The organism is Olsenella uli, from assembly GCF_016899935.1.
In the GTDB taxonomy this organism is placed as follows: Bacteria; Actinomycetota; Coriobacteriia; order Coriobacteriales; family Atopobiaceae; genus Thermophilibacter; species Thermophilibacter uli_B.
In genome coordinates, this window is the sequence record NZ_JACJJK010000006.1 from 1 (window position 1) to 56,886 (window position 56,886).

Here is a 56,886-nt window from a genome sequence, read left to right on the forward strand (position 1 = left end):
AGATGTGTATAAGAGACAGGGCGTCCCCGTCCGACCCCACGTCCCCCGAGCCGACGACGAGCGCCGCGAGCGAGAGGGCCGCCGCGCAGACGAGCGCCAGCGCGACGGCCGTCTCCCGTCGCCTCACAGCGAGTTGATGCCGTTCGAGATGGCCTCCCAGAGCTCGGAGACCCGGTCCCTGAACGCCAGGATCGCCATGATCGCTATGACCACGAGCACCCCGACGAGAATCGCGTACTCCGTGGTCCCCTGGCCCGACCTCCCGCCGAGCAGCTCCGCCACCCACGCCCGCGCCGTCGCGCAACGAACTCGCTCCATTCCCGCTCCCTTCTTCGTCTTCCTAACCGGCCGCCACCGAGCCCAAAAGGGGCCCGAGAATCGCAAGAAACATGGCGGGGACGATCAGCGTCCCCAGCGGTACCAGCATCTTCACCGGCACCCGCTCGATCTCCTCCTCCACCTGCGCGCGCTGCTCGTCCCGGATGACCTGGGCCTGTCGCTCCAGCGCCTCCGCGAGCGGCGAGCCGAAGGTCAGCGCCTCGCCGACCACCGCCGCGAACCTCCTGAGCGCCGTGAGCCCCAGCTCGTCCGCCAGCGCCCAGAGCGCCTCCTCGCGCCCCCGCACGCCGATCCGCCAGCCGAGCATCGCCTCCGAGAACGCGCGGGAGAGCGCGCCGTCGCTGCGCAAGCAGTAGAGGTCGAGCGAAGCGTCGAAGGAGAGCCCCGCCGCGAGTCCCAGCGTCACGACGTCGAGCATCACGGGCAGCTCCGTCAGGCACGCCGAACGTCGTCGCGCGGCCTCCTCCGCCCTTCTCGCCCGCCCGACGAGCGGGGCGTCGCGAACGGCGTGGCGAGCCCGTCCCGCCCGCTCGAGAAGGCGCCTCACGCCCGGCGGCACCCTCCCGCCGGCGCCCGCCGCCAGGACGGAGCAGGCGGCGCACGCGGCGGAGCCTCCCAGAAGCAGCGCACCGGTCAGGTCCATGTGGTCACCCCCGCCATGAGCCGCCTGATGATGAGCAGCGCCAGCGCGTCGAGGAGCGCAGCGACCGAGACGCACCCGATCCCCGCAGGGGTGAGCAGGCCGGCCTGGAAGTCCGGCGACACGAGCGCCAGGATCGCGAGCATCGCCGCAGGCAGCAGGCACACGATTCTCACGGAGAGCCTCACCTGCGCCGTCTTGACCCCAAGCATCCTCTCGAACTCGCCCTGGCGCTCAGCCAGCGAGGCGGAGCGCATGAGGAGGTCGCGCAGCGGGCTCCCCGTGCGATGCGAGATCACGAGGGCCGTCGCGAGGAGCTCCGCCCCCGGCGCATCGAGCTCGCGGGCCAGAAGCGCGACGGCCTCCTCCGTTGACGTCCCGCAGCGCAGACGCAGCGACATGCGCGCGAAGGCCTCGGAGACCGGGCCGCGCTCGTGCGAGCCGACGTAGGACACCGCCTGCGCGAGCGTCTGGCCCGAGGCGAGGGCCACGGAGAGCGTCCGATAGACCCCCGGCATCGAGGCGGCCACCTCGCGCCGCGCGCGCTGCCGGCGCGACAGGTCGCGCACGGCGGTCGCCCCCGCCACGAGCGCCGCGGCGGCGGCGCCGGCGACCGGCGACCCCATGAGGGCGCCCGCCACGAGCGCCAGGCCAACGAGACCACAGGCCAGGCCGACCGCCGCCGTGCGCTCGTCCAGCGCGAGCCCGCGCGCGGCGAGCAGCGCGACGAGCCTGCGCGAGCGAACGCGCCACAGCTCGATACCGAGAAGCACGTCGGCCAGCGGCGTGCGCGCGAGGCGCCGCAGCAGCCGCATCGCTCCCAGGGCCCAGCCCAGCAGGTGTCGCGAGACCGCGCTCTGCGACAGGTCATGCGCGCCTCCGAGCGTCAGGTCCGCGCAGAGCCCCGCGCTCAGGGCCGCTCCTGCAACAAGCAGGACCTCCATCGCTCCACCTCCCCCTCGTCCAGAAGGCCGTCCTCGACCGCCCGCGCCACGAAGGCCGGCTCCCTCCCGAGCGCCCAGGAGCGCTCGGCCAGGCTGAAGCCCACGCACTCGTCGAGCTGCGCGGAGCCGTCCGGCGCCCGAGAGACCTCCGTGAGCGACGTCACGAGCCGCTTGCCGTCGGCGAGGCGCCTCGTCACCACGATCAGGTCGATCGCGGTGGCGATCTGCTCCTCGATGAGGTCGGTCGGCAGGTCCATGCCAAAGCGGGCCATGAGGACGAGGCGCATGACCGCCTCCTCGGCGCTTCCGGCATGAAGCGTCGTCAGAGACCCGGCGTGACCCGTGTTCAGCGCGTTGAGCATGTCGATGCACTCGCCCCCGCGCACCTCGCCGACCACGATTCGGTCGGGACGCATCCTGAGCGCGTTTTTCACCAGCTCCCTGATCGTCACCTCGCCGGTCCCCTCAATCGAGCTGTCCCGCGCCTCGAGGCGCACCAGGTTGGGATGCGAGTCAAAGCGCAGCTCCGCCGAGTCCTCGATCGTCACGATCCGCTCGCTCTGGGGGATCTCGCAGGACAGCGCGTTGAGCAGCGTCGTCTTGCCCGACCCGGTGCCCCCGGCGACCGCGATCGAGCGGGAGCAGCGCACCGCCCAGGAGAGCAGCTGCGCGTACCAGGGCGGGACCGACCCCAGCTCGACGAGGCGGTCGAGGCTCCGGATGCGGTCCGAGAACTTGCGAATCGTCACGGCGGGGCCGTCTATGGCGATGGGGGCGGCGACCGCGTTCACGCGGTCCCCGTTGGGGAGACGGGCGCTCACGATGGGGCTCGCCCGGTCGAGGCGACGGCCGAGCGGGGCCAGGATGCGGTCGAGCACGATCATGATCTGCTCGGGCGAGTCAAAGACGACGTCCGCCGGATGGAGCTCGCCGAGCCGCTCGTAGAAGAGGGCGCCGGCCCCGTTGATCATGACCTCGGATATCCCGTCGTCCTCGAGGAGGGGCTGGATGGGGCCGAGGCCGCAGATCTCGTCGGCGACCTGCCGGAGCAGCGTCTCCCGGTCCACGGTGACAACGAGGTCGTCACCGGTGTTGAGGATGGCCTCGAGCACCACGCGGAGCTCGGAACGCGCCCGGCCCGCGTCCTCGCCCGCCAGCATGGCGGCGATGGTGGCGAGTCCCAGGCGCTCGACCAGGTCCTTCTTGAGCCGCTCCCGCGCCCTTCTCAGGTCGTCGGAGGACCCCGCCGCAGGCTCGGCAGACCGGGACGCCTCGACCTCGCGCACGCGCTCCAGAACGCTCACCTAGCTCGCCTCCCTTCTCGATCTGAACGGGTTCCACCCACTGCGCTTGCGCGGCGCCTCGTAGGCGCGGCGCGCCTCGTCCGTCTCCGGGAGGCACCCGAGCTCCGCCAGCAGCTGCGCGAGCGCGGCGGCCACGGAGTCGGCGAAGGGGTAGCCGGGCTCGCAGAGCTCCTTCACGCGCCCTGCGGCGACGAGCTCGTCCACTTCGCCCCCGCCGTCGACCAGCCGGTAGGCCCGGGCCGCCTCGAGGCCGACCTCCGGGCGCGCGGCGGGGCGCGGCCGCGCCCGGGGGTCGCCGCGATTCTCGATCCTGGCGATTCTCGTCCTGGCCACCCCGAGGCGCACGGCGAGGCCGCTCATGCGGGCGAGCGCCGAGGCCGACCCAGGACGGTCGTCGGAGACGAGCACCAGCCGATCGGCGCGCTGGACCGCCTGCGCGACGGCGTCCGTGAACGTCGTCGAGGTGTCCACGACCACAAGGTCGAACTCGCGTCCCGTCCAGGAGAGGAGCGCGTCGAGGCAGGGGGCGACGAGCTCCGCCGTCTCGGGCCGCGCGCACGGCCCCACGAGGCTCACGCCGGGGGCCGCCGACACGAGCATGCGGGCGAGAAGATCGGGGGTCGGCCGCGCCTCGCCCAGGGACGCGAGGTCGCTCCCTCCCGACAACCCGAACCCGGCATAGGCGTTACCGCAGGAGAGGTCGAGGTCAATCAGACAGGTCCGCATCCCCCAGCGGGCCGCGAGCGTCGCCATGCACGCCGCGATCGTCGTCTTGCCCACCCCGCCGCGTCCCGAGCAGAGGACGAGGGCGGGGGCAGCGTCTTCGTCGGGGCGCTCCCGCTCGGGAGGGGCCTGCTCGCGCACGGGCTCGCGCGACGGCGGTGCGGCCGGCGGGGCGGCAGGCGTTTCGACGGGCGGGGCGGCGGCACGGCGCCGCTCGTCCTCCTCGTGCACGAGGTCGGCGAGGTCGATGACATGGTCGATGCCTGCGCGCGAGGCCCGCGAGCGCAGCGACCCCGTCGCGGACTCGCACGCAAGCACGACGCTGCGCACGTTGCCGCCGTTGGCGATCGCGGCGGCGAGGTTGACGTCCGAGACGCCCTCGCGCACGGGCCCCACCACGATCCCCAGCTCCCCGGGGTCGGACACCTCCGACATGCGTCGCAGCGCGTCGGCGCTGCGGGCCACCGTCAGCCGCCCGTCCGCGTCCAGCGTTCCCACGACGCGTCGCACGAGCTCACGGCCCTCGTCGGCACAGTAGGTCGCCCACTCGCTCATGAAGCGTCAGCCTCCTCTCCGTCACCCTCCGTTGCCTCGTCGTCCTTCTCGGCGTCCTTCTCGTCCTCCTCCGCCGGGACGCTCTGCGGCGCGGACTGCTCGCCCTCGGCGAGCTCGAGCGCGTCCTCGCCGGGGAGAGCCAGCCTGAGGGTCCCCGCGTCGCTCGCCGCGAGCAGCCGTGCCACGTCGTCAGGCGCCACCGCGACGGTGATCGTGCCCGCGTCCATGAGCCCGGTCCCCGACTGCGGCATCGCGAGCACGCGCACGTCCTCGGAGACGAGCTGGACGCCGCCCTCGTCCGTCTCGTACGCCGCGAGCGACTCGCCCACGGCGGTCCCCGGGGGCACGCCGAGGTCGTCGTCCATGGGGACGCTCAGCGCCACCCGGTCCGACGGGACCTCAACGGCCTCCGCGTTGTCCCTGAAGTTGAGGCCCGTGAGCGGCACGCCTGCGGCAACGGGCACGCTCACCTCGGAGCCCAGCACGTCGTCGAGCGAGACGACGGCGTCGGCGGGCGCGAGGTCGACAAGCCACTCGCGCTCCGTGGCGTTCACCCGGGAGACGCTCTCCCCCGCCTCGATGCCCTCCGTCGCCACGACGAGCGTCACCACCTCGCCCCCGTAGCGCTCGAGCGCCTCCTCGCGCACGCGCTCCGCCTGCTCGCGCGCGTTCTCCCCGTACGCGAGGCAGAGCGCTGCGGAGAGCAGCGCGCACGCCCCGGACGCGACCAGCCTCAGACGACGCCTCACGACCCCTCCCCTCGACCCGTCCGTTGGGTAGGGGAATTCTCCCGCCCCCAGACGCGAAATCGGGGTCGTCCGAAGAAAGTCGTTCGCGAGTCTGACGCACGCTTGCACGAATCTGCCGGAGGCGGCGTCATCGCAGACAGACGCGTCGCAGGTATCAGCAGTTTTTATTTATTATCAAATTGCATGCACACAGGTCCTCCACATCGCGGAGGGCGGTGATTCAAATGTGCATCTAGAGAACGACGTCCGGGTCCAGCGTGCGGGCGCTCTTTCTCATCTCGTCAGCGAGCGCTAGGTAGCAGCTGAGCCGCTCGCGCGAAAAGGCCCCTTGTTCGAAGTTGTCTCGGACGGCGCAGCCTGGCTCGTGCGTGTGGGTGCAGTCGTTGAAGCGGCACTCGAGCGCCGCCTCCGCGATCTCCGGGAACGCCTTTGCGAGCCCGCGCTCGTGCCCCACGAGCGGCAGGCTCCTGAGGCCGGGCACGTCCACGATCACGCCCGCGTGCGGCAGGCGCACCATGACACGCGAGACCGTGGTGTGACGGCCCGCGTCGTCCTTCTCGCGCACCTCGCCCGTGGCGAGCGCCTCATGGCCGAGAAGGGCGTTGAGCAGCGTGGACTTGCCGGCGCCCGACTCCCCGAGAATCATCGCGCAGCTCAGGCGGGGCACGCAGTCGCGCACGGCCTCGATGCCGGCGCCCGTCGCCGAGGAGGTCACAACCACGCGCACCTCGTCGCCCACGAGCCGGCGCACGCTTCCCAGGTCGCGCTCGAGGTCGCAACCGTCGGCACGGTCGGCCTTGGTGAGCACCACGACGGGCTCGAGCCCGCAGTCCCGCGCCAGCACGAGCGAGCGCGCCACGCGCCCGAGCAGCAGCTCGCCGGCGCCGAGCGGCTGGACCACGAGGATCGTGTCCACGTTGGCAGCCAGCACCTGACGCTCCCCGCGGCTGCGGCCGCGCCAGCGCTCGAAGGAGGTGCGCCTCGGCAGCACCCGCTCGATCACGCCCATGTCATGACCGGGCGCGCGCCGCACCGCGACGCAGTCGCCCACGGCGGGCAGCAGGCACTCGTCCTTGTCGGCGTCCTGCTTGGCAAACGTGACGGCGTGCTCGGCGCGGAAGGCGTCCGACTCCGTGACCACCAGCGGAAAGCCGCGGTCGAGGCGCACCACAAAGCCGAGCGCCATCTCGTCGGCGTTTTCCGCCTGGGCGAGAAACACCTCGAAGGCGGTGCGCTGCGCGTCATCGAGCCGCAGGTCGCGGAAGGTGGGGAGGTCCTGCAGGGCGTCAATCGCGGGGAGGGTGATCTGCTGCTGGCGGCTCGCCCGCCGCCTGTTGACCCGTTTTGCCACCCGCACCTCCCGGCTTGCACGTATCTATCGGCAATCTTACCGCAAGCTGCTCAGGTCCCTGCGTTGTTGGTGGGAGGGCGAGAAGAACGGCGCGATGCAAAAAACGGGCCCCGGCCGGAGCCGGGACCCGCCCTTGATGCGAAGAGCTCAGGTGACGCTACGCGTCGCGCCTCATGCGGACGAAGCCCGCAGCAACGAGCGCGGCGCCGGCGGCAGCCGCCACGGCGGCGCCGGCGAACGACGTGACGTCACCGGTCTGCGGAATGGACTCGTCGGAGTCTACCGGCTCGTCCGGAGTACTCGGGGTGTCCGGGCCAGACTCGCTGGTGCCCCAGACGAGCACGAAGGGAGAGAAGCCGTTCTCCGCAGTGAACCTGATTCCGTGCTCGGTGTTCTCGACCTCCACGTATTCCTTCGTGGCGTCCTGAATCTCGGACTCGATGGCGCCGTTCTCCATCTCGCGGTCCAGGCCCTGGAAGTGCACGAGGCGGAACTCGGTGTTCTCATCGGTGCCCTCGGGATACGGCCAGTAGACGTCAACGGGCTTGTCGGTGGTCAGCCACGCGTTGCCGTTGTTGGCGTCGACGAGGTCGATGTAGCGCGCCTCGTGACCGTCAACCGCAAAGGATCCGTCCTCGGCGGCGATGGTGTCGAGCGCATGATCGAGAAGCAGCCCGTCAAAGGCGGACGCCTCCTCGCCCGTCTCATCGCTCACGATGTGGTCGAAGAGCAGCGACGGGTTGACGTTCTGGTTGTCGACCGTCACGTCAATGCCGCTCCCGTTCACGTAGTACGTGGTCCCCGGCTGGATGACGGCGATGCCGAGGCCGGGATTGTCCGCGCGCAGGTCGGCGAGCGCACCGTTGAGGTCCTCGTCCGTCATGCCGTCTTCCATCTCGATGGCGTCGGTCACGACGTCCTGCGGATTGTCAGCGGTGACGTAGCGGACGGTAAGGTCGCCACCCGCACCCTCCTCGGGAGTGGCCAGCACGCAGAGCATGGGCTCGGCGACGCCTGGCACGTCGATCTGGATGATGATGTTCTCGCGGTCGAGCTCGCCGGTGTAAATGAGCATCTTGTACTGCTTGAAGAGGGCGTCCTCAGCTGCGGGGTCAAACTCGTCGGAGAGGTAGGTTTCGCCCGTCTCGGTATCGGTGAACTGCAGGCGGAGCGGCTTGGTGCCCTCGAACTGAGGATCGGGATCGATGCGATAGAGGAACTTGTGGGAGCCGCCGTCCTCGATGGCGGAATTCTCCTCGCCATACCTGGTGATCTTCCAGGTGGACTGACCATCCACCGTGTAAATCGTCAGATAGTCGCTCAGATCGGCACCAGAATCCGCGTTTGCGATTCCGGCGTCCTCGAGGGCGTCGTTCACCTCATCGGGGAGTGTGAAGTAGAAGCCCGGGTCGGGCAGGGAGTTCTCAGAGACGTAACTTCCGTCCGCGCCGTTGATGACACCCTCGTAGCCCTGATCGCCACCCATGTAGATGGTGATGTCCGCAGGCTGGATGCTGGCGACGCCTGCCTCGATCCAGCCGGCGTAGACGACGGTCCAGTTGTCGGTCAGAGACTGGCTGAAGTCAAAGCGCTCGGTGCACTCCTTGTCGGCAAACCAACCGGCAAAGACCCACTTCGTGTCAGGGTCAGTCGATCCGCGCTTCGGGTCGGCGGTGGGCTGCTCGGCGGTGCCTTCGTACTCGATCGCGGTCTGGTCGTCGGGCATGCCGGTGACCTGGTCCGCCTCGTCCTCAGGAACGTTCTTGTCGAACGTGACGCCCACGAGCGGCGCATAGACGTACGTGCGATCGCAATCGAAGCTGTTGGCGTGCTCGGCCGTGTGGCCGGCATAATCCGAGCAGACGTCCGTGCACTCGTATCGCTTCACGCCGTAGGTGTCGGACGTCGCCTGGTCGGTCACCTCGCCGTTCTCCCAGTCGTACTTGTGGTGGGAGAGCTGAGCGGTGGTAAGGCTGCCAATCTTGGCGGTCTCGCCACCGATGACGTAGTCACGGTCCGGCGTGAACGTCTCACCGGTCTCCTCGTCGGTCATCTCCTGACCGATGTGCTGATCGTCAAACAGGTCGCCGTCGTTGTCGCTCTTGTTCCCCTCAGCGTTGCCGCGCGCATAGCCCGACGTCATGAACGGGTTGAGGAGCAGCGTGTGGCTATCCTGCTCCTCGTCGTTCAGCGCGAGCGCAGCACCGGTGAGCACGGGTGCCGTTTCGCTCTTAAGGTTGTCGACGGCGTTCGAGTTCAGGTCGTAGGCAACGACCGTCGTGTCCCCGGTCGTCTCGACCGCACCCTTCCTGCCGACGCCGCCGAGCCACGGAGAGCCGGGCTGCGCCTCGGAGGTGCCGCCGGAGACGGTGAGCTTGTGGCCCACAAGCCACAGATCGCCTGCAGTGTAGGAGAGCAGCTTCTCACCGTTGCAGCGAAGGTCGACCGTGCAGTCCGTCAGCGAGGAGTCCTTTGACTGGATGTAGATGCCGGCATAGCCGTTGTGCAGCACCTCGAGCTTGGTGTCGGTCATCTCAAAGCCGATGCACGAAAGCGCGTGGCCACCCTTGTTGCCGTTCATCTGAATCGTCGAGTTGTCAACGATCCAGTAGCCCGAGTTGCACGCATTTCCCTTGTTGTTGTTTACCAGGATCTCGGAGTTATTGACGTAGATGTTGACGTTGTTGATGGCAAAGCCGCCGGCAGCGTTGTCCTGGAAGTCGACCTTGGAGTCCTCGATGAAGATGGCGTCGTATCCGGTCTTGTTGTCACCGGAGTAGAAGCAGTTGATGTTGCCGCCGTCCGTCGTCATACCCGTCGCGCTCATCGTGGAGCCGTTCACAAGCTTCAGCACGGAGCCCGCATACATGGCGTAGCTCCAGCCATTCTTGTTGTTCGTGGTCGAAATGTCGCACCCATCGAACGTCACGGCGCCGTCAGAACCGTACAGGCCGAGGAACTGGCCGTTGTAGCCGGTAGCACTGAGCGTGCAGTTCGTAAGGTTGATGTCACCGCCAAAGAAGTAGATCGCGGCGTCGTAACCAGCGCTCGTGGTCTTTGTGGCACCCTCAGCGGTGACGAACGTGCAGTTCTTAAACTGGACGTTGCCGCCGATCCATAGCTTGGTGACCACCTCTCCGTTGTTGTAAGAGACAGACTTGCCTTCCGCATCCTGCTGAGTGCCGGAGATCTTGACCGTCCCACCCGCGAGGTTGAACGTGCAGTTCTCGAAGACGATGGGAGCACCCGCCGGCGCTTGCTGGCCGGAGATCATCACTGCCTCGCCATCGCCGATCTCGAAGGTCTGATCGGTCGCCCCCTGGCTGATAACATCCACTGCATTCTCCGCCTGAGGAGCGGCGGTCCCCTCGTCCCCCGCTCCGACCACCTGGGCGGAGGCGGAGTCAGCTACCGAGGCCGACCCTCCCCCCGGCTCGTCTGCGGCGTACGCCGCAGGCGCGAGCGACAGGGCGAGCGCGCCCGTCACCACCAGGCAGCCGAGCATGCGCTTCGCAAACTTGTGCATCCTCGTGCCTCCCGTTGCCGTGTCCGTTCAGACAGCTTACAGATTCGCAAAGTATAGCCGACGGCGGCGGCCCGCCCGGTTGCCAATCGGCGACCGCGTTCTTTTCGCCGCCTGCAGCGGCGCGACCGCGCCAACATCAAAAGTATGTGTGAATCGGGGACTGTCCCCAATTAACAGGACAGGCCCCCGCCGTGCGCGGCGGGGGCCTGTCCCAAAAACCCTGAGAGGAATAACCCGTCCCTATTTACGCGTCCTTCTCGACGGCGCGCATGATGGCCTTGTAGACCTCCATGATCGGGATGATCAGGAACGCCAGGCCGAGCGCCACGAGCAGCGCCTCGACCTTGAGGGTCTGGTGGTCGCCCACCATGAAGCCAAAGGCCTGGGCCAGCGGGTCGATCTCAACGACCACGACGGTCAGCACGAGGGCCAGCAGCGCGGCGCCCCACAGCCACTTGTTCTGCTTCTTCATGGTGAGCAGCGACGCACGGCGGCTGCGCATGTTGAACGAGTGGAAGATCTCCACCATGGAGAGCGTGATGAACGCCATGGTGACGCCCTCGGGGTCGGGCACGCCGTCGACAAGCTGCTCAATGTTGATGGCGCCGTTGTGGAACCACATGCCCGCGAAGAACGAGGCGAGCACCAGCGCGGTGATCACGATGCCCTGGAAGATGATGTCGACGCCCATGCCGCCGGCAAAGACGCCGTCGGTGGCCTTGCGCGGCTTGCGCTTCATGACGTCGCCCTCGGCCTCCTCCATGCCGAGCGCCAGCGCCGGGAAGCAGTCCGTGATCAGGTTGATCCAGAGCAGCTGGACCGGCTGGAAGATCGTGAATCCCACCATCGTGGCCACAAAGACCGAGAGCACCTCGGCGATGTTGGCGGAGAGCAGGAACTGGATGACCTTGCGGATGTTGTCGTAGATCCTGCGGCCCTCCTCCACCGCGTTGATGATGGTGGCAAAGTTGTCGTCCGCGAGGACCATGTCGGCCACGTTCTTGGTGACGTCGGTGCCGGTGATGCCCATGCCCACGCCGATGTCGGCGCGCTTGATGGACGGCGCGTCGTTCACGCCGTCGCCGGTCATGGCCACGATGTTGCCGCGCTTCTTCCAGGCGTCGACGATGCGGGCCTTGTGCTCGGGCTGGACGCGCGCGTAGACGGAGATCTCGGTGACCTTCTCGTAGAACTCCTCGTCGGAGATCTTGTCCAGCTGGGCGCCCGTGATGGCCTGGGAGGCGTCGTTCACGATGCCGAGCTCCTTGGCGATGGCCACGGCCGTGTCGATGTGGTCGCCCGTGATCATGACCGGGCGGATGCCGGCCTCCTTGGCCTCCACGATGGCCTGCGTGACCTCCGGACGGACCGGGTCGATCATGCCGGAGAGGCCGCAGAACACGAGGTCGTGCTCCAGCGCCTCCGGGCTGCAGTCGTCGGGCACCTTGTCGTAGGTGCGGCTGGCCAGGGCGAGCACGCGCAGGGCGTCGTCGGCCATGGCCTTGTTGGCGGCGAGGAGCTCGGCCTTGCGCGCGGCCGTCAGCTCCACGACCTTCTCGCCGTCATAGATCTTGGTGCAGAGGTCGAGAACCACGTCGGGCGCGCCCTTGGTGTACTGCTCGAAGGTGCCGTCGGCCTCCTCGACCACCACGGACATCATCTTGCGGCCCGAGTCGAACGGGGCCTCGCCCACGCGCGGGTGCTCCACATCCAGGCCGGTCATGCCCGCCTTGGCGGCGTCGTTCACGAGCGCGCACTCGGTGGGCTCGCCCACGGCCTCGCCCTTCTCGGCGTCCCACTTGGCGTCGGAGCACAGCGCCATGCCGGCGAGGAACTTCTCCTCGGGGGCGGCGAGCTCGTGGCGGACGACCGTCATCTTGTTCTGGGTGAGGGTGCCGGTCTTGTCCGAGCAGATGATCTGCGTGCAGCCCAGGGTCTCCACGGCCGTGAGCTTGCGGATGATGGCCTGGCGCTTGGACATCTTGGTGACGCCCATGGAGAGCACGATCGTGACCACGGCCACGAGGCCCTCGGGGATGGCCGCCACGGCCAGGGACACGGCCACCATGAAGGTGTCGAGGATGAGGCTCGGGTTGGCCGTCATCTCGCCGCCGTGACGGATGAAGTCGACCGCAAAGATGACCACGCAGATCACGATGACCATGATGGTCAGGATCTTGGAGAGCTGCGCGAGCTTGATCTGGAGCGGCGTGAGCTCCTTCTTGGCGGTGGTGAGGGCGTCGGCGATCTTGCCCATCTCGGTCTTCATGCCGGTGCCGGCCACGACCGCCTTGCCGCGGCCGTAGACCACGGTGGAGCCCATGTAGCACATGTTCTTGCGGTCGCCGAGGGGCACGTCGTCGGCGTCGCCGGTGAGCTCGATGGCCTCGACGTGCTTCTCCACCGGCACGGACTCGCCGGTGAGGGCGGCCTCCTCGATCTTCATGGACGCGCTCTCCAGCACGCGGCAGTCCGCGGGCACGGAGTCGCCGGCCTCGAGAAGGACGATGTCGCCGGGGACGAGCTCGGCGGAGGGCAGGTGGACGAGCTTGCCGTCGCGCATGACCTTGGACTGCGCGGCGCTCATCTCCTGCAGGGCCTCGAGCGCCTGCTCGGACTTGGCCTCCTGCACGACGCCGAGGACGGAGTTGATGATGACGACGACCATGATGATGATGACGTCGGCCCACTCGGGCTCGCCCTGCACCATGCCGGTCACGGCCGAGATGACGGCCGCCACGATCAGCATGATGACCATCGGGTCCGCCATCTGCTCGAAGAAGCGCTTCCAGAGCGGGGTCTTCTCCTCCTTCTCGAGCTCATTGCGCCCGTACTGGGACAGGCGGCTCGAGGCCTCGGCGGAGGTGAGGCCGCTCTCCTCGTCAGAGGACAGCTCGCCCAGCACCTCGTCGGCGGACGAAAGGTACTCTCTCAACGTTTTTCTCCTCCTGGGTTGACGCGTTCCACCCGACAGGTTGACGCCCGATCGTAATTCCCCAGGAGGGGCAAGGGCTCGTCAAGGCTGCCATGTCGGGCAGCTGACAGAACAGCCACTCATTGTACCGTAAAGCGCACCGGCAAGTCGTGATTCTCGCCCCTCGTTACCGAGGCCGTCGCAAAATGCAACCCCTTTTCGGCGAGCGCAGGGCTTACATGCACCTTGCCTGCGCTAAACTTGTGACCGGTAGGTTTACAGGCGCGCCGAGCGCGCACGGGAAAGGAAGCTTAACGTCATGAACATCCTCTTTTTTGGCACCGCCAGCTACGACAAGGCGTCGTTCACCAAGGAGCTCGCCGACTACCCCGAGATCAAGATCGACTTCACCGAGACCAACCTCACGCCCATGACCGCCGCCCTCGCCCGCGGCTACGACGCCGTGTGCGCCTTCGTGAACGCCGACTGCGGCGCCATGACGCTGGAGATTCTCGCCGGCTTTGGCGTTAAGCTCGTGCTCATGCGCTGCGCCGGCTTTGACGCCGTCAACGTCGAGGTCGCCAAGGACCTGGGCATCAAGGTCACGCGCGTCCCGGCCTACTCGCCGGAGGCCATCGCCGAGCACGCGATGGGCCTGGCGCTCGCCGCCAACCGCCGCATCTGCAAGGGCTACATCCGCGTCCGCGAGAACGACTTCTCGCTGAACGGCCTGGTGGGCGAGACGCTGCACGGCAAGACCGCCGGCATCATCGGCACCGGCCGCATCGGCGCCGCGCTCTGCCGCATCTGCAAGGGCTTTGGCATGAAGGTCCTGGGCTCCGACCTCTACCCCAACCAGAAGCTCGTGGACGAGGGCGTCGTGGACGAGTACGTTGACTACGACGAGCTCTACCGCCGCTCCGACCTCATCTCGCTGCACGCGTTCCTGAACGACGAGAGCCGCCACATGATCAACGACGAGTCCATCGCCAAGATGAAGGACGGCGTGATTTTCGTGAACACCGGCCGCGGCGGCCTCGTTGACACGCAGGCGCTCATCCGCGGCATCCTCTCCGGCAAGATCGGCGCCGCCGGCATCGACGTCTACGACGAGGAGGGCCCGAACGTCTATCAGAACCGCGCCGGCGAGGTCATCGACTCCGTGACCGCGCGCCTGTGCTCCTTCCCCAACGTCGTCATGACGAGCCACCAGGCGTTCTTCACCCACGAGGCCCTCGGCGAGATCGCGCGCGTCACGCTCGACAACGCCCGCGCCTTTGCCAACGGCACCGACTTCGTGGACCGCTCCGTGGTCTGCTAGTTGGCAGTACCCGCCCCGTCCCCCTGTTCCCCCTGTCCGAGCAAAGAGAGAGGCTCAGATGGCTACTTTCAACAAGAAGAAGACCAAGATCGTCTGCACCATGGGGCCGGCGACCGAGGACGAGGAGGTGCTGCGCCAGCTCATCCTGCACGGCATGAACGTGGCGCGCTTCAACTTCTCCCACGGCAACCACGAGTACCACCGCAAGAACATCGAGCGCGTGCGCGCGCTCTCCCGCGAGCTCTCCATCCCGGTGGCGATCATGCTCGACACCAAGGGCCCCGAGGTCCGCACCGGCGTGCTCAAGGACGGCGAGAAGGTCCAGCTTGAGACCGGCAAGACCTGCGTCGTGACCACCGACGACGACGTGGTGGGCACCGCCGAGCGCTTCTCGCTCGACTACAAGCCGCTGCCCACCGAGGTCGAGCCGGGCACGGTCATCCTGATCGACGACGGCCTGATCGGCCTCGAGGTCGACCACGTCGAGGGCTCCGACATCCACTGCCGAATCACCAACGGCGGCCTGCTCGGCGAGCACAAGGGCGTGAACTTCCCCAACCTCAACATCAACCTGCCGTCCGTGACCGCCCAGGACCGCGCGGACATCATGTTTGGCTGCGAGCTGGGCATCGACGCCATCGCCGCGTCCTTCATCCGCGACGGTAAGGCCGTGGAGGAGATCCGCAAGATCTGCGTGGAGATGGGCGCGCCCGACGTCCTCATCTTCCCCAAGATCGAGAGCGCCCTCGGCGTCAAGAACTTCGACGAGATCCTGCACGTGTCCGACGGCTGCATGGTGGCCCGCGGCGACCTCGGCGTGGAGGTGCCCGCCGCGCAGGTCCCGCACATCCAGAAGACCATCATCAAGAAGTGCAAGCAGCACTACAAGCCGGTCATCACGGCCACGCAGATGCTCGACTCCATGCAGCGCAACCCGCGCCCCACGCGCGCCGAGGTCAACGACGTCGCCAACGCCGTCTACGACGGCACCGACTGCGTCATGCTCTCCGGCGAGACCGCGGCCGGCAAGTACCCGATCGAGGCCGTCAAGACGATGTCCGACATCTGCAAGGAGACCGAGAAGTACCTGCCCGAGCGCCGCGAGTACTTCGACCGCGGCGGCGTCCGCAACGTCAACGGCGCCACCGGCTTTGCCGCGCTCGAGATGGCCGACCACGTGGGCGCCAAGTGCATCCTGGCCCCCACCAACTCCGGCCGCTCCGCGCGCCTGATCTCCACGTTCCGCCCCCGGATGCCGCTCTTCGCGACGTCCCCCAACGAGAAGACCATCCGTCGCACCTGCTTCTACTGGGGCGTCTACGCCTACCGCACCACCGAGCAGGGCTCGCTCTCCAGCACGCTCTACGACGCGCTGACCACGGCCAAGCGCAACGGCCTGGTGGACACCGGCGACATCGTGGTCATCACCGCCGGCGACCCGCAGACCTCGCCGCGCCTGGGCGACTACACCACCTCCACCAACATGGCGATGGTGGCGCAGGTCCAGTAGCCGGACGAGAAGAACGTTTGCTTGCAGGGCCCCGGACGCGCGTCCGGGGCCCTTTCTGTTGGACGGTCCTTCTCGCCCCGCGCGCGCTGGCGATACGCGATTGCCAACGTTTTGAGCCGCAAAACCGTCGACAATCGCGTATCGCCGGATGCCACCCGACGTGGGCCGCGAGAAGGACCTTTGGCACCATCCGGGATGAGAAGGTTTAGCGGCATACGTCTGCGGCGGTAACAGTACTCAAACAGATTGCGCAGCGCTCAGGCTTTCGCGCCTGTTGCACCCTCCGTCGGCATGTCAGTGCCCTTCCCCAGGTTGCACGCCTCGCAGAGCGTCTGCAACATACAAATGCAAGGAACGGCAAGACAGAATCGGACATACTGAGAAACCCTACCGCTCGCAGCGCCAGTAGTAGGCGGAGTAGGGCTTGAGCTCGCTGCCGCCGCCGAAGTCGTGCTCCTCGCCGGTGATGAGGTCGACGCTACGACCGCACTGCGCGTCAAAGTGCACCGTCGCAGGCTCGCTCGACGCGTTTATCGCCACGATCACGCGCTCGCCGTCGCTGCGCCGTTGGAACACCAGCTGCTGCGGCTGGCACTGGAGCTGCGTATAGTCTCCCCACACCAGCGCCTCGCTCCCCGCGCGCGCCGCCGCCAGCGCGCAGATCCAGTCCGTGAGCTCGTTCCACTCCGGGGCGTCCAGCGCCGGACGCAGCTCGTGGTCACCGGGGAGCTGCTCGCCCTCGATGCCCCACTCGCTGCCGTAGTAGACCGCCGGCACGCCGGACATCGCGAACAGCAGGCCGTAGAGCGGCACGAGCTGGTTCTTGTCGTCCAGCTTGGTGGCAATTCTCGGCACGTCGTGGTTGTCCACAAAGTCCAGCAGGTGCCGCCCCGTGTAGAGGTCCCACGGGTGGCTGCCGCTCTGGCGCTCCAGGGCGTAGCCGATCTCGTGCATGTTGGCGGAGTTCATCGACGACCACAGGCCCTTGTAGGCCTCGTAGTTGGTCACGGAGTCGCAGAGGTCCTCGCCCATCCACTGGTTGTAGTCGCCGAACATGGTCTCCCCCACCAGCGGGAACTTCTCGCCGCGCTCTTGGCCGATCTCGTTGGCCAGGGCGCGCAGGGAGCGCAGGTAGCCCTGGTCAAGGCAGTACGCCACGTCCAGGCGCAGGCCGTCGATGTCAAAGTCGCGCACCCAGCCGCGAATGACACCGGCCAGGTAGTCGTTGAGCTCCACGTTCCAGTGGTTGAGCTTCACCAGGCTCTGCGCGCCCTCCCAGCAGCTGTAGGAGAGGCCGTCGTTGAAGCAGTTGTTGCCGTTGAGGTCGATCTCAAACCAGCCGACGTACGGGCTCTCGCCCCGGCGCTCCAGCACGTCCCGGAACGCCCAGAAGCCGCGCCCCACGTGGTTGAACACGCCGTCGAGAAGAACCTTGATGCCGGCGGCGTGGCACGCGTCCACCACCGCGCGCAGGTCGTCGTTCGTGCCCAGGCGGCAGTCCACCTTGGTGTAGTCGCGCGTGTCGTAGCCGTGCGCGTCCGACTCGAAGACGGGGTTGAGCAGCAGGCACGTGACGCCGAGCTTGGCCATGTGGTCCACCCAGCCGTCGTCGATGAGCTTGAGCAGCCGGTGCTCGAGCACGCCGTCGTTCTCGTGCGGGGCCCCGCAGAGGCCCAGCGGGTAGATCTGATAGACGAAGGACGGCTCGAACCAACTCATGCGGGGGCTCCTCTCCACGGGGCACAGGACCCGTTCATTCTACCCGCGCCCCGTTCGCCTAATTTGCGCTCCGCGAGCGGTCGTCCTGTCAGACGCGGCTTGTCAGGCCCGCCACGATTGTGGCATGGGCCTCGTCGCGGGCCACGTCAAAGAACTCGGCGGTGAGCAGCTGGTAGTCCGGCGTCTCGCTGAGGTGCTCCGCGCGGTTCTTCTCGACGATCGCACGTGCCGCGGCAACGGCGCCGCGCACGTCGCGCTCGAGGATGGAGTACGGCGGGAACGCCGCGCATTGGGCGAGAAGTGCCTCGTCAACGTACGGCACCAGCGAGATGTCGCGCGTGAGGCCGTAGAGCGCGAAGTCCCCCTGCTTGCCGATGCGCGCCCGCTCGCCCGCCTCCATGCCGATGCTCGCCAGGTAGGCGCGGGTGTGCGCGTTGTAGACGTGGTCGGCCACGAGGTGCGCCCACGCGCCCAGCGTCACGTCCGAGACGTCGTCGTGCCCGGCAACGTAGTAGTCCCAGAACTCGTCGTAGCGCGGCAGGGGGATGTGCTCGCGGATGGAGTGGTGGGTGAGCTTGTAGTCGATGCGGAACGTGGTGTCCGGCACCATGTAGCCCACGTAGATGTCCGGTGCGAGGTTGCCGAGAAGAAACGCGTTCTCGTCGCGCACGCCAAGAGCGGCGGCTCCCTCCTCACGAAGGAGCCGCTCCACGTGCGCGGTATGTATGTTCCAACTTGGCATGGGCGCCCTAGATGTACGAGGAGCCGCGGCTCTGCTCGACCGACAGGATCGTCGAGGCGTTCTGCTGCTCCGTGCTGCTCAGAAGGCCCATGGAGTCGAACTCCTCGGGAGAGTAGAGCGGCGTGTACCAGGACTGGCTGTTGAAGTAGTCCTGCAGGTCCTGTTTCTGGAACATGCGGCCGTGACGCGCGTAGATCTCGTTGCGGGCCACGTAGAGCTCCCAGTCGGAGAGGCCGGAGAGCTCATCGGCGCTGTAGAGGCGCGTGGAGCTGTCGGGCAGGACGTACGTGCCGCCGGAGCTGGGCGTCGAGGTGGGCGCAGGGTCGGGGACGGGCTCGGAGACGGTGACGGCGAAGGTGGCCGACAGGCCGCCGTAGGTGACCGTCACGTTGAGGCCACCCGCAGCGTCGAAGGTCGTGGGGTCGAAGGTGAAGTCGGAGGCGTTGTCCTCCGCGTACGCGACGGTGTCCTCGCTGCCGTCGTCGTAGGTGAGCGCCAGCTTCAGACCGGTCGCGTCGAGCGACTCGCCGACGAGGTAGTCAACCTTGCTCGGCGCGGCCTGGACGGTCATCGCCTGGAGCTTGGGCTCGGCCGCCGGCTCCTCCTCGGGCTCGGCGTCCTTCTCGGCCTCCTTCTCCGCGGGCTCGGTGACGGCGGGCTGCTCCTGCTGATCGCCCCCGCCCAGCAGGTGCAGGCCAAACGGGTCGACCACCACCACGACGAGCGCCACCACGGCCACGACGGCGAGCACACCCATGATGGCGGCGGCGATGACGAGGCCGTGCCCGCCGCCCTCCTCCTCGGGGGGCGTGCCGCCGGCCGCGTCCGTACCGTAGCCGTAACCGTCGGGCATGGCGGACATGCCGCCGTAGTCGGGCCCGGACGCGGCGGCGCCGGGCATGACCGTCGTCTGGTCGACGGCGCCCTGCTGCGGAGTGGCCCCCTCGCCCGTCATGACGCGCGTGGCGGCGTCGGTCGCGCCGGGCGCCTGCAGCGGCGCGCCGCAGTTGGTGCAGAACTTGAGCCCGCTGGGCACCTGGGCGCCGCAGGCGGGGCAGACCGTGGCGGCGTCGGTCGCGTCGGGAGCCGCAGACGTGGCGGGCGCCCCGGAGTCGGGGTCGGCGGACGCCTGCAGCGGCGCGCCGCAGTTGGTGCAGAACTTGAGCCCGTCGGGCAGCTGGGCGCCGCAGCTGGTGCAGAACATGGCATCCCCCTCAGTCGTGCGTGCGGTGGTCCTGGTAGTTGGCCAGGTACTCGGCAAACTCGGGCGAGGTGTCCGAGTTGCCGGACCGCCACGCCTTGTGGTCGGTGATCTCGCTCTCAAAACCATAATACGCGTCGATGTAGGCGATGAGGCCGTCGAGCGCCTCGAGCTGCTCGGGCGGGTAGTCGCCGGAGCCGCCCACGTGCACGAGCTCGATGCCCACCGACCACGCGTTCATCCCGTAGTCCGCGAAGCTCGGGCCGATCGGCGTGGAGCCGGCCATGTCGTCGCGCCCGTCCTCCGTGATGCCAAAGGCCTCGTTGTGGCCCGTGTCGCCGTAGCCCGCGTGGTGCGCGATGCGGTCCAGCGGCACGCACTGGACGATGTGCCCGTCCCTGCCCACCACGAAGTGCGCCGCCACCTGGTTGCCGCTGCTCGACCACCACGAGACCACGCCCTCCGGGCTCCCCTCGCCCTCGGTGTCGTGCAGGACGATGTAGCGCTGGTGCTCGGCGTCCTTGGGCCCGTGGTCAAACTCGTCGCGGTAGTCCTCCACGAGGTCCAGCCCGGCGAGCAGCTCCTCGGCGCTCGGGCCGGTCAGGGCCTCGGGGTCGACGATCTTCTCGGCGACCTTCTCCGGGTGCGCCGCCGGAGCGGTCTCCGCCTGCTCCTCGCGTGCCTCCCGTCCGGCGCCGCAGCCCGCGAGCGCCAAGGCGAGAAGCACCACAAGAACCGTCACACGCCTCATGAAAGCCCCCTAGAACAGCAGGATCATCGAGTCGCCCGGCAGCGCGTTGGGCTCGGGGTTGGGGACGACGGCCGGCGTGGCCCACACGTTGACCAGCGAGGTACGCTGCGCCCCCACGAGCGGCACGTCCTCTATGCCAAAGGTGATGCCGGAATCCGGCTCGCGGCCGCCCTCGACCACGAAGAAGCGCGTGTAGGTTGCCGCGTACGTGGTCGTTCTGCCCCCGTCGACCTGCTCGATGACCTGCGAGAGGTTGCCGCGCTCGTCATAGGTCGCCGTCGCCGTGTAGGTGGTCCCGGAGAGTGTGGCCGTGGCCGACGTCAGCCGACCGGCGTCGTCATAGGCAAAGGTCACGGGCGCGGGGTCGCTGTAGATGTTGGTGGCGCTGACGCGCGTGAGGTTGCCCGCCGCGTCCCGCTCGTAGTTCGTGGTCTGATAGACCTCGCCGAGCGTCTGGTCCGTCTCCTCGGCCTGGACGAGGTTGCCCGCGTCGTCGTAGGTGAAGGTGATGAACATGCCCCGATCGCTCTTGTAGGTGTAGAGCCGGCTCGTCAGGCGTCCCGCGTCGTCGTAGGCGTAGGTCGTGCGGCTCGTGGGGTCGTCGACGCCGCCCATGCTCATCGCGGCGAGACGCCCCGCGTCGTCGTAGGTGTAGTAGTACGCGTACATCCCGTCGTAGCTCTCCTGCTCGGCAAGGCGGCCGTTGGCATCGTAGGCAAAGGTGGTCGTAATGGAGTAGTCATGCCCGTATGCGGACGTGCTCTCCTGCTCTTCCACGAGATGGCCCTGCTCGTCGTAGGTGTACTCCCAGCGCGTGCCGTTGTCGCCGTCCCCGGCGCTGCGCGCCGTCACCCGGCCCTGGGCGTCGCGCTCGGCGGCGTAGGTGACCGTGTAGCCCGTGTCGTAGCGCTCCTCCACGCTCGAGACGACCCAGCTCTCGTGGAGCTTCGTCGCGTCGAGGCCCGTCACCTGCGTCGTGTCGGGGACGCGCAGCGCGGCGAGCGCGGCGTTCCCCGAGACGTCGAGCGCGACCAGCGGCTCGGACGGGGCGTCGAGGCCCGTGAGGACGGGCAGGTCGGAGACGTCGAGGCTCGTCAGCGTGCCGCCCGTCAGCGTGAGCTGGGCGAGGTTGGGGAAGCAGCGGCCCAGCCCCTCGATCGAGGTCGCCCCCTCCACGGAAAGCGACGTCACGGCGCGACCCTCGTCGCGCGAGAGCTGGCCGTCGTGGTCGGCGTCCGCGGAGGCAGCCACCGCCGCGCGCAGGGCGGGGTCCGGGAAGCTCTTCTCGTCTATGGGCCAGGGCGAGAAGAACGCCAGCCAGACGCCAAACGCGGCAGAGCCGACAACCAGCACGGCGGCGACGGCGGCCACGATCGCCGCCACGGGCGCGCGGCGGGCGGAAGCGGGCGCGGATGTTGGGCCCGGGCCCGCGGCGGGTCGCGCGAACGGGGCGCCGCACTTCGCGCAGAACTTGGCGCCGTCCGGGTTCTTCTCGCCACACCTGGGACAGAACATGGCCGCCTCCTACTCGCTGCTCTACGTTCTTCTAAGTTCCTCTAAGTTCCTCTAAGTAGTTCTAAGCTCCTCTAAGTTCCTCAGGAAACGCGCGGCTAGACGCAGAAGCACATGACGACGCCGAACTCGTTCTTGGGCGTGTGGGCGTACCACGGCGTGCCGTCCTCCCCCACGCACATGAAGTAGCGACCGTCCATGGGGTCGGCCGTGCGCTCCCACCAGCGGTCCACGCCGGAGATCGCGAGGATGTCGTTGGGGGTGTCCCAGCTCACGCCTAGGTCGGCGTAGAGCTGGTACTGGTCGCCCTCGGCGTTGTAGACGTCGTCGTGGGCGTCATCGGCGATGTCCATGTCGCCGCCGAGCTCCGCGTAGGCGGGCGCCCAGAGCGTGTCGGTCGTGGCAACCACGGCCGACGGGTCGGTGGTCTCCCCCGTCGCGTTGGCGAGCTTGGTCACGGGAACGATCGCGCCCGCCACGTCGTCCGGCAGTTGGGCGAGCAGGTCGCCGTTCATCCAGGAGCGCAGGCTCGAGTCGCGCCAGCCGCCCGACGTGGTGTCGCTCTCGTTCATGGCGTGCGTGCCCACGATCCCGCACGAACCGAACGTGATGCCCGCACGCCCGGTGCCGTCGGCGCGCTCGTCGTGGTTGAAGCCGAGCACCTGCATCGTAACGGAGGTGCCGTCCGCAAGTACGATCTGCTTGGTCTGGGTTCCGTCGAGCGTGCCGTCGGCGTTGCAGAGGTGGTAGCGAATCGCGATCTCGGTGGCGTCGGCGTCGCTGCCGGTGGCGGAGATCAGCGCGGAGATCTGGGAAAGCTCGTCCCACGAGTATTCCTGCACGGAGGCGCGCACCTCGGGCTCAGCGGGCGCTGCGGGCTCCGTCTCCTCAGGTTTGGGTTCGTTCTGCGGCGTCTGCGTGGCCGGATCCTGCGGCGATGTGGCGACGGGCGCCTCCTTGGCCGGTTTTGCGAACCCAAACCCGTCGGTCATGAGCGCAGCGACGCCCACGACGGCCGCCAGCGCGACCACGACGAGCACGACCGCAGCGATGACGGGGCCCTTGCCGCCCGACTCCCGCGAGCGGGCGCCCTTCTCGACGGGAAGCGCGCCCTCGACGGGCGGCGTCTGGGCGAGCGGCGCGCCGCAGACGGTGCAGAACTTGGCGCCGTCCTTCTGCTGCGATCCGCAGTTGGTGCAGAACATGGACCCTCCTTGCTTATCCGAGCGGGTATGCCTAAAAGGGGTCTGACACCTTTTAGGCAAGTTTTATGCGCCGTTACCCGAGCGGGTACGTCACCTGGTTGGTACCGTCGTAGGAAATGCTCATGGCGCGCATGTTGACGCCGGAGATGTCGCCGCCGTTCTCGCAGATGACCAGGCGGTCGCCCATGTCACAGGCGGACGGGTTGTAGAAGTCGAGGTTCTGCGCCACGGTCTGCCCCTCGGAGCCGTCGAGCGGCACGCGAAGGATGCTCCAGGGACGCTCCCAGCCCGACCCGTAGAACGCCAGGAAGGCGGAGTCCCCCGAGACCGCCAGCAGCGAGGCGCCTGTGTCATCGGAGAGGCTTGTCCAGAGGACCTTGCGGTCCTGGCCCTCCGTGTCGACGCTGACCAGCCTTCTCCCGCCGCCGTCATTTGAGCCCTCGAGAAAAACGAGGCGGTCGCCGCCCACGCCCAGGGAGTATGCATAGGCCGAGGTGCCCACGTAGAGCGTGCGTGTCTGCTTGGTGTTCAGGTCATACCCACACAGCTCGTAGGAGTCGTCGGAGCTCTGCACGTAGTAGACGGCGTCCGAAAGGATGACCGGGTAGCTCGCAGGGAGGCTGCAGACCTGCTGCATGCCGGTGCCATCCTCTGACATGGTGCTGACTTTCGTCAGGGCCTGGTCCCCACCGTAGTCCATCACGGATACGTAGAGTTTCCGATCGTAGACGCACACCTGGTTGATGCTCTGCGATTCGGTCGCCGTCATGAGGACCTTCTCCTGCGACCCGTCGGTGCGAATCGAGTGGAGCTGGGTGGGGTTGTCCCCGGAGTAGTCACTGAGCACGAAGAAGAGCGTGTCTCCGTCCGCCGCAAGCGCCGAGACCCACTGGGAGCCCGAGTCGATGGCGCGGACGAGCTCCGTGCCGGAACCGTCATGCTTGACGCGGCAGAGACCGCCCACGGAGCTGCTGTAGAGGTAATCGCAGTCGCCGGAGGAGGCGACGACGCGCCCGTAGGCGAGCGACGCGTTGGAGGCCTGACGCTCCTGGGCCGCGCGGCCGCCGCCGAGAAGGCCCGGCAGCACGAGTACCGCCATCACGACCACGGCAACCACCGCCACGACGCCCGCCACCACGAGCGGCACGCGGGAGCGCCTGCGGGGTGGGAAGGGCGTCGGTCCGGGCACGGGTCCCGGCGCCGGCCCGGCCACCGCAATCGCGGAGCCGCACCGCGCGCAGAACTTGGCACCGTCCGGGTTCTTCTCGCCGCACTTGGGACAGAACATGGCAACCTCCTCGTCTTGGTGACACGAGCATAACCCGGCGCCCGGACAATAAAGCGTTAAATCGGAGAAACGGGGGCCGCGCGTCGGCTGGAACCAAAATCGGCGGGCGAGAGGAACGTCCCCTCGCCCGCCGTTGCCTAAAAGGGGTCTGACCCCTTTCTAGCAAGTTTAGCTGCGGACCTCGCCGCCGGTTGACTTGCAGACTTTGGTCACGAGCTTGGCGTGCGCCTTCTCGACCTCCTCGGAGGTGAGGGTGCGGTCCGCCGCGCGGTAGGTGAGCGAGAAGGCCATGGACTTCTTGCCCTTGCCCACGCGCTCGTCGTCGCGGTAGACGTCGAAGAGGCGCACGTCCGCGAGGAGCTTGCCGCCGGCAGACCCGATGCGCTGCATCAGCGTCTCGCAGGTCACGGACTCGTCCACGACGATCGCCAGGTCAACGTCCACGCCCGGGAGCGTCGGCACGTCCTGGTAGGGCAGCTCGTCGGCCGCCAGGCGCAGCAGCGCCGCCTGGGAGAGCTCGAAGGCCACCACGGGCGCGTCCACGCCCATCGCCTTGAGGCCGCGCGGGTGGACGTTGCCCACCCAGCCGATGACCTCGCCGCGTGCCAGCACCTCGGCCGCGCGACCGGGCTGGAGCCACGGGTACTGCTCGGGCTCGGCCACCTTGAAGCGCACCTTGGTCACGCGCAGCGCGTCCAGCAGCTCCTCCACCACGCCCTTGGCGTCGAAGAAGTCGTACTCGGCAAAGCGCTGGTTCCAGGCGTCGTCCGCGCGCTTGCCGCACATAACGCCGCAGACGAAGCTCGGCTCGTCGGGCTGGCTCGCGTGCTCCTTGCCAAAGAAGACGCGACCGATCTCGTAGAGCGCCACGTTGGGCACGCCGTGGTCGAGGTTGTACGCCACGGAACGGAGGAGCCCCGGCAGCATGTCGCGACGCATCTCGGACTGCTCGGCCACCAGCGGGCGGATGATCTTCACGGGCACGCCGCGGCCGGTCTCGGGGATGCCCAGGCGAGCCAGGTCATCCGGCGCGGCAAAGCAATACGTGGAGGTCTCGGAGAGGCCGCAGGAGCGCAGGACCTGGCCGATCTTGCGAACGCGGCGCTGCTCGGGCGTGAGGCCGCCGGCGTGGTTCCTCGCGGCGGGGATGGTCGGTGCGATGTCGCCCTCGCCCCACAGGCGCACGACCTCCTCGATGAGGTCGATCTCGCGGGTGAGGTCGGGGCGGTTGGTGGGAGCGGTCACGGCCAGGGCGTCCTCGCCGGCCGGCTCCACGACGCAGCCCAGGCGGCGCAGGCGCGCGGCCATGAAGTCAACGGGGATGTCCGCGCCGGCGATGAGGCGCGCGCGGCTCGGACGCAGCGTGATCGTGACGGCGGCATCGTCCTTCTCGCCCGGGTAGACGTCCACGATGCCCGGGCAGACCTCGGCCCCGCAGCACTCCTCGAAGAGCGCGGCCGCGATCTCGGCCACGGCGGCGCAGTTGGTGCCGTCAACCTGGCGCTCGTAGCGGATGGAGGCCTCGCTCATGAGGTCGAGGTTGCGCGAGGTGCGCGACGTGTGGCCGGCCGAGAAGTTCGCGCTCTCGAGAAGGACGTCGGTCGTGGCCTCCGTGATCTCCGAGTCCAGCCCGCCCATGACGCCCGCGAGCGCCACGGGGGTGTGGCCGTCGTCGGTGATGACGGCCATGTCCGAGGTGAGCGTGCGCTCCTGGCCGTCCAGCGTGACGAGCTTCTCGCCGTCGCCCGCAGCGCGCACCACGATGTGGCGGCGTCCGCCTCGCTCGGTGAGCTTGCCCAGGTCAAAGGCGTGGAGCGGCTGGCCCGTGAGGTACATCACGTAGTTGGTCACGTCCACGACGTTGTTGATCGAACGCCCGCCCGCGGCGGCCACGCGGCGCGCGAGCCACTCCGGCGACGGGCCGATCTTGACGTTTCGCACCACGCGCGCGGTGTAGCGCGGGCAGAGCTCAGGGTCGGCGATCGTCACGTCCACGAGATCGGCGGCGTTGGGGCCCTGCTCGGCGGCAACGCGCGGCAGCTCGATGTGGGTGTCCTCGTCCAGGATCGCGGCGACCTCGGTGGCAAAGCCGGTCATGGAGAGGCAGTCGGGGCGGTTGGGCGTGATCTCGCAGTCGATCACGGTGTCCGAGCTGCCGAGGTAGTCGGTGAAGTCCATGCCCACCGGCGCGTCCGGCGGCAGGATCATGATGCCCTCGTGATCGCTGCCGAGCCCGAGCTCGCGCTCCGAGCAGTTCATGCCGCAGGACTCCACGCCGCGCAGCTTGCTCTTCTTGATCTTGAAGTCGCCGGGCAGGACCGCGCCGATCATGGCGCAGACAATGTGGTCGCCCTCGTTGAAGTTCTGGGCGCCGCAGACGATCTGCAGGGGCACGGGGTTGCCGTCGGCATCCACGTTCTTGTCGCCCACGGAGACCTGGCAGAGCCACATGTGGTCGGAGTCGGGGTGGGGCTTCTTGCTCACGACCTGCGCCGTGACCACGTGCTCCAGGTTGGCGCCGACCTTCTCCACGGCCTCGACCTCGGTGCCGGTGCGGGTGAGCTCGGCCACGAGCTCGGCGGGGTCCGCCGGCACGTCGACCATGCTCTTGAGCCACTCATATGAGACGCGCATGTTCTTCTCCTTTTCGCGCGATCAAAATCGGAACTTGGGGCGGGTCTAGAACTGGGACAAGAACCGCATGTCGCCCGTCATCAGCATCCGCAGGTCGGGCAGGTCGTAGCGCAGGCACGCGATGCGCTCCACGCCCATGCCAAAGGCGAAGCCGGTGTACTTCTCGGGGTCGATGCCGCAGTACTCGAAGACGTTGGGGTCCACCATGCCGGCGCCCAGGATCTCCAGCCAGCCGGTGCCCTTGCAGAAGCGGCAGCCCTTGCCGCCGCAGACGCCGCAGGAGACGTCCACCTCGCAGCTGGGCTCGGTGAAGGGGAAGAAGTGCGGGCGGTAGCGCGTGGCGCGGTCCTTGCCAAAGACCTGGCGCAGGAAGTAGTCCATCGTGCCCTTGAAGTCGCCGAAGGTGATGCCCTCGTCAACGACCAGGCCCTCGATCTGCGTGAACTGCGGCAGGTGGTTGGCGTCGGCCGTGTCCGGGCGGAAGACCGTGCCCGGGGCGATCATGTAGATGGGCGGCTTCTTGTTCTCCATCACGTGCACCTGCACACCGGAGGTCTGGGTGCGCAGCAGCACGTCGGACTCGCCCTGGACGTGGGACTCCTTGCCCTCCGGGGCGTTGTCCACCACGTAGAAGGTGTCCTTGGCCGAGCGGCTGGGGTGGTCCTCCGGGGCGTTGAGCGCGGTGAAGTTGTACCAGGTGGTCTCGACGTAGGGGCCGTCCTCCACGGTGTAGCCGAGGCCGCAGAAGATGTCCTCGACCTCCTCGCGGATCTGGCTGATCAGGTGCTGGGTGCCCTCGCTCAGGCGGCGGCCCGGAAGCGTGACGTCGCAGGCGTCGGCGGCCATGCGGCGCTCCAGCAGCGCGGCGGAGAGCTCCTCCTTGCGGGCCTTGAGCGCGGCGTCCACGGTGGCGCGCACGGTGTTGGCGAGCTGGCCCATCGCCGGGCGCTCCTCGGGCGGAACCTGGCCCATCGAGCGCATGATGGCCGTGAGCTGGCCCTTCTTGCCCAGGAAGCCCACGCGCAGGGCCTCGAGGGCCTCCATGGTCTCGGCGGCGGCCAGGCCCTCCTGGAACTGGGCCTCGATCGCCTTGAGGTCGTCGGACATCGACATCGTGTCATCCCTTCTCTTACGAAAAAACCGCCCCCCGGCAGCCGTGCTGCTGCCCAAGGACGGAAATGCTCCGCGGTACCACCTCGGTTGGCGTCACGGGTTGTCTCCCCCGCGCGCCCGCTCTTCTCGCCCCGTGCCGTGGGGCCGACGGCTTCCCTACCGATGTGGAAAAGGGACAGTCCCTTTTCCACATGTTCAGGTCGCGGCTGGTGGAGTGAACTCCGGGCCTCTGCCTTGGAGGGGGCTCTCAGCCGGTGACCCCCATCTCTTGTCCGCTGGCAACGCGACGCCCAGACCTCTCCGTCATCGCCTGCGGGACATGGTATCACAGGCGACGGGCGCCGTTCGCCGAGGAATCGTGCCGTCCACCAATTGACGCGAGGGTGCGCGGGCGGACGTTCTTCTCGGCAATCTCTCTCGGGTCCGCCACGGGGCGGGCGCGTGACGCGCACGAAGCTCTCTCGGAGCCGCCGCCCGCTGGGCAAACTGAGCCTGGAGTTCCAAGCGGTGGCACAACCTGGCGCATTTTTGGCACCTCAGGCCCACCCAGCGAGCGGTCACGCGCCGAGCGCGCCCGCAGAGGACGTGCCACAATGCGCGGACCGCCGCGAAGGGAGCCTCGATGCACGCACGGACGAGCGCCACCATAGACCAGCTGCTCGATGAAGCCGAGCGTCGCGGCGCATGTCTCGTCACCACCGAGAAGAGCCTCCACAAGGCGCTCGACCGCCGCGTGCGCTCCGGCACGCTCGTCTCCCCCTTGCCGAAGCTTTATGCGCGGGCAGGACGCTGGCTCCATGGCCTCAGGCCCACCCAGAGGGCGCTGCACATCCTTCGGTCCCTGCATGAGCTGCACCCCAACTGGCGCTTCTGCGGGCCCTCGGCCGCCGTGCTGCTGGGGCTCTCCGTGTCGGAGCATCTCCTGGGAACGATTCACCTCGCCGTGGAACCCGGATCCGGCGTCAGGTCGGAGGCGCCCTTTCGCCGGCACGCCATTCCTGGCGACGACTGCGCGGAAGCGGGCGGCATCCCGGTGACTCCCCTGCTCAGGACCACGTTCGACTGTGCGCGATGGCTTTCCTTCCGCGAGGGGCTCGCCGTGGCGGACTCCGCGCTGCGCACGGGAGGCATCCCACGCGAGGCGCTCGAGAACTACATTGCCGGGATGACCGGTGGCTATCGGGGCGTCGCCCAGGCGCGCATGACCGCGGCGCATGCGGACGCGCGCAGCGAGAACGGCGGCGAGTCCATCGCGCGGGCCGCCATGTGGGAGCTCGGCTTTGCCCTGCCGGACCTCCAGGTCGAGGTCCCCAACCCGTTCTCCGGCAGCGGCATCTACCGCGTGGACTTTCGCTGGCGCCTGCCGGACGGCACGGAGATCTACGGCGAGCACGACGGGAACGAGAAGTACCTGAACCCCCAGATGAACGGGGGGAACCCACTGAGCGCGATGAAGGGCGAGCGGCGGCGCGAGTCGAGCCTCACCGTGGCGCACGCGAGCGTGATGCGCTTCTCGCCCGCCGACGTGGCGGACACCGGGTACTTTGACTGGCTGCTGCGCTTCTACGGAGTTCCCAAGGATCACGAGCCGCTGATAGAGATTCCCGCTCCGGGCGGCATCGTGGTGCCACAGCCGCCCGTCATCGAGCGCGTGCCCGTGGAGGCATACGGATTGGCATAGCGGGCACGTGCCGACACGGACTCGCTGGGCCCGAGGTTCCAAAACCGGGCCCGTTCTCGGCTGAATCTGGAACCCCAGGACCAACGAGCCGAGAAGAACGGCGGCGCGCGGGCGCGGCGGCTACGAGAACGTGAGGTCGGCGGCCGTGGTGGCGTCGAGCCAGGCGATGTAGGTGTTGGGATAGTGACTCGCCAGGAGCCGGCCCACGTCGACGCCGAGGCACGCCTGCGCAAGCGCGGCCACGCCGCCGGGCGAGACGAGCTCGTCGAAGCTCGAGACCGAGCGCGTGACGTCCGCGACCAGGCCCTCCGCCGTCGCGCGGTCCTCGGCCGTCACGGGGCACTCCGCCCCCATCGACACGCGATACGACGTGCGCATGGCCTCCGTCAGCGCATCCGCGCCGGTCGCAGGCAGCCACACGTCGTGCCCGTAGCGCCGGTAGCCCCAGCTCGCGGGCGGGAGCATCGTCACCACGTCGGACGGGTTCAGGACGTTGAAGATGTTGTCGTAGCGCGCGGAGCGGGCGTCGGCCGCCGAGGTGCAGTTGGGCGTCGCAAAGCCGTACGCCCGCACGGACTCCGCCGACGCGATCGCCTCCGCGCCGCCCATGCCGCCGTCCGCGTAGCTCGCAAGCAAGTTGGCCACCGCCGCGCCCCGGCTGTGCCCACAGAAGAGGTAGGTCCGCTCGACGCCGGGGTCCTCGGACGCCGCACGTTCCTCGAGGTCGGCCACGATCTCCTCGGCGGCGAGCGAGAAGCCCAGGTGGTCGCCCGAGACGTCGTCGGAAGCGCCCTCGATCCGGGCGTTGGAGAGCCACTCGGACCCGTACGACCCCCGCACCATCACCAGGGTGAGCAGCTTCTCCTCGCCGGTCTCCGACGAGCGCACGTGCCTGGTCGCCACCGTGTAGGCCACCACGTCGGTGCCGTCGAGCAGGCCCAGAACCTCGTCAAGCACCTCGCTGCGATACCGGTACGAGGCGGTGGAGACCTCCTCGAAGCCCAGCTCGGCGAGGGCGTGCTCGGCGTAGGCGGGCGCGGTCGAGCCCTGCTGGTAGTAGGCGCTCTCGGCGTTGGCCACGGCGGAGAGGACCGCGCAGGTGTGCGCGAGCTCGTGGTTGTAAACGGTGGGGTCCGAGAAGAACCAGTCGTCGTCCCAGGCGACCTCGGAGGAGACCTGGTGTCCCTCGCCCGAGAAGAGCGCGGCGTAGTCGATCGTCGCCGTGAAGGGGCCCTCCCGGCGCTCGGCGACGAGCTCCGGCGCCGTGACGGCGTTCGTGCCGCTCACGCGCTCGAGCCGGCGCGCGTGGAGCACGGCGGCGCCGGCGAGCGTGGCGCTGTCGGCCAGCGCGACGGTCACGAGCAGGGCGAGAAGCACGCGCCGCTTCCTCCCCCGCCGTCCTTCTCGCCATCTTGACATGAGAGCCCCTCCCGGTCGATGAGCCCATCATACCGGGAGGGGCGGGCGTTCGGGAGCTCGTCGCCGAACGTGACGAAACCCTAAGGCGCGTCGGCGCTACGCGATACGGACGCCGTTCACGTAGGTGGCGGCGAGCGTCATGTCCGCGTTGAAGACCGTGAGGTCGGCGGTGCGGCCGGGCTTGATGAAGCCAAAGCGCTCGTCGATGTGCGCGGAGCGCGCGGCGACCTCGGAGGCCATGCGGATGGCCTGCTCGGCGGTCACGATCTGCCAGTCCACCATGTTCTTGACGCCCTCGGCGAGCGTGAGCACGGAGCCGGCGATCGAGCCCGTGGTGCCGTCCTCGTTGAGGAGGTAGCACAGGCCGCCCTTCATCACGACGGGCAGGCCGCCGGACATGTACTCGCCCTCGGGCATGCCGCCGCAGCCCAGGCAGTCCGTGATCAGGACCGTGTGGTCCCAGCCCTTGGCCTCAACGAGCGCCTTGACGGCGCCGGGGACGACGTGGCGGCCGTCGCAGATGATCTCCGCGTAGGTGCCGTTGGTGGTCATGGCCGCGCCCACGACGCCCGGGTCGCGGTGGTGCAGGCCGCGCTGGCCGTTGTAGGTGTGGACGAAGCAGCTCGCGCCGGCGTTGACGGCGGCGAGGACCTCGTCGTAGTGGGCGTCGGAGTGGCCGATGCAGGTGACCACGTCGCGCTGGTCGAGCGCCGCGCAGTATGCGCACGCGCCGTCCTTCTCAGCGGCCAGCGCGCTCTTGACGATGCGGCCGCCGGCGCGCTCCTGCCAGAGGTCGAAGGTCTCGACGCTCGGGTCGATCAGGTAGACCGGGTTCTGCGCGCCCACGTGGGCCTCGGTGAAGAACGGGCCCTCGAGGTAGATGCCGCCGATGTGCGCGCCCGTGAAGGTCTCGTCGCGGCCCTCGTCGGCGGCGGCGATGGCGGCGCAGGAGTCGGCGACCTGCTCCACGGACTCCGTGAACGTGCTGGGCAGCCAGCAGGTGGTGCCCCGGCGCGCGAGCTCCAGGCTCGAGGCGTCGATGCCGGCGGGGTCGCGGTCGGTGGTGGCGTGGTTGTAGAAGCCGTGGATGTGCGTGTCCACGAGGCCCGGGCCCACGATGCAGCCGGAGAGGTCGTGGATCTCGCAGCTCGGGGCCTCCTCGGACCAGCCGACGAAGACGCCGTCCTCGACGGTGAGATAGCCGCCGCGCATGGTGGCGCCGGGCATCACGAACCGGTCGGCCTTGATGGCGAACGTGCTCATATCAACCTCCAAAGGTGGAAAAGGGACTGTCCCTTTTCCACATTACGCCTCGAACGGGTGGATGGTGACGCCCTTGACCACGCGGTTGACGGTGCCCGTCGGCGACGGCGTGTCGGGCGTGTTGCCCACGCGCACGGAGTTGAGCAGGGAGACCGTCTGCGCGACCATGATGAACGGCAGCGCGAGGTAGCCCTCGGGCAGCGCATCGTAGCCGGCGAAGGTGAACGACTCGCCCTCAAAGACCGGGCCGCAGTCCTGCTGGATGGCGATGGTCTTCTGCGCGATCTTGTCGCCGCCGATCTCGTTCAGGATGTCGAGGTCGTACTGGCGGGTGTAGGCGTCGTTGTTCATGTAAACAAAGACCAGGGTCTTGTCGTCCACGAAGGACTTGGGCCCATGGCGGTAGCCCATCGAGCTGTCCCAGGAGGTGGCCACGAGGCCGTGGGCGAGCTCGAGGATCTTGAGCTGGCTCTCCTGGGAGAGGCCCACGAAGGAGCCGGAGCCCAGGTAGGTCACGCGGTTGAAGTCGCCGGCCAGGAAGGCGGCGATCTCCTCCTCGCGGGAGACGACCTCCTCGCCCATCTTGGCGATCTGCTCGACCCAGGCAGCCTTCTCGTCAAGAGAGGCGGTGTCGAAGATGAGCGTGGAGAGCAGCGTCATGCAGCTGTAGGAGCCGGTCATGGCGAAGCCCTTGTCGTTGGCGCGCGGGATGAGCAGCGTGAGGGCGCGCGGGTCGTCGGCGGACTCGACGGCGAGCTTGCCCTCGGGCGCGCAGGTGATGTTGAGGAAGCGGACGTTCTTCACGAACTTCCCGGCGATCTCCACGGCGGCCAGGGACTCGGGGCTGTTGCCGGAGCGCGCGAACGAGACGAGCACGGTGGGCTCGTCGGGGTTCAGGAAGTCGCGCGGTGCGGAGACAATGTCGGTCGTGGCGATCGGCTTGAAGTCGTAGAGGGAGACGTCGCCGGCGTGACGCAGGTAGGGAGCCACGGTGTCGCCCACGTAGTCGGAGGTGCCGGCGCCGGTGAACACAACGGAGAGGCGACCCTCGCTCATGGCGCGCGCCTCGGCGAGAAACGCGGTGATGGCGTCGAGGTTGGCCTTGTAGATTTCGAGGGTGTCACGCCAGAGCTCCGGCTGCTGCTTGATCTCTGCGGTGGTGATCTGGGCACCGAGGGCCGTGAGGTCGGCCTCGCTCTTCTCGAACATGTGCGATCCTTTCTCCGGGAGCTGGGCCCGGGCTCACAGCGCCTACTGGCGCTGGTGGATGACCTTGTACTTGAACTGGTCCGCGCGGGCCACCGAGAGGGTGTACTCGATGACCTCGTTGTCGGTGTTGAGGGTGGTCCGGCTGAGCTCCAGGACCGGGGCGCCCTCGGCGATGCCGAGCAGGTGCGCGTCGGACGAACGCGCCACGCTCGCGAAGAACTCCTCCTCGGCCACGCGGATCTTCTCGTTGTAGACGTTCTCGACGATCTCGTAGAGCGGCATGCTGTCGAGCAGCGGCCGCTTGAGCGTGAGGAACTTGCGCACGGGGAGATAGGTGCGCTCGACCATCATGGGGATACCGTCCGCCGTGCGCAGCCGCTTGAGCTTGAACAGGCGCTCGCCGACCTTGACGCCCATGTGGCCCGCCACGTTCTTCTCGGCGTCCACCTCGGAGAACTCGATGATCGTGGTGTGGGGCACCCGTCCCATCGAGCGCATCTGGTCGGTGAAGCTGTAGGACTGCATGAGGTCGGTCATCTGCGCGGAGCGGTCGGCGACGAAGGTGCCGCGCCCGTGCTTGCGAACGACCAGCCCGAGCTTCTCCAGCTCCTGCAGGGCCAGGCGCACCGTGGTGCGCGAGAGGCCGTAGCGCTCGGAGAGCTCGCGCTCGGAGGGCAGCAGGTCACCCGGCTGGTACTCCTGCTCGATCCTCTCGGTCAGGATGTCGACCAGCTGGTCGTAGAGCGGTTGCTTGCGTGCCCGGAACTGCATCTCGTACTCCCCAGGGACCCGTGAGGGCCAGTGCTACATCTCGTCGTCCTCGTCCTCGTCGTCGGAGCCGCCGGCGGGAAGCGCCATCGTGCAGACGCCCTCCTTGCCCACCTCGACGGCCTCGCTCACGAGGTCGTCGGTCGTGGAGGCGTCGGTGCGGGCCATCATGAGGTCGATGAGCATCGGCAGGTTGGTGCCGGCGACGATCTTGACGTTGTCCACGCTGCTGGAGACGAGCATGGCCTGGTTGAACGGGGTGCCGCCGACGAGGTCGACAAAGACCACGACGCCGTCGGTCGCGGCACGCATGTCGGTGATGGCCGCGCGGATGGTGTCGGCGTACGCGCCGGCCTCCTCCTCGAGGAAGGGCACCGCCTCGAAGGCCTCCTGCGGACCGGCGATCATGTCCACGGCGCTCTTGAGCCCGGTCGAGAAGTTGCCGTGCCCGGTCAGGATGTAGCCAATCATGTTGTTCCCCTTTCGCTTCCTCGCGGTCGCCCGCGACGTTCCCCTGATGACATGCGGTCTATGGCCTGGCGACAAGAACGCCCGCTCGCGCCGTCACGCCCCCTGGCCGGGGGTGACGGTCTTTGTCAGCTCCTCGAACCGACGGCGGTAGAGCTTTGCGTGCGTCTTGTCGCCCTTGTTCTCATATTGCTTGTAGAGCAGGAAGCAGAGCTTGCCCTGCAGCTGCGCGGGCGCCTTCTTGAGCATCTTCTCCATCTGGTCGATGTAGGCGTGGCTCTTGGAGAAGACGATGTCATAGGTGAGCTGGCAGTCCTGCACGACGTTCTGGTCAACGCCCTTGACGGACTTGAGCTGGGCGAGAAGCTCCTTGGCGCGGTCCTTCTTCCCGATCTGGGTGAAGTAGTTGAAGGCCACCGCGAGCGTCTGCGCCTGGCGCTTGGCGGAGTTGCGCATCCGGACGAGCAGCTCGATCATGCGCGTGGCCATCTCCTCGTTGTCCAGCGCCTCGTAGCACAGGAATCGGAGGTAGTGCTGGCGGTAGGTGGTCATCACCACGCGCGCCGGGATTTTGTTGAGCGCCTCGAGCGCCTGGTCGTAGTGACCGGTGTTGAAGAAGCCCTCGAACTTGGCCTCATAGTAGCGGCGGAAGCCCTCGGTGGCGAGGAAGTACGCGACGATGAGGACGAGAAACGCGACGACGCCTGGTTCCACGGAAACGTGCCTTTCTAGAGAGAACGGGCGCGCATCTCGGGAGATAGGGCGGGAACCTCCTGGTCCCGAGCCGTGAGATGCGCGCCCGCTCGAACGAAGCAAGCAATGCCTGCGGCGCCCGGATCCCGGGCGCCGCAGGACAAAACGCGAGCCCTAGCCCTTCGCGACGATGTTCAGGGCGCCGAGGACGATGCCGATGACGAGGACGATGAAGATCGCCTTGGTCGAGGTCATGCCCTTGCGGCCGAGCAGCCAGTACACGAAGCCGACGAGCGCGGCGGGAACCAGCTTGGGGCAGATCTGGTTCAGGATGTCCTGAATGTTCATCGTGACGCCACCGATGTTCGGCTCGACGGTGAACACGATGCCCACGTTCGTGGAGATCAGCGCGCCGACCATGAAGACGCCCATGACCGTGGCGGCGTCCGTGATGGCGTTGAGCTTGTCGGACATGGTGGTGACGAGCTTCATGCCCTGCTCATAGGCGATGTAGGTCTGCTTGCAGCGGAACCAGTCGACCACGATGTTGACGGCGATCCAGATGAAGATGCCGAGCGGGTTGCCCTGCATGGCCATGTTGGCCGCGAGGGCGCCGAAGATCGTCGGGAGCAGCGAGCCGAAAATCGAGTCGCCGATGGAGGCGAGCGGGCCCATGAGGCCGGTCTTCAGGGAGGCGACGGTCTCGAGACCCTCGAGACCCTCGTTCTCCTCGATCGCGAGGTCGATGCCCGTGATGATCGTGTTGAGGAAGTTGGAGGTGTTGAAGAACGGCGAGCACTGGGTGCGGCAGGCTTCCTTCAGCGCCTCGGTGTTGTCCCCGTAGATCTTACGGAGCTGCGGCAGGATGATCCAGAGGTAACCGGAGTGCTGCATGCGCTCGTAGTTCCAGCCAGCCTGGAAGCCAACGAGGTTGCGGCGGTTGATCTGCTGGAAGTCCGCCTTGGTGAGCTTGTAGCCAGTGGTCTTAGAGCTCATCGTCGTCATCTCCCTCCGCGCCAGCAGAGATGGCGGCAGCAGGAGCGGCCTGGTGCTGCTGGTAGTAGATGTAGGCAAGGGCGAAGCCGATGAGGGCGATCGTCAGCATGGACAGGCCCTTGAAGGAGCCGCCGGCGAGGGTGACACCCTCGGGGAGCGTGACAACGCCACCGATGGTCGCAACGTCGCCAGCAACGGTGACGATGCTCGTGAAGGCGGTGCCGAGCAGGGCGGCGATCACGAAGCCGAGGAACAGGTACGCGATGTGCTTCTTCACCGGCAGGTAGCGGAGCAGGATGGCGAAGCCCACGGCGGGCAGCATGCCACCGGCGACGGTGAGGCCGGTGCCGAGCCAGGCGAGGTCGCCGTTGAGGGCGGTGGTGATGGCGTCAACCAGACCCTGGCCGAAGGCGAGGGCGAGGAAGACCGGGATCATGCGGGACAGGCACCAAGAGACGTCGCCCATCCAGTAGTGGATGTTGTACGCCTTCCAGTCCATCTTCTCGATATCCGCGTCGCAGGCGTGACCCCAGAAGGTGTTGGCCATACGACCGAGGATGTCGGTGTAGACCAGGATGGCGGCCACGGGCACGCCGAGGGCGGCGAGGGCCTGCTCCGGGTCCATGCCCGCGCTCACGGCGAAGGCCGTGGCGATCAGGGTGCCGGAGTTGGCGTCGATACGAGAGGCGCCGCCGAAGGTGCCGACGCCGAGGATGGTGAGCTGCATGCTACCACCGATGAAGAGACCAGTTGCCATGTCGCCCATGATGAGGCCCGTGATGAAGCCGGAGAACACGGCGGAGCCGGCGCTGGAGTACCATTCCAGCTCATCATGAATCTGGAAGCCAGCGTAGAGCGTGAGCAGAAGAATCTGCCACCACTGAATCATGGTCTTTTCCTCCTTCTAACAGACTCGAACTTCTCGTACGTACTTACGCTATGTGCTGCGGTGCATCTCCCCTCACCGCGTAGCGCCTATCTGGCGAGCCCCGGCCTTACGGCTGGAAGGGCTCCGGGGTGTTCTGCGGGGTGAGCTGGATGACCATGGGAACGCCCATGGCGTCGAGCTCCTTGAGCGCCTCGACGTCGTCGTCGCCGCAGTTGATGTTGCGGTTGTAGGTCTTGGTGATGTTCATCGAGGTGATGTTGCCGAGGATGATCTGGTCGAACTTCACGCCGGCCTTGGCGAGCTTGACGTAGACCTCGGGCTTCTTGACGACGATGAACAGGCGCTGGGCGTCGTACTTGCCGGCGAGGATGTTGGCCGCGGCCTTCTCGACGGGCAGGACGGAGAGCTTGCAGGTGGCCGGGGTGGCCATGCGCAGGACTTGCTTCTGGGTGGCGTCCTCGGCGACCTGGTCGTCGACGACCATGAAGCGGCTCACCTGACGGGCGTTGGCCCAGAGGTTGCCGACCTGGCCGTGAATGAGACGGAAGTCAACACGTGCTCCAACGATCATGCTACTCAACTCCTTCTTTCTCCAGTTGCCTAATGAGGGGTGTGGAGCGCAGGGAGATGGTGTCGCTCACGGTTCCCTCGGTCTCAAACAGAACGAGCTCGTTGGCGCCGGCGCGCAGCATGCCGTGCGGGACGTAGAGCGTGGAGATCGGGCCGATCTCCCAGTACCTGCCCACGTTGATCCCGTTGACGAACGCGACGCCCTTGCCAAAGCCCGTAGTGTCTATGAACGTGTCCGCCGGCTCGTCGAGCGTGAACTCGAAGCGCGAGAAGGACGGCGTGCCCGCAGCCCACCCGGCGGCGTAGTCGATTCCGGAGACGTCCTCGAGGGGAAGGCGGTACTGCTCCCAGTTGAGGACGAAGTGCAGGTCCACGCAGACGCCCGTGCGGATGCCCTTGCGCTGCGTGTCCGCGAGGAACTTGTGGCCGTAGTTGACGCGGCCCATGTTCTCCACGAGGACGTCCAGCTGGTTGTTCTTCTCGCCCAGCGTGTGGCGGATGTCCTCGCCGATGTGCTCCTGGTACTGCGTGGCCACGTGCTCGCCGTTGACGTAGACCTGCGCGCGGTCGCGGCCGTCCACCACGCGGATACGCTCCGGCTCCGTGGTGTCGCGCTCGACCTGCGTGCGGTAGAGGACGTAGCCGTAGGACTGGCCGAGGTCCTCCATCGTCTGCGGGTAGAGCGAGGTCACCGGGCCGGCGTCGAGGTTGGCCAGGTTCTCGAAGAGGCCGGCGCGGCCCGTGAGGGCGATCTTCTCGGCCGGGACGTCCACGGCGGTCTTGACCAGCGGCTCGGCCGTGGGGACCTCCGGGAAGAGGTCGCGCACCACGTCCCGCAGGAGGTACCACTTCTGCGTGGGGTTGCCCTCCTCGTCGAGCACGGCGTCGTAGTCGTAGGAGGTGACCTGGTGCAGGTCGTGCGTGTGACGGGCGGAGCAACCGTTCATGAAGCCAAAGTTGGTGCCGCCGTGGAACATGTAGAGGTTGATGGAGCCGCCGAGCTCCAGCAGCTCGCGCACGCAGTCGGCGAGGTCCTGGGCGTCGCGGCGGATGACGTTCTCGCCCCAGCGGTTGAACCAGCCGTCCCAGAACTCCATGCACATGAGGGGCCAGTCCTTGCCGTGCTCCTCGTGGAAGGCCTTGAGGTTGGCGAAGTTCTCCCCGGCGCGCGAGCCAAAGTTGCCGGTGACAAAGACGTCGTCGTCGATGAGGGTACCGGCGCGCAGGCAGCCGCGCCACGGGCCGTCGGAGGTGCAGAGGGGCACGTCCACGCCGCGGTCCAGCATGAGGTCGCGGATGGCGCGCAGGTACTGCTTGTCCTCGCCGTAGGAGCCGTACTCGTTCTCAACCTGCATCATGATGACGTTGCCGCCGCGCGTGACCTGGCGCTCGGTAAGGATGGGCATCAGGGCGTCATAGTAGGAGGCCACGCGCTCGAGGAAGCGCGGGTCGCGCGAGCGCGGGCGCATGGAGCGGTCGGCGAGCAGCCACGCCGGGAAGCCGCCCCACTCCCACTCCGCGCAGATGAACGGGCTCGGGCGGACGATGATCCAGAGGCCGAGCTCGGCCGCCTCGTCGAGGAAGCGCGCGAGGTCGAGGCCGCCCGTGAAGTCGAACTCGCCGGGGCGCGGCTCGTGGAGGTTCCACGGGACGTACGTCTCGACGGTGTTGAAGCCCATCGCCTTGAGGTTGTAGAGCGAGTGGTGCCAGTCGTCGGGATGCACGCGGAAGTAGTGAATCGAGCCGGAGAGAATCCTGAACGCCTTGCCATCGAGCATGAACTGGTCGCGAATCTCGAAGGTGTGCACGTTTCCCCTCTCCTGTGGGCGCTGGTCGCTTGCCGGCGTGCGGTCGTCGGCACATGGTTCGCATGGTGAGCAACTATACACGATTTCTTCGAAAATGTTGGCAATTTGTGGAGACTCAGGTAAACGGTAACTTTTTGCCGCTGAACGGCAACACGCTCTTATCGCAGTTGAAAGGCCCTGTTTACGAGCTCGAAATCAAATAAACACCAGCTTACGGGCCCTTTAACTGGTAGTAACAACCCTAACAGTTAGACCACTGGTATCGTTCCCATCCGGCCGCAGGCGGCGCCGGGGCGCGTCCGCCGGCAGGACCCCGCGCGGACCCGGTCCCCGCCCGAACCTGAATGGCTATAAGATGCACTCAGCGCCCGCGACGCCGGGCATCGCCTACCCTAAGGAGTCCCCATGATCTCCACCGTCACGCTCAACGCCTCCATCGACAAGGCCTACCAGCTGGCCTGCCCGCTCGTCGACGGGACCGTCATGCGCGTAGAGACCTGCATCGACGTCGCCGGCGGCAAGGGGCTCAACGCGGCGCGGGCGGTCGCGACCTGCGGGGAGCGCGTCGTGGCGACGGGCTTTGTGGGCGGCAACAACGGCCGGCTCCTGTGCGAGCTGCTCGACGCCGACGGCATCGAGCACGACTTCGTGCACGTCAAGGCCGAGACGCGCTGCTGCGTGAACGTGCTCGAGCCCGACGGCCGCTCGACCGAGTTCCTGGAGCCGGGCCGCCCCGTGGGCAGCGAGGAGGTGGCCGCCGTCCGCGCCAAGATCGCCGAGATCGCCGAGGCTGCGGACGTGGTGACCTTCAACGGCAGTGTGCCGGCCGGTACCGGCGCGGAGATTTACCGCGAGCTCGTGGGCGTGGTGCGCGCGGCGGGCAAGCCCGCGATCCTGGACACCTCGGGGACGCTGCTCGTGAACAGCCTGGAGGCGCGCCCCACGATGATCAAGCCCAACACCGACGAGATTCAGGCCATCCTGGGCCGCAAGCCGGAGTCCATCGACGAGATCGTAGCCGCCGCGCGCGAGGTGCACGAGAAGTGCGGCATCGAGAAGGTCGTGGTCTCGCTCGGCGGCGACGGCTCCGTCATGGCCTGCGACGAGGGCGTCTTCCGCGGGCACGCGCCCAGGATCGACGTGGTGAACCCCGTGGGCTCCGGTGACACGATGGTCGGCGCCTTCGCTGTGGCGATCGCGCGCGGCATGAGCGTGGAGGAGCAGCTCGCCTACGCGATGAGCTGCGCGAGCGCCAACTGCCTCTCGGCGAGCACCGGCCACTTCGACATGGCCGTCGCCGACGAGCTCCGCTCCCAGACCAGCGTCGAGCGCGTGGCGTAACCCGGAATCACGACACGCCCTCAAGAACAAGGCGCGCCGAGAAGGTCGGGCGCTCGCCGGTGGTGACGCCCACGTCGAGCGCGCCGCCCATCGCCTCCGCGAGGGAGCGGGCGACGGCGAGGCCGAGGCCGGTCCCGCCGGTTCTGCGCGCGGGGTCGCCCTGGTAGAAGCGCTCGGTGAGCCGCTCCGGGTCCAGGCGCGCCGCGAGGTCCGGGGCCACGGGGTTATCGACCGTGAGAGCCGCGCCCGCCACGCGGACGGTCGGCGCGCCGCTGCCGTGCGCGAGCGCGTTCTCGAGCAGGTTGGCGACCACGCGGGCAAGTGCGTCGGGCGCAGCGAGCACGGGCGCGGCCCCGCCGACGCTCACGTCCGGTTCCCAGCCGCGCGCGGCGAAGTCTCCATACCGGGCCGCGAGCGCATCCGTCACGACGGCGGCAAGATCGTAGGGCACGAGCTCCGGCTGCCAGGACGGGTCGGCGGCGCGGGCGTACGTGAAGAGATCGTCCACGAGGACGCGCATGGCGGCCAGCCGCTCGGCGGCGCGAGCGAGGTAGCGGGCGGCGTCCGCCGGGTCAGCGGCGCGCTCGGCGAGCTGCAGGTAGCCCTGGGCGCCGGCGAGCGGCGTGCGGATGTCGTGGCTGAGCGCGGCGAGCTGCTCGCGGAAGCGCCCGTCGGTCGCGCGTCGGACCGCCTCGCGCGCGAGGTCCGCGTCAAGGTGGCGGTCGATCGCGCGGGCGAGCGCGGAGACGGCCGGATCGGCGGACTCCAGGCGGGCGCGCGCCGCCGGCGCCTCCGCCGCCCGGTCGAGCAGCTCCGCGAGCCGCGCAAGGTCGCGGTCGCGTGCGCGGCGGCCAGGTGCGGGCGTGCCCATCACAGGCTCTCGCGCCTGACGCGGCGGCCGAGGAGCAGCGCCGCGAGCACGAGGTACGCGACCGGCAGGAGCAGCGCGTGGACAAGGCCCAGCGGGGGCTCGCGCAGGAGGAGCACCAGCTTGAACGGGCTCAGCAGGAGCTGAATGCCCTGGGAGGTCACGTCAAGCCCGAGCAGCACGAAGCCCAGTGCCAGAAGAATCTCGAGCACGTACCCGAGGACCCCGCTCGTGACGAGGTAGGACGCCACGAGGACGGCCCCCATCCCGTGCGGCTTTTTCACCAGGGCGAGGGCGATGACCGCAAACGTCCAGCCCACGAGCGCGTGCACCACGACCGCCAGGGCGAGCGCGGCCGGCTCGGTCCCCCGTGCGACCGTCACCCCCGGGAGCGGCAGGCAGACGAAGCCGACCAGGGACGACCAGACCGCGAGCAGCACGGCCAGGATGCCCGCGAGAAGGACGCGCGAGGTCACGTAGCCCGCTCGCCCGCCCTCGGCGGTCACGCTCGCGCGCAGGCCGCGCGCGGCGAGGTCGTGCGAGGAGAGGCCCAGGGTGGCGAAGCACGTGCCAAGGACCGCCCCGGAACTCACGACGCCCAGGTACACGGTCTGGAAGTCGGCGCGGGAGTACCCGCCCGACATGAGCATGACCCACGCGAACCATCCCGCGTACAGCATGGGGAGCACCAGGGCCCCCTTCACGTAGGCGTCACGAGAGGCCAGGTAGAGCGCGGCGCGCAGCTGGTTTCTGAGGTTGCTCATGGCGATCACCGGTCCTTCTCGGCAGAAGGCTCTTCCATCAGGCGCACGAGCTCCGCCCCCACGTCCGGCTCGCTCACGGCAAGCTCCGTCACCGCGATGCCCGCCGCGAGAAGGGTCCGCGCCAGCACCGTCCGGTCCGGCACGCCGCCGTCCGGGGCGCTCACGCGCAGCGCGCCGTCCGGCAGCACGCGCACCGTGAGGCCCGGCAGCTCCTCGGCGAGCACGGCCACCGCACGCTCCGGAGCGTCCGTGCGCAGGTTGAGGTAGGTGGCGCAGGCGTCGGCGAGCTCCTCGGCCGTGAGGGTCCGCGCGAGCTCGCCGTCGCTCATGACGCCGTAGTGCGTGCACATGCGCTCGAGGTCGGAGAGGACGTGCGAACTCAGCACCACAGTAACGCCGCGCTCGCGGTTGATGCGGACGAGCAGGTCGCGCAGGTCGGAAACACCCGTGGGGTCGATGCCGGAGAGCGGCTCGTCCAACAGCAGCACCTCCGGGCTCCCGACGAGCGCGAGGGCCACGCCGAGGCGCTGACGCTGGCCGAGGGAGAGGTCGTCCACGTAGGAGCCGCGCGGCCAGAGGGCGCGGGGGCGCCCGTCGCCGGCCGCGTGCGCGGGGAGGCCCACGGCGGCGAGCGCTTCTCGGCACGCCCTGTGCGGGTCGGGCAGGCCGAGGAGCAGCGCGCGGTTCATGAGGTTCTCAAAGGCGTCGAGCCGGCCGTAGACTGCGGGCGCCTCCGCGAGCGCGCTCGCGCGCGGGTGCGACCGGCCGGGCGCGAGGCGACGTCCGAGCACGCTCACGGTGCCCGCGTCCGGCAGCATGAGGCCGGCGATGAGCTTGAGCAGCGTGGACTTGCCCGCGCCGTTCTTGCCCACGAGGCCAAAGACGGACCCGGCGGGCACGGCGAGGCTCACGTCACGCACGGCGCGGACCCTCCCGCGCAAGAAGGACTTGGAGAGGTCGCTCGTCTCGATGGCGTTGGCGTTCATGGCGCCCCCTTCCCTTGCCCTCAGCCTACCCGGAAGGCGCGCACAAACGCTTCAGATATCTACAAGACTTTGACAAGAACCGTCGAGCGCGGACTATCTTGAGCGAGTTCCGCAACCGGGATGAGAAGGGCCGCTAGCCTAGCGAGCTAGCGGCCCATCCCCATCTCTAACGGGCGCGGCCCTGCCTACCACAGCGGGCTGTGCCGTCGGCTACCGTATACCCAATATGTGATTGTCGTAGTGACGAAAACGTGTAGACGACCTATTCTCGCAGCTTGAAGCCGATGCCCCAGACGGTCTGGATGTAGGCGTCGGTGCCGGAGGCGCGCAGCTTGGCGCGCAGGTTGCTCACGTGCGTGGCGATGGTGCGCTCCTCGGTGAGCGCCTCCTCGCTGCGAACCAGCTCGAAGAGGGCCTGCTTGGTGAAGACGCGGCTCGGCTCGCGCATCAGGGCAGCCAGGATGTCGAACTCCGTGCGCGTGAGGCGCAGCTCCGCGCCGTCCACGGCAAACGTGCGCGCGGCGGGGTCGAGCTTCCAGCGGCCAAAGCGGAGCGGCCCCGGAGCAGACGCCTCCCGCTCACAGCCACGAAGCTGCACCTCCACGCGCGCGAGCAGCTCCTCGAGGTCGAAGGGCTTGACGAGGTAGTCGCTCGCGCCCAGGCGCAGGAGCCCCACGCGGTCCGTCACGGCGGACTTGGCCGAAGTCACGATCACGGGCGCGTCCACGCCGGCCGCGCGCAGGCGCCCGACGAGCTCCTCGCCCGGGACGCCCGGCAGCATGAGGTCCAAGATCACGAGGTCGAGGCGCTGGTTCTTCTCGGCCGCGCGCTCCGCGAGCAGCAGCGCCTCGGTGCCGGAGAACGCCGGCACGCAGGCGTAGCCCTCGTCGTCGAGGAAGGTGCAGACCACCTCGGAGAGCGCGGCATCGTCCTCCACCACGAGGACGCGGGGACTGTAAGCCCTAGTTCTCAAACGGCCACTCCCCGCGCGCGAGGGCCTCGATCGCCGCAGCCACGGCATCGTCCTCGCAGGCGCCGATGTGCCAGCGCGCCACAGCGGCCGCCTCGGGCGAGGCGCCTGCCACGGCGACCGAGTTCGGGACGGCGGTGAACATGGGCAGGTCGTTGTCCGCGTCGCCAAAGACCACGACCTCGTCCAGCCCCACGCCCAGGCGCTCGGCGAGCCATCTCACGGCGGCGCCCTTGTTCCAGCCGCGCGGCATGATGTTGGAGTAGGTGGGCATGGCGCGGTCCACGTCGAGCGCGTCGACCTCGGCGTTCAGGCGCGCGACGAGCTCGGCCATGCCAGCCGCGTCCCCGCCGTAGAAGACGTTGGCCTTCACCACCGCAAAGTCCGGGAGGCGGCCCAGCTCGACGCACCGCTCGCCGTAGGTCGGGAAGGCACGGGTGAGGTCCTCGCGCGTGCCCGACGCCACGAGCGGCACCATATCGTCAAAGCACACGAGGCCGGCACCGGGGGTCTCGGCCGTGATCTGACGCAGGCGCTCCAGCGCATCCGGGGCGAGCGTCTGCTCCATGACCTTCTCGCCGCCCACGTAGACCTGCATGCCGTTGGTCGCGAGCGCCGTTGCGCAGCAGGTGGCGTCGCCGCCGAAGAAGGCCGGGATCCACGCGTAGCCGCGCCCGCTCGCCGGGCCCACGACGAGCCCCGCGTCCTGCGCCGCGCGGATGGCCGCGACCGTCCGCGGCGAGACGGTCTTCTCGCCGCGCGGAAGAACGGTGCCGTCTATGTCCGTGAGGATGAGCCGTGCCGTCATGGTTGTTTCTCCCCTCTTGACTCAAGTGGAGCAAACAGACGTTTTCGGCTCGATTTGGCGAGAAAAACGTCCGTTTCGTCCACCTGAGTTTACACGCGTCGGAAGCGGAGGCGTCGGGCGCGCGCCACGCCTAGTATATGATGCGGCAGCCCAGCTCTTCGCCGTCGGCGCGGACGGCCTCGCCGGGGTCGGCGTCCGTGATGAGGGCCTCCACGTCGGCGAGCGTGCCAAACCAGAGCAGGCCCGGCGCACCCACCTTGGAGGAGTCAAGCAGCACGTAGGTCCGCTCGGCGCAGGCGAGAAACGCGCGCTTGAGCTCGGCCATGTCCTGGTTGTTGGTCATGAGGCCTCGCCCGGGCACGTAGGAGGTCGGCGAGACGAAGGCCTTGTCCGGGTGGATCACCTCGAGGGTGCGCAGCGCGAGCGGGCCGGCCGTGTAGCGGTGGCTCTTGCGGAGGCTGCCACCGAGCATGATGACGTCAAGCGAGGGGGCGGAGCGGTCCACGTAGTCGGTGATCGTGAGGTCGTCGGTGACGACGGTGACGCCCGAGCGGCCGGAGATGGCGCGCACGAACTCGAGCGCGGTGGTGCCGGAGTCCACGAGCACGGAGTCGCCGTCGGCCACGAGCGGCGCCGCGAGCCGGGCGATCGCACGCTTGGCCTCCACGTTAACGTTGATGCGGCGCTCCTGCACGGAGACGGTGAGCGTCTTGGAGAGCGAGACCGCGCCGCCGTGGGTGCGGCGCAGCTTGCCGTCGCGCGCGAGGGCGTCGAGGTCGGCGCGGGCGGTCACGCGGCTGACGCCGAAGGCCTCGGCGAGCTGCGCCACCTGCACGGACGTGGCGCGGTCGAGCATGGAGAGGATCGCGGCGCGGCGCTCCTCCGAGGACATGTCGGGCATGGCGCCCCCTCTCGGCAGTTGTGTGCGAAATGTGTTTCCTTTGCTTTCCCTATAGGCAATCTAACACATTTCTTTTGCTTTTCTTTTGGCAAGCAGCGAGGACCTCACAAAGGTTGGGTACTTTTTCGGGGTCCCCCGAAGTATCCCCTTGGCACCGCAAGCCTCCAACCAGCGATTTCTCAGACGCGCGGCAGCCAGATACTCGGAGGGCGGGCAAAAAAGTACCCAACCTTTGCGAAACGCGCCGTCGCTCCCCCGGGGCGCCCTTCGTTTGCTTTCCCTTCCGCGGCTCGCGCACCGCCGCCCACGGCGGGCGACGGCGCCGACCACCTGCGCCAGCACGTACAATGAGGGCGTCATTCGGGTTCGTACGGAAGGGAGCCTCAGATGCTCGTCACCACCAAGGAGATGCTGCTCGACGCCCAGGCTAACCACTACGCGGTCGGCGCCTTCAACATCGAGAGCCTCGAGTTCGTCATGGCTGTGCTCGCGGCCGCCGAGGAGACCAAGTCCCCGGTCATCATGCAGACCACGCCCGGCACCGTGAAGTTCGCCGGCCTGGACTACTTCTACGGCATGGTCAAGGCTGCGGCCGCGCGCGCCACGGTGCCGGTGGCCCTCCACCTCGACCACGGCGACGGCTATGACCGCTGCATGCAGGCCCTGCGCACCGGCTACACCTCCGTCATGATCGACGGCTCCCACGAGTCCTTCGAGGACAACATCGCCCTCACCAAGTCCGTTGCCGACGCCGGCCGCGCGATGGGCGTGCCCGTTGAGGCCGAGCTCGGCAAGGTCGGCGGCAAGGAGGACGACGGCCCGGCCGTCGAGGGCGAGAACCCCTACACCGACCCGGACGAGGCCCGCGAGTTCGTCGAGCGCACCGGCTGCACCTCGCTCGCCATCGGCGTGGGCACCGCGCACGGCGTCTACACCGAGACCCCGCACATCGAGCAGGAGGTCGTGAAGGCCATCCGCGCCGCCGTCGACGTGCCGCTCGTGCTCCACGGCACCTCCGGCGTGCCCGACGAGCAGGTCGCCGAGGCCGTCAAGAACGGCATTTGCAAGGTCAACTACGCCACCGAGCTGCGTCAGGCCTACATGCGCGGCTTCATGGGCTACATGGCCGAGAACCCCGGCGCCTTCGATCCCAAGAAGCCGGCCAAGCCGGGCATGGAGGAGATCACCAAGCTGGTCAAGGTCCGCATGACCAACCTCGGTTCCGTGGGTCGCGCGTAGGCCTCAGGCAAGGGGCGGCGAGAAGAACGCTCTTCTCGCCAGATGGGGCGGCGCGTCCTCGGGCGCGTCGCCTATTTCTATGCGTCGCCGTCGAGCGCCTGGACGACCTCGACCTCGCGCTCGCCCCGATTGCAGGCGGCGACGACCATCCCGTCCGGGTCGCGCTCCATGATCACGACGTCCACGTCCTCCGGCTTGGCAAAGCGCAGGAACGACCGGCCGGCCCCGACCTTGCTCGAGTCCATCAGCACGACCTTGGTGCGCGCGTGCCGGAGGAACTCGACCTTGGCGTAGGCCGTCTGCTCGTACTCGGCCAGGAAGCCAAAGCTCGGCTCAAAGCCGTCCGCGCCGAGAAACACCTGGTCAAGATAGACGTCCGTGAGGCTCGCCGCCACGAGCGGCCCATAGTAGTGGCGATACTTGCGCGCGAGCACCCCGCCTGTGGACATGATCGTCATGTCCGGGAGGTGCTGCTCCGCGTACTCGATGATGTGACACGAGTTGGTCACGACGGTGACGTCGCGCTTGCCGTGCAGCGCCTTGACGAACTCCAGCGTCGTGGAGCCGCTGCCTACGAGGATCATCTCGCCGTCGCTCACGCGCTCGGCCGCGCGCCGGGCGATCGCCTGCTTGGCCCGGGCGTTCTTGCGCACGCGCTCCGAGACGCGCGGGATCACGTACTCGGAGACGGGCACCGCGCCGCCGTGCGTGCGCTTGAGTCGCCCCTCCCCCTCCAGGTAGTCCAGGTCCGCGCGCGCCGTGACGGCGGACACCCCGCACTCGCGGCAGATGTCGGCGATGAGCACCGACGAGCGGTTCCCGAGCATGTCCAGTATGCGCTGGCGCCGCTCGACGGCGAGCATGCGCCCGTGACCAACGTTCGGCATGAGAAGACCTCCCTTCCCAGAAGCGTAGCTCGCCGAGGGGATGGGAGGTCTTTCGATTTCCTTCTTTTCTTGCAAACGAAAGAAAACGTCGGCCGGCGGCACAGGCGGCACCGGCAGGAGCGCTACGAGAGGCGCGTCACCTCGATCTCGCGCGCGATCTGGTCCACCAGCGCGAAGTCGCCGAGGCCCGCGCACATGGCGACGTTGCCGCCCGTGGCCATCGCGCGCACCAGTGCGGGCTCCACCGCGTCGCGCGTGCCCAGCCACGCGGAGAGAAAGCTCGCCAGCGTGGCGTCGCCGGCGCAGGCCGTGGAGAGCACCTTCACCTTGGCCGCGCTCGCCCGCCACACGTGCTCGCCGTTTGAGAAGTACGCGCCCTCGCCGCCCAGCGTGAGCAGCACGTTCTTCGCCCCGCGCTCGTGGAGGTGCGCCAGCGCCGCCAGGATGTCGCCCTCGTCGGCCACGTCCACGCCGAAGATCTCCGCGACCTCCTCGTCGTTGGGCTTGATCAGCAGCGGGTGGCGCTCCACGAGCTCGGCCAGGTGCGGGTGCGAGATGTCGAGCACGAACTCCGCGCCCTTCTCCTGGCACACGTCGATGAGCTCGTCGTAGTAGGAGGCGTCCATCTCGGGCGAGAGGCTGCCGGAGACCACGAGGCATTCCAGGTCGTCCAGGCCGCGCAGCAGCTCCAGCATCTCGAGCTGCTTCTCGCGGCTCACGGGCGCGCCGGCGTTGGGGAACTTGTACTCCCCCTCCGGCGTGGTCACAAAGACGTTGACGCGCGTGATGCCGTCGATCCGGACCGGCCGCACCGGGCAGCGCTTGGCGGCCTCGGTCACGATGTAATCGCCGGAGAAGCCGCCGAAGAAGCCCAGGATCACCGAGTCCACCCCGTAGTGCCCCAGCGTGAAGGAGACGTTCAGCCCCTTGCCGTTGGGGGTGTACACGGCGTCGGTCGTGCGGTTGACCTTCTTGGTGGTGAGCGTGCCCGCGTTGACGTTCATGTCGACGGCGGGGTTGGTGGTGAGCGTGTAGATCACGGCTGCTCCTCTCGGTCCTTCTCGGCGCTTCTCGAAGCCAAAAGGGGGCCCGGCGTCGGGCCGGGCCCCCAGAACGTGCGCGGAACCTGAACTACTCGACGACCTTGCCGCCGTTCTTGTCGTAGTCGTGCTTCTTGAAGAGCACGAACAGGATGCCGCCGATGACCGCGCCGATGAGGATCGCGATCACCCACTGCAGGCCGCCGTCGACGACGGGCAGCACGAGGAAGCCGCCGTGCGGCGCGGGGTCGTGGACGCCCAGGAAGATCGTCAGGATGGCCGCGATGGAGGAGCCGAGCATCATGATCGGCATGACGGGCCAGATGTTCTTGGTCATGAAGGGGATGGCGCCCTCGGTGATGTGAGTGCAGCCCAGGATGAAGTTGACGATGCCGGCGTCGTGGTCCTCCTGCGAGAAGTACTTCTTGCCCACGATGACCGCGAAGGTGGTGATCAGCGGCGGCACGATGCACGCGGCGGAGACGGCGGCCATGAAGTTGGTGCCGAAGTTGTAGGCCTCGGTGCCCACGCCAGCCTCGATGGCGGTGGTGAGCAGCAGGGTGCCGGTGGTGTAGGCAGCCTTGTTGACGGGGCCACCCATGTCAAACGCGCACATGCAGCCGATGGCCAGGCCCAGGGGCACCGGGCCGGCGTTGTAGAGGCCCTGCAGGAAGTCCATCATGCCCTGGTTGATGGCGGCCATGGGGCCGGAGATGCCGAGCATGACGAGGCCCACGATGAAGGTGGAGCAGAGCGGGTAGAGGAACATGGCCTTGAGGCCGTTGAGGCTCTGCGGCAGGCCCTTGAACGCCTTCTCGAGAAGGACGATCACGTAGCCGGCGAGGAAGCCGCCGACGATGCCGCCGAGGAAGCCGAAGCCGATGCCGGTGCCGCCGGCGTCGATGAGGCCGGTCTCGGCGTTGACGGGCAGGCCCTGGATGGAGATCATGCCGGCGACGAAGCCGGGGACCAGCGCCGGGCGCTTGCCGATGGACTCGGCGATGTAGGCCGCGAGGACGGGCACCATGAGGTTCATGGCGATGCCGCCGATGATCTTGAGCATCGCGGCGAAGGAGTTGTAGTCGGAGGCCGTGGAGTCGTAGGACGTGATGCCCCAGAGGAACGACAGCGCGGTGAGGACGCCGCCAGCGACGACGAAGACCAGCATGTGGCTGACGCCGTTCATCAGGTGGCGGTAAATCTGGTGGCCGACGGACTCCTTCTCGACGACCTCCTCGGCGGAGGCGTTGGCGACCTCGGCGGCGAGCTCGCCCTCGGCCTTGGCGGCGAGCGCCTTGTCAATCAGGCCCTCCGGGTCCTTGATGGCGGCGGTCACGCCGACGCTGATGAGGGGCTTGCCCTCAAAGCGCTCCGGCTGGACATCCTTGTCGGCGGCGATGATGACGGCCTTGCACGCCTTGATCTCGGCGGGCGTCACCTCGTTCTCCGCGCCGACCTGACCCTGGGTCTCAACCTTGATGGTGAGGCCCTTGGCAGCGGCGGCCTTCTCGAGGGCCTCCTTGGCCATGTAGGTGTGGGCGATGCCCGTCGGGCAGCCCGTCACGGCCAGAAGATCGTACTTCTCTGCCATTCTCGCTCCTTTCTCCTTCTCGTTGACACGTGTTCTTCACGCGAACGCCACATATGGCCATTATGCCGCAACGGAACGGAGAAAAGCGAAAGAAAACGAAAGAAAGCGCTCTGGGCCTGTGAACGATACCACTTGCCGGGCGTTCGCCGCCGCCCGAGGTTTCCCTTCTCCCATACCAGTGCAAAACGAAAGATGCCTAAAAGGGGTCTGACCCCTTTTAGGCAAGTTTTCTAGCCGCAGAGACGGAGGGCCTCGTAGGCGCAGCCGTACATGGCGGCCTGGTTGCCGAGGCCGGCGGCCTCGATGCGCACGTTCTTGCAGGTGGGCAGCGCGATGGCCTGGAAGCGCTCGCGCAGGCGCGGCGCGAAGGTCGCAAACGCCCCCGCCACGCCGCCGCCGATGAGGTAGAGCTCCGGGTCCATCACGCAAGAGATCTGCGACATGGCGAGCGCCAGGTAGTCGCACATCTTGTCCACCGCGATGCCGGCGCACTCGTCGCCGTTCGCGAGGGCCTTGAAGACGGAGAGGGTGTCCGTGGCGTGTTCCACGTGCACCGGCGTCACGCCGCGCCGCTCGCACTCCTCCAGGTAGAGGCGCACCACGCCCTTGGCGGAGGCGTACTGCTCCAGGCAGCCGTGGCGCCCGCAGCCGCAGGTGAGCGGCTCGTCGCGCTCGACGGTGATGTGGCCGATCTCGCCGCCCGCGCCAAAGGCGCCCGCGACCAGCCGGCCGCCCGTGACCACGCCGCCGCCCACGCCCGTTCCGAGGGCGATCAGCACGAAGCTCTGGACGCCGCGCGCCGCGCCGCCCCACACCTCGCCGAGCGCGGCCGCGTTGGCGTCGTTGACAAAGGCCGTGGTCGCGCGAGGGAAGGTCGCGGTCATGGCACCGACGAGGCCCTCCGGGTCGAGCTGGATGTTGGGGAGGAAGCCCACCGTGCCGTCGTCGGCGACGGGCCCGGGGATGTCCAGGCCGCAGGCGATGACGTCGGCCGGCGCGCTGTCGTGCGCGGCGAGAACGCGCGTTATGCCCGAGGTCACGACCGCGTATGCGTCCTCGTCCACGAGCGCCGGCGTGGGGATCTTGCGCTCCTCGAGCAGCTCGCCCTCCGGCGTGAAGAGGCCGACCTTGATGCTCGTGCCGCCAACGTCGATGCCAAGAACCCTGTCCATGGGAGCCTCCTTCGTCGGGCGCGCCGCGCCGTCGTCTCTGTCCTGACCCTTGATGATACGAGGCGGGGCGGCGGGCGGCGAGCACTTTGGCGCGAAGGGCGGCGGCGGCTTCGCAGCCGGTCGCAAGCGGGCGAGAAGGACGGCGGGCGCGGGCCGGGCGGGCGGGCGCGCGGCGCAGGTTATGCGCACTCCCGTAGGTTATGCGCAGCGTCACGGGCCATGGTTCTTCTCGCCGGGCCTTCTAGCTGCGGACATACAAAACGGTCCCGTGCGCACAACCTTGAGGATTGCGCATAACCCGCGGGATTGCGCATACCCGTCTCGGGCGGCGCGCGGCCGGACTACACTGGGACGAGCACCCAACCGAAGGGGGAACCATGGCCGAGGTCAACGCCGCGCTCTCCAACCCGAGGGCCGACATCGCCGCGCTCGACGCGCTCGAGCGCACGCTCTTCTCGCTGCGCTACGCCCTTGACGAGATCGGCTCGCTGGGGCCGGTGATCGACCCGCCCAAGGCCACGGCCGAGCGCGGGGAGGCCCTGGCCGAGCTGGAGCGCGCCCGCGTGGAGGCGCTCTGCGACCCGGACGTGGGCGACGTGCTCGCGCGGCTCGCCGCCACCCCCGAGCTGCTGAGCGAGACCCAGCGCGCCCAGGTCCGCGTGCTCACGCGCGACCGCAACGCCCTCGTGCGCATCCCCGCCGACGAGCAGGCCGCCTTCAGCCGCCTCACCTGCGAGGCCGAGGACGTCTGGCGGCGCGCCAAGGCCGCGAACGACTGGGAGGCCTTCGCGCCCTACCTGGACCGCATCGTGGAGGCGCGCCTGCGCATGGCCGCCGCCCGCGACGCCGCGCGCGACCCCTACGACGTCTGGCTCGACGAGTACGAGCCCGGCTGCGACGCCGCCTTCTACGACCGGTTCTTCTCGCAGGTGAAGGACTGCGTGGTGCCGCTTCTGGCCGACTGCATGGCCAGCCGCTCCAAGCCCTCGCGCGCCTGCGTGCGCGGCCGCTTTGACGAGGGCCGCCAGTGGGAGCTGGCGCGCGACCTCGTGGCCCTGGAGGGCGTGGACGAGGGCGCCCTCTGGCTGGGTCGCACCGAGCACCCGTTCACGGGCGGCCCCTCCACGGGCTTTGTCCTCATCGCGAGCCACGCCCACGAGGACGACGTACTCTCCAACGTCTTCTCCATGCTGCACGAGGGCGGCCACGCCCTCTATGAGCAGGGCGTAGACCCCGCCTACCGCCTCACCTCGCTCAAGGGCGGCACGTCGATGGGCATGCACGAGGCGCAGTCGCGCTTCTTCGAGAACCTGGTGGGGCGCTCGGAGGCCTTTACGCCCGTGCTGCTGGAAACCCTCGCGCGCCACTTCCCCGGGCGCTTTGCCCGCGTGACGCCGCGCCAGCTCTACCTGGCCGAGAACTGCGCCGAGCCCGGGCTCATCCGCACCGAGGCCGACGAGCTCACCTATCCCCTGCACATCCTCGTGCGCTACGAGATCGAGCGCGCGCTCTTCTCCGGCGAGACGCACGCGGCCGACGTCCCGCGCCTCTGGGCCGAGAAGTACCGTGCGTACCTCGGCGTTGAGGTGCCCGACCACGCGCGCGGCGCGCTGCAGGACACCCACTGGTCGGGAGGCGACTTTGGCTACTTCCCCACCTACGCGCTGGGCTCGGCCTACGGCGCGCAGCTCAAGGTGGCCATGGTGGCCGACGGCGTGGACTTTGACGGCGCCTGCGCGGCGGGCGATCTGGCCCCGGTGCGCGCGTGGCTGGGCGAGAAGATCTGGCGCTGGGGACGTTCCAAGGACTCCGGCGAGCTCATCGAGGCGGCGTGCGGCGAGCCCTTCTCGCCGGTCTACTACACCGACTACCTCACCGAGAAGTTCTCCGCGATCTACCGCCTGTAAATTGGGACCTGTTAATTGGGGACAGTCCCCAATTTGCAGACTTTTTTGATATCAAGAACTTCTGTTAATTGGGGACTGTCCCCAATTAACAGACGGGGGAGGTTGGGATGCGGGCGCTGATACAGCGCGTGGAGCGGGCGCAGGTTGAGGTCGACGGGGCCGTCGTGGGGAGCTGCGGGGCGGGCTACCTGGTGCTCCTGGGCGTGGCGCCGGGGGACGACGAGGCGCTGACCGAACGGCTCTGGCGCAAGGTGGCGAGCCTACGCATCTGCGCGGACGACGCGGGCAAGACCAACCGCTCGCTCACGGACACGGGCGGGTCGCTCCTGGTGGTGAGCCAGTTCACGCTCTACGCCGACGCGCGCCGGGGCAACCGGCCGTCGTTCACCGGGGCCGCCGAGCCCGCGCTCGCCGAGCGGCTCTACGAGCGCTTCTGCGAGCTGGCCGAGAAGGACCTCGGCCCCGAGCGCGTGGGGCGCGGCGTCTTTGGCGCGGACATGCGCGTGAGCCTGGTGAACGACGGGCCCTTCACCGTCCTTCTTGACACCGACGAGCTCGGCTGGGCCTCATCCCAGGGTTGAGATGGCGCCACACGGCTCGTGAGTTGCTAATCTTATGCGGTTGTGCATCTGCGTCAGAAAGGCTCTCGCATGAAGATCGTCGATGAGTTCAAGGAGTTCATCGCCCGCGGCAACGTGATGGACATGGCCGTTGGTATCATCGTCGGCGGCGCGTTCACCGCCATCGTCAACTCGCTCGTGAGCAACCTCATCAACCCGCTGATCACGCTCGTGACCACCTCCACGAGCACCATCACTGGTGGCGCCTCCGACGGCGCCGAGGAGGTCATCAACGGCCTGCGCTGGGCCGTCCCCGGCACCGACCAGTTCATCGACCTCGGCGCCTTCATCTCCGCCGTGATCAACTTCCTGATCATCGCCTTCGTGGTCTTCTGCCTGGTCAAGGGTCTCAACACCATGCGCGAGCGCATGGACGCCCTGGCCAAGAAGGAAGCGGATGAGGAGGCTGCCGAGGAGGCCGCCGCCCCGCACTGCCCCTACTGCCTCGAGGAGGTCAAGGAGGGCGCCACGCGCTGCCCGCACTGCGGCGCGGAGATCAAGGCCGCGTAGCCGCGCGGGTCCTACCGTACGCAACACGGCGCCGTCGGGTTTCTCGCCCGGCGGCGCCTATTTTGTGGCTCATGTAGACGCGGGACGACCCGCTATGCGTCCTCCGTCGGCACGCGCGACGTCACGAGCGTCATCTCGCCCGAGAAGAGCAGCTCGCCGCAGCCGGACGGCGCCAGGAAGTGCGTGCCGCGCGCGATCTTGTGCTCAACGTCGGCCGCAGCTGCGCGCACGGTGCCCGCGCCCTCGATCACGCTCACGCACAGGAAGGGCCACTCCTCCCCCACGCTCTTCTCGCCCGCCACGCGCACGCGGTCCACCACGAAGTTGGGGCACGCCATGAGCTCGGTCACGCCGTCCACCTCGGGCGCCGTAACCTCGCCGGACGTCGGCGCCTCGGCCGCGTAGTCCACCACGTCCAGGCTCTGCTCGATGTGCAGCGGGCGCGGCTTGCCGTCGTCGCCCACGCGGTCGTAGTCATAGACGCGGTAGGTGACGTCGGAGGACTGCTGGGTCTCCAGGATCAGCGTGCCGCCCTGGATGGCGTGGACGGTGCCCGGCTCGATGGGGAAGAAGTCGCCCACACGGCAGGGAACCTCGTTCAGCATGTCGTCCCAGCGGCCCTCCTCGATCATGGTCGCGAGCTCGGCGCGGTCGTGCGCGCGCTGGCCGATCACGATCTTGGTGTCCGGGTCGGCGCCCAGCACGTACCAGCACTCGCGCTTGCCGAGGCTGCCGTTCTCGTGCTCGGCGGCATAGGCGTCGTCGGGGTGCACCTGCACGGAGAGGTTGTCCTTGGCGTCGATGATCTTCACCAGCAGCGGGAAGCGGTCGCCCTCGAGGCCGCCGAAGAGCTCGCGGTGCTCGTCCCACAGCTCGGAGAGGTGCTTGCCGGCCCACGCGCCCTCGGCCACCACGCAGTCGCCGTTGGGATGGGCGCTGATGGCCCAGCACTCGCCGATCGGGCCGTCCGGGATCTGGTAGCCAAAGTCGTCGGCGAGCTTGCGGCCGCCCCAGATCTTCTCGTGGAAGATGGGCTCGGAGAAGATGAGATCGAGTGTGCTGTCTGCCATGGTTCCTCCGGACTCGGCACCAACAGGGGCGAGGCGCCGCAGCGCCCCGCCCCCATCATACCCGTTTGCCGGCACGCAGCCGATCGCAGCCGGTGCGCGCCCTAGATCTCGCCCTCGCACGCGCCGACGATGTTGCCGTCGATGTCCATGAAGCCGAGCATGACGTAGCACGACGAGTCCTCCGTGACCGAGCAGACGTCGCTGTCAAAGAAGAGGAACGCGTCGGCGGTGTCCCCGGCCCGGACCACGCGCGCGACGGTGGCGTACTCGTAGACGTCCGTGCCGTCGAGCACGGTCATGACGTTCTCGACGTAGAAGTCCTGGTCGGTGCGGTTCTCGATCGAGAGCATATAGCCGGTGTCGCCCTCGTAGTCCACGCCGATGCCGGTGACGGCCACGCGCGCGAC

48 protein-coding genes (1 of these 48 only partly in view) are annotated in these 56,886 nt (G+C 68.2%); 8 read left to right on the plus strand and 40 right to left on the minus strand.

The window, feature by feature from the left end:
• Positions 1–123 precede the first annotated feature (123 nt).
• From H6A07_RS06515 to H6A07_RS06555, 9 genes are all read right to left on the minus strand, one after another.
• On the minus strand, positions 124–318 hold the full coding sequence (locus tag H6A07_RS06515) for a class III signal peptide-containing protein (RefSeq protein ID WP_204814132.1): 195 nt from the start codon (positions 316–318) through the stop codon (positions 124–126).
• Between the two features lie 22 nt (positions 319–340).
• Complete coding sequence (locus H6A07_RS06520) at positions 341–982, minus strand: type II secretion system F family protein (RefSeq protein ID WP_204814133.1); 642 nt, start codon at positions 980–982, stop codon at positions 341–343.
• A complete protein-coding gene (locus H6A07_RS06525) occupies positions 973–1,923 on the minus strand; it encodes a type II secretion system F family protein (protein WP_239471135.1) in 951 nt (316 codons plus the stop codon). Before H6A07_RS06525 ends, H6A07_RS06520 begins: the two co-directional genes overlap by 10 nt.
• Complete coding sequence (locus H6A07_RS06530; RefSeq protein WP_342636572.1) at positions 1,890–3,227, minus strand: CpaF family protein; 1,338 nt, start codon at positions 3,225–3,227, stop codon at positions 1,890–1,892. Before H6A07_RS06530 ends, H6A07_RS06525 begins: the two co-directional genes overlap by 34 nt.
• Entirely contained in the window at positions 3,228–4,505 is a 1,278-nt protein-coding gene (locus H6A07_RS06535) for an AAA family ATPase (protein WP_204814134.1), read from the minus strand.
• Positions 4,502–5,254 (minus strand): SAF domain-containing protein, encoded by a 753-nt coding sequence (locus H6A07_RS06540; RefSeq protein ID WP_204814135.1) that lies wholly within the window; start codon positions 5,252–5,254, stop codon positions 4,502–4,504. The genes H6A07_RS06535 and H6A07_RS06540 overlap by 4 nt, the downstream gene beginning before the upstream one ends.
• A 232-nt stretch (positions 5,255–5,486) precedes the next feature.
• Complete coding sequence (rsgA, locus tag H6A07_RS06545; protein ID WP_342636573.1) at positions 5,487–6,605, minus strand: ribosome small subunit-dependent GTPase A; 1,119 nt, start codon at positions 6,603–6,605, stop codon at positions 5,487–5,489.
• A gap of 157 nt (positions 6,606–6,762) precedes the next feature.
• Complete coding sequence (locus H6A07_RS06550) at positions 6,763–10,131, minus strand: right-handed parallel beta-helix repeat-containing protein (RefSeq protein WP_204814136.1); 3,369 nt, start codon at positions 10,129–10,131, stop codon at positions 6,763–6,765.
• A gap of 244 nt (positions 10,132–10,375) precedes the next feature.
• Positions 10,376–13,066, minus strand: a complete 2,691-nt coding sequence (locus H6A07_RS06555) for a calcium-translocating P-type ATPase, PMCA-type (protein ID WP_204814137.1) — start codon at positions 13,064–13,066, stop codon at positions 10,376–10,378.
• Between the two features lie 298 nt (positions 13,067–13,364).
• On the opposite strand from H6A07_RS06555, the gene H6A07_RS06560 reads away from it, so the two are divergent.
• Positions 13,365–14,366: a 2-hydroxyacid dehydrogenase gene (locus tag H6A07_RS06560; RefSeq protein WP_204814138.1), complete on the plus strand. Its 1,002-nt coding sequence runs from the start codon at positions 13,365–13,367 to the stop codon at positions 14,364–14,366.
• Positions 14,367–14,424: 58 nt separating this feature from the next.
• The gene (gene pyk / locus H6A07_RS06565; protein WP_204814139.1) at positions 14,425–15,876 is read left to right on the plus strand and encodes a pyruvate kinase; all 1,452 of its coding nucleotides are present in this window, start codon (positions 14,425–14,427) and stop codon (positions 15,874–15,876) included.
• Positions 15,877–16,263: 387 nt separating this feature from the next.
• On the opposite strand, the gene H6A07_RS06570 is transcribed toward pyk, so the two are convergent.
• From H6A07_RS06570 to pheS, 9 genes are all read right to left on the minus strand, one after another.
• Positions 16,264–17,595 (minus strand): alpha-amylase family glycosyl hydrolase, encoded by a 1,332-nt coding sequence (locus H6A07_RS06570; protein ID WP_204814140.1) that lies wholly within the window; start codon positions 17,593–17,595, stop codon positions 16,264–16,266.
• Between the two features lie 88 nt (positions 17,596–17,683).
• Positions 17,684–18,265, minus strand: a complete 582-nt coding sequence (locus H6A07_RS06575; protein ID WP_204814141.1) for a hypothetical protein — start codon at positions 18,263–18,265, stop codon at positions 17,684–17,686.
• A gap of 79 nt (positions 18,266–18,344) precedes the next feature.
• The gene (locus tag H6A07_RS06580) at positions 18,345–19,541 is read right to left on the minus strand and encodes a YARHG domain-containing protein (RefSeq protein ID WP_204814142.1); all 1,197 of its coding nucleotides are present in this window, start codon (positions 19,539–19,541) and stop codon (positions 18,345–18,347) included.
• Positions 19,542–19,551: 10 nt separating this feature from the next.
• Positions 19,552–20,289, minus strand: a complete 738-nt coding sequence (locus H6A07_RS06585; RefSeq protein ID WP_204814143.1) for an N-acetylmuramoyl-L-alanine amidase — start codon at positions 20,287–20,289, stop codon at positions 19,552–19,554.
• Between the two features lie 9 nt (positions 20,290–20,298).
• Positions 20,299–21,804, minus strand: a complete 1,506-nt coding sequence (locus H6A07_RS06590; RefSeq protein ID WP_204814144.1) for a zinc-ribbon domain-containing protein — start codon at positions 21,802–21,804, stop codon at positions 20,299–20,301.
• 95 nt (positions 21,805–21,899) lie between these two features.
• A complete protein-coding gene (locus H6A07_RS06595) occupies positions 21,900–23,006 on the minus strand; it encodes a DUF6273 domain-containing protein (protein ID WP_204814145.1) in 1,107 nt (368 codons plus the stop codon).
• Positions 23,007–23,079: 73 nt separating this feature from the next.
• Positions 23,080–24,294, minus strand: coding sequence for a zinc ribbon domain-containing protein (locus tag H6A07_RS06600; protein WP_204814247.1), 1,215 nt, complete (start codon positions 24,292–24,294; stop codon positions 23,080–23,082).
• Between the two features lie 168 nt (positions 24,295–24,462).
• Complete coding sequence (gene pheT / locus H6A07_RS06605) at positions 24,463–26,928, minus strand: phenylalanine--tRNA ligase subunit beta (RefSeq protein ID WP_204814146.1); 2,466 nt, start codon at positions 26,926–26,928, stop codon at positions 24,463–24,465.
• A gap of 45 nt (positions 26,929–26,973) precedes the next feature.
• Entirely contained in the window at positions 26,974–28,041 is a 1,068-nt protein-coding gene (gene pheS / locus H6A07_RS06610) for a phenylalanine--tRNA ligase subunit alpha (RefSeq protein WP_275100621.1), read from the minus strand.
• A 622-nt stretch (positions 28,042–28,663) separates the two neighbouring features.
• Here pheS and H6A07_RS06615 point away from each other — a divergent pair.
• On the plus strand, positions 28,664–29,722 hold the full coding sequence (locus tag H6A07_RS06615; protein WP_204814147.1) for a hypothetical protein: 1,059 nt from the start codon (positions 28,664–28,666) through the stop codon (positions 29,720–29,722).
• A gap of 120 nt (positions 29,723–29,842) precedes the next feature.
• Here H6A07_RS06615 and H6A07_RS10385 read toward each other — a convergent pair whose 3' ends face one another.
• From H6A07_RS10385 to H6A07_RS06665, 10 genes are all read right to left on the minus strand, one after another.
• Entirely contained in the window at positions 29,843–31,099 is a 1,257-nt protein-coding gene (locus tag H6A07_RS10385) for a lipase family protein (RefSeq protein WP_204814148.1), read from the minus strand.
• Positions 31,100–31,237: 138 nt separating this feature from the next.
• The gene (gene nagA, locus H6A07_RS06625) at positions 31,238–32,404 is read right to left on the minus strand and encodes an N-acetylglucosamine-6-phosphate deacetylase (protein WP_204814149.1); all 1,167 of its coding nucleotides are present in this window, start codon (positions 32,402–32,404) and stop codon (positions 31,238–31,240) included.
• A 42-nt stretch (positions 32,405–32,446) separates the two neighbouring features.
• Positions 32,447–33,613 (minus strand): SIS domain-containing protein, encoded by a 1,167-nt coding sequence (gene agaS / locus H6A07_RS06630; protein ID WP_204814150.1) that lies wholly within the window; start codon positions 33,611–33,613, stop codon positions 32,447–32,449.
• A gap of 42 nt (positions 33,614–33,655) precedes the next feature.
• Complete coding sequence (locus H6A07_RS06635) at positions 33,656–34,384, minus strand: GntR family transcriptional regulator (RefSeq protein WP_204814151.1); 729 nt, start codon at positions 34,382–34,384, stop codon at positions 33,656–33,658.
• 33 nt (positions 34,385–34,417) lie between these two features.
• Positions 34,418–34,852 carry a PTS sugar transporter subunit IIA gene (locus H6A07_RS06640; protein WP_204814152.1) on the minus strand — a complete coding sequence of 145 codons (435 nt, stop codon included), beginning with the start codon at positions 34,850–34,852 and terminating at the stop codon, positions 34,418–34,420.
• Positions 34,853–34,945: 93 nt separating this feature from the next.
• Positions 34,946–35,563 carry a hypothetical protein gene (locus H6A07_RS06645; RefSeq protein ID WP_204814153.1) on the minus strand — a complete coding sequence of 206 codons (618 nt, stop codon included), beginning with the start codon at positions 35,561–35,563 and terminating at the stop codon, positions 34,946–34,948.
• A 153-nt stretch (positions 35,564–35,716) separates the two neighbouring features.
• Positions 35,717–36,547, minus strand: coding sequence for a PTS system mannose/fructose/sorbose family transporter subunit IID (locus H6A07_RS06650; RefSeq protein ID WP_204814154.1), 831 nt, complete (start codon positions 36,545–36,547; stop codon positions 35,717–35,719).
• On the minus strand, positions 36,528–37,427 hold the full coding sequence (locus tag H6A07_RS06655; RefSeq protein ID WP_204814155.1) for a PTS mannose/fructose/sorbose/N-acetylgalactosamine transporter subunit IIC: 900 nt from the start codon (positions 37,425–37,427) through the stop codon (positions 36,528–36,530). The genes H6A07_RS06650 and H6A07_RS06655 overlap by 20 nt, the downstream gene beginning before the upstream one ends.
• A gap of 106 nt (positions 37,428–37,533) precedes the next feature.
• On the minus strand, positions 37,534–37,998 hold the full coding sequence (locus tag H6A07_RS06660; RefSeq protein WP_204814156.1) for a PTS sugar transporter subunit IIB: 465 nt from the start codon (positions 37,996–37,998) through the stop codon (positions 37,534–37,536).
• Between the two features lies 1 nt (position 37,999).
• Positions 38,000–39,805, minus strand: a complete 1,806-nt coding sequence (locus tag H6A07_RS06665) for a beta-galactosidase (protein ID WP_204814157.1) — start codon at positions 39,803–39,805, stop codon at positions 38,000–38,002.
• Positions 39,806–40,210: 405 nt separating this feature from the next.
• Here H6A07_RS06665 and H6A07_RS06670 point away from each other — a divergent pair, with 405 nt between their 5' ends.
• A complete protein-coding gene (locus H6A07_RS06670) occupies positions 40,211–41,146 on the plus strand; it encodes a 1-phosphofructokinase family hexose kinase (RefSeq protein ID WP_204814158.1) in 936 nt (311 codons plus the stop codon).
• Positions 41,147–41,153: 7 nt separating this feature from the next.
• On the opposite strand, the gene H6A07_RS06675 is transcribed toward H6A07_RS06670, so the two are convergent.
• The 6 genes from H6A07_RS06675 to H6A07_RS06700 all read right to left on the minus strand — a co-directional run bounded on the left by H6A07_RS06675 (position 41,154) and on the right by H6A07_RS06700 (position 46,443).
• Positions 41,154–42,017: a sensor histidine kinase gene (locus H6A07_RS06675; RefSeq protein WP_204814159.1), complete on the minus strand. Its 864-nt coding sequence runs from the start codon at positions 42,015–42,017 to the stop codon at positions 41,154–41,156.
• The gene (locus H6A07_RS06680) at positions 42,017–42,778 is read right to left on the minus strand and encodes a hypothetical protein (RefSeq protein ID WP_204814160.1); all 762 of its coding nucleotides are present in this window, start codon (positions 42,776–42,778) and stop codon (positions 42,017–42,019) included. The genes H6A07_RS06675 and H6A07_RS06680 overlap by 1 nt, the downstream gene beginning before the upstream one ends.
• Before the next feature lie 5 nt (positions 42,779–42,783).
• Entirely contained in the window at positions 42,784–43,764 is a 981-nt protein-coding gene (locus H6A07_RS06685) for an ABC transporter ATP-binding protein (RefSeq protein WP_204814161.1), read from the minus strand.
• Between the two features lie 262 nt (positions 43,765–44,026).
• A complete protein-coding gene (locus H6A07_RS06690) occupies positions 44,027–44,737 on the minus strand; it encodes a response regulator transcription factor (RefSeq protein ID WP_239471137.1) in 711 nt (236 codons plus the stop codon).
• Entirely contained in the window at positions 44,727–45,542 is an 816-nt protein-coding gene (locus tag H6A07_RS06695; protein ID WP_204814163.1) for an HAD-IIB family hydrolase, read from the minus strand. Before H6A07_RS06695 ends, H6A07_RS06690 begins: the two co-directional genes overlap by 11 nt.
• A gap of 130 nt (positions 45,543–45,672) precedes the next feature.
• Positions 45,673–46,443 carry a DeoR/GlpR family DNA-binding transcription regulator gene (locus H6A07_RS06700; RefSeq protein WP_204814164.1) on the minus strand — a complete coding sequence of 257 codons (771 nt, stop codon included), beginning with the start codon at positions 46,441–46,443 and terminating at the stop codon, positions 45,673–45,675.
• Positions 46,444–46,830: 387 nt separating this feature from the next.
• Between H6A07_RS06700 and H6A07_RS06705 the strand changes: the two genes are divergently transcribed.
• A complete protein-coding gene (locus H6A07_RS06705) occupies positions 46,831–47,682 on the plus strand; it encodes a class II fructose-bisphosphate aldolase (RefSeq protein WP_204814165.1) in 852 nt (283 codons plus the stop codon).
• A 77-nt stretch (positions 47,683–47,759) separates the two neighbouring features.
• On the opposite strand, the gene H6A07_RS06710 is transcribed toward H6A07_RS06705, so the two are convergent.
• From H6A07_RS06710 to H6A07_RS06725, 4 genes are all read right to left on the minus strand, one after another.
• On the minus strand, positions 47,760–48,569 hold the full coding sequence (locus H6A07_RS06710) for a DeoR/GlpR family DNA-binding transcription regulator (RefSeq protein WP_204814166.1): 810 nt from the start codon (positions 48,567–48,569) through the stop codon (positions 47,760–47,762).
• Positions 48,570–48,691: 122 nt separating this feature from the next.
• Complete coding sequence (locus H6A07_RS06715; RefSeq protein ID WP_204814167.1) at positions 48,692–49,609, minus strand: hexose kinase; 918 nt, start codon at positions 49,607–49,609, stop codon at positions 48,692–48,694.
• 91 nt (positions 49,610–49,700) lie between these two features.
• Positions 49,701–51,200, minus strand: coding sequence for a PTS fructose transporter subunit IIC (locus H6A07_RS06720; RefSeq protein WP_204814168.1), 1,500 nt, complete (start codon positions 51,198–51,200; stop codon positions 49,701–49,703).
• Positions 51,201–51,430: 230 nt separating this feature from the next.
• Positions 51,431–52,372, minus strand: a complete 942-nt coding sequence (locus H6A07_RS06725) for an ROK family protein (protein ID WP_204814169.1) — start codon at positions 52,370–52,372, stop codon at positions 51,431–51,433.
• A 377-nt stretch (positions 52,373–52,749) separates the two neighbouring features.
• Between H6A07_RS06725 and H6A07_RS06730 the strand changes: the two genes are divergently transcribed.
• From H6A07_RS06730 to mscL, 3 genes are all read left to right on the plus strand, one after another.
• Positions 52,750–54,279 carry a carboxypeptidase M32 gene (locus H6A07_RS06730; protein WP_204814170.1) on the plus strand — a complete coding sequence of 510 codons (1,530 nt, stop codon included), beginning with the start codon at positions 52,750–52,752 and terminating at the stop codon, positions 54,277–54,279.
• A 107-nt stretch (positions 54,280–54,386) separates the two neighbouring features.
• Positions 54,387–54,860, plus strand: a complete 474-nt coding sequence (gene dtd, locus H6A07_RS06735) for a D-aminoacyl-tRNA deacylase (RefSeq protein WP_204814171.1) — start codon at positions 54,387–54,389, stop codon at positions 54,858–54,860.
• A gap of 69 nt (positions 54,861–54,929) precedes the next feature.
• A complete protein-coding gene (mscL, locus tag H6A07_RS06740; protein ID WP_204814172.1) occupies positions 54,930–55,409 on the plus strand; it encodes a large conductance mechanosensitive channel protein MscL in 480 nt (159 codons plus the stop codon).
• Between the two features lie 92 nt (positions 55,410–55,501).
• On the opposite strand, the gene H6A07_RS06745 is transcribed toward mscL, so the two are convergent.
• Together H6A07_RS06745 and H6A07_RS06750 are read right to left on the minus strand one after the other, a co-directional pair.
• A complete protein-coding gene (locus tag H6A07_RS06745) occupies positions 55,502–56,479 on the minus strand; it encodes a type I phosphomannose isomerase catalytic subunit (RefSeq protein WP_204814173.1) in 978 nt (325 codons plus the stop codon).
• A gap of 101 nt (positions 56,480–56,580) precedes the next feature.
• A protein-coding gene (locus H6A07_RS06750; RefSeq protein WP_204814174.1) for a hypothetical protein crosses the window boundary here: on the minus strand, positions 56,581–56,886 show its 3' portion. The gene runs 642 nt beyond the window's last position; the window shows 306 of its 948 coding nt (coding positions 643–948); its start codon lies beyond the right edge, outside the window — the gene reads right to left on this strand; it ends in the stop codon at positions 56,581–56,583.

What these genes read in the sequence shown, in the direction of transcription:
- H6A07_RS06515 (WP_204814132.1), bottom strand. Translation starts at nt 318, where the DNA reads ATGGAGCGAGTTCGTTGCGCGACGGCGCGGGCGTGGGTGGCGGAGCTG.
- H6A07_RS06520 (WP_204814133.1), bottom strand. Translation starts at nt 982, where the DNA reads ATGGACCTGACCGGTGCGCTGCTTCTGGGAGGCTCCGCCGCGTGCGCC.
- H6A07_RS06525 (WP_239471135.1), bottom strand. Translation starts at nt 1,923, where the DNA reads ATGGAGGTCCTGCTTGTTGCAGGAGCGGCCCTGAGCGCGGGGCTCTGC.
- H6A07_RS06535 (WP_204814134.1), bottom strand. Translation starts at nt 4,505, where the DNA reads ATGAGCGAGTGGGCGACCTACTGTGCCGACGAGGGCCGTGAGCTCGTG.
- H6A07_RS06550 (WP_204814136.1), bottom strand. Translation starts at nt 10,131, where the DNA reads ATGCACAAGTTTGCGAAGCGCATGCTCGGCTGCCTGGTGGTGACGGGC.
- H6A07_RS06560 (WP_204814138.1), top strand. Translation starts at nt 13,365, where the DNA reads ATGAACATCCTCTTTTTTGGCACCGCCAGCTACGACAAGGCGTCGTTC.
- pyk (WP_204814139.1), top strand. Translation starts at nt 14,425, where the DNA reads ATGGCTACTTTCAACAAGAAGAAGACCAAGATCGTCTGCACCATGGGG.
- H6A07_RS06570 (WP_204814140.1), bottom strand. Translation starts at nt 17,595, where the DNA reads ATGAGTTGGTTCGAGCCGTCCTTCGTCTATCAGATCTACCCGCTGGGC.
- H6A07_RS06580 (WP_204814142.1), bottom strand. Translation starts at nt 19,541, where the DNA reads ATGTTCTGCACCAGCTGCGGCGCCCAGCTGCCCGACGGGCTCAAGTTC.
- H6A07_RS06585 (WP_204814143.1), bottom strand. Translation starts at nt 20,289, where the DNA reads ATGAGGCGTGTGACGGTTCTTGTGGTGCTTCTCGCCTTGGCGCTCGCG.
- H6A07_RS06590 (WP_204814144.1), bottom strand. Translation starts at nt 21,804, where the DNA reads ATGTTCTGTCCCAGGTGTGGCGAGAAGAACCCGGACGGCGCCAAGTTC.
- H6A07_RS06595 (WP_204814145.1), bottom strand. Translation starts at nt 23,006, where the DNA reads ATGTTCTGCACCAACTGCGGATCGCAGCAGAAGGACGGCGCCAAGTTC.
- H6A07_RS06600 (WP_204814247.1), bottom strand. Translation starts at nt 24,294, where the DNA reads ATGTTCTGTCCCAAGTGCGGCGAGAAGAACCCGGACGGTGCCAAGTTC.
- pheT (WP_204814146.1), bottom strand. Translation starts at nt 26,928, where the DNA reads ATGCGCGTCTCATATGAGTGGCTCAAGAGCATGGTCGACGTGCCGGCG.
- pheS (WP_275100621.1), bottom strand. Translation starts at nt 28,041, where the DNA reads ATGTCGATGTCCGACGACCTCAAGGCGATCGAGGCCCAGTTCCAGGAG.
- H6A07_RS06615 (WP_204814147.1), top strand. Translation starts at nt 28,664, where the DNA reads ATGCACGCACGGACGAGCGCCACCATAGACCAGCTGCTCGATGAAGCC.
- nagA (WP_204814149.1), bottom strand. Translation starts at nt 32,404, where the DNA reads ATGAGCACGTTCGCCATCAAGGCCGACCGGTTCGTGATGCCCGGCGCC.
- agaS (WP_204814150.1), bottom strand. Translation starts at nt 33,613, where the DNA reads ATGTTCGAGAAGAGCGAGGCCGACCTCACGGCCCTCGGTGCCCAGATC.
- H6A07_RS06635 (WP_204814151.1), bottom strand. Translation starts at nt 34,384, where the DNA reads ATGCAGTTCCGGGCACGCAAGCAACCGCTCTACGACCAGCTGGTCGAC.
- H6A07_RS06640 (WP_204814152.1), bottom strand. Translation starts at nt 34,852, where the DNA reads ATGATTGGCTACATCCTGACCGGGCACGGCAACTTCTCGACCGGGCTC.
- H6A07_RS06650 (WP_204814154.1), bottom strand. Translation starts at nt 36,547, where the DNA reads ATGACGACGATGAGCTCTAAGACCACTGGCTACAAGCTCACCAAGGCG.
- H6A07_RS06655 (WP_204814155.1), bottom strand. Translation starts at nt 37,427, where the DNA reads ATGATTCAGTGGTGGCAGATTCTTCTGCTCACGCTCTACGCTGGCTTC.
- H6A07_RS06660 (WP_204814156.1), bottom strand. Translation starts at nt 37,998, where the DNA reads ATGATCGTTGGAGCACGTGTTGACTTCCGTCTCATTCACGGCCAGGTC.
- H6A07_RS06670 (WP_204814158.1), top strand. Translation starts at nt 40,211, where the DNA reads ATGATCTCCACCGTCACGCTCAACGCCTCCATCGACAAGGCCTACCAG.
- H6A07_RS06675 (WP_204814159.1), bottom strand. Translation starts at nt 42,017, where the DNA reads ATGGGCACGCCCGCACCTGGCCGCCGCGCACGCGACCGCGACCTTGCG.
- H6A07_RS06680 (WP_204814160.1), bottom strand. Translation starts at nt 42,778, where the DNA reads ATGAGCAACCTCAGAAACCAGCTGCGCGCCGCGCTCTACCTGGCCTCT.
- H6A07_RS06685 (WP_204814161.1), bottom strand. Translation starts at nt 43,764, where the DNA reads ATGAACGCCAACGCCATCGAGACGAGCGACCTCTCCAAGTCCTTCTTG.
- H6A07_RS06695 (WP_204814163.1), bottom strand. Translation starts at nt 45,542, where the DNA reads ATGACGGCACGGCTCATCCTCACGGACATAGACGGCACCGTTCTTCCG.
- H6A07_RS06700 (WP_204814164.1), bottom strand. Translation starts at nt 46,443, where the DNA reads ATGCCCGACATGTCCTCGGAGGAGCGCCGCGCCGCGATCCTCTCCATG.
- H6A07_RS06705 (WP_204814165.1), top strand. Translation starts at nt 46,831, where the DNA reads ATGCTCGTCACCACCAAGGAGATGCTGCTCGACGCCCAGGCTAACCAC.
- H6A07_RS06710 (WP_204814166.1), bottom strand. Translation starts at nt 48,569, where the DNA reads ATGCCGAACGTTGGTCACGGGCGCATGCTCGCCGTCGAGCGGCGCCAG.
- H6A07_RS06720 (WP_204814168.1), bottom strand. Translation starts at nt 51,200, where the DNA reads ATGGCAGAGAAGTACGATCTTCTGGCCGTGACGGGCTGCCCGACGGGC.
- H6A07_RS06725 (WP_204814169.1), bottom strand. Translation starts at nt 52,372, where the DNA reads ATGGACAGGGTTCTTGGCATCGACGTTGGCGGCACGAGCATCAAGGTC.
- H6A07_RS06730 (WP_204814170.1), top strand. Translation starts at nt 52,750, where the DNA reads ATGGCCGAGGTCAACGCCGCGCTCTCCAACCCGAGGGCCGACATCGCC.
- dtd (WP_204814171.1), top strand. Translation starts at nt 54,387, where the DNA reads ATGCGGGCGCTGATACAGCGCGTGGAGCGGGCGCAGGTTGAGGTCGAC.
- mscL (WP_204814172.1), top strand. Translation starts at nt 54,930, where the DNA reads ATGAAGATCGTCGATGAGTTCAAGGAGTTCATCGCCCGCGGCAACGTG.
- H6A07_RS06745 (WP_204814173.1), bottom strand. Translation starts at nt 56,479, where the DNA reads ATGGCAGACAGCACACTCGATCTCATCTTCTCCGAGCCCATCTTCCAC.